Source organism: Nocardioides faecalis (assembly GCF_018388425.1).
Taxonomy (GTDB): Bacteria; Actinomycetota; Actinomycetes; order Propionibacteriales; family Nocardioidaceae; genus Nocardioides; species Nocardioides faecalis.
This window is the reverse complement of sequence record NZ_CP074406.1, coordinates 3,294,945-3,351,620: the sequence shown is the minus strand read 5'-3', so window position 1 is coordinate 3,351,620 and position 56,676 is coordinate 3,294,945. Positions and strand designations below refer to the sequence as shown.

52 protein-coding genes and 2 pseudogenes (2 of these 54 running past the window's edge) are annotated in these 56,676 nt (G+C 68.5%); 35 read left to right on the top strand and 19 right to left on the bottom strand.

The genetic code is table 11. From position 1 onward, the window contains the following. The 3 genes from KG111_RS15775 to KG111_RS15765 all read right to left on the bottom strand — a co-directional run. Positions 1–425 carry the 5' end (the start) of an inorganic phosphate transporter gene (locus tag KG111_RS15775; RefSeq protein ID WP_240195246.1) on the bottom strand. Its footprint begins 589 nt before the window's first position, so only the first 425 of its 1,014 coding nucleotides appear in the window; the start codon lies at positions 423–425; its stop codon lies off the left edge, out of view. A 29-nt stretch (positions 426–454) separates the two neighbouring features. After that, positions 455–1,072 carry a DUF47 domain-containing protein gene (locus KG111_RS15770; protein WP_205290033.1) on the bottom strand — a complete coding sequence of 206 codons (618 nt, stop codon included), beginning with the start codon at positions 1,070–1,072 and terminating at the stop codon, positions 455–457. A gap of 135 nt (positions 1,073–1,207) precedes the next feature. Next, positions 1,208–3,451 carry an RNA degradosome polyphosphate kinase gene (locus KG111_RS15765; protein WP_240195200.1) on the bottom strand — a complete coding sequence of 748 codons (2,244 nt, stop codon included), beginning with the start codon at positions 3,449–3,451 and terminating at the stop codon, positions 1,208–1,210. A 131-nt stretch (positions 3,452–3,582) separates the two neighbouring features. On the opposite strand from KG111_RS15765, the gene KG111_RS15760 reads away from it, so the two are divergent. Next, on the top strand, positions 3,583–4,617 hold the full coding sequence (locus KG111_RS15760) for an alpha/beta hydrolase (RefSeq protein WP_249666171.1): 1,035 nt from the start codon (positions 3,583–3,585) through the stop codon (positions 4,615–4,617). Positions 4,618–4,661: 44 nt separating this feature from the next. On the opposite strand, the gene KG111_RS15755 is transcribed toward KG111_RS15760, so the two are convergent. The 3 genes from KG111_RS15755 to mshD are packed head-to-tail and all read right to left on the bottom strand — an operon-like array spanning position 4,662 to position 10,715. Then, the gene (locus KG111_RS15755; protein WP_205289722.1) at positions 4,662–5,303 is read right to left on the bottom strand and encodes a hypothetical protein; all 642 of its coding nucleotides are present in this window, start codon (positions 5,301–5,303) and stop codon (positions 4,662–4,664) included. Between the two features lie 8 nt (positions 5,304–5,311). Next, entirely contained in the window at positions 5,312–9,820 is a 4,509-nt protein-coding gene (locus KG111_RS15750) for an ICP22 family protein (protein ID WP_205289721.1), read from the bottom strand. Positions 9,821–9,863: 43 nt separating this feature from the next. Further along, positions 9,864–10,715 carry a mycothiol synthase gene (gene mshD / locus KG111_RS15745; RefSeq protein ID WP_249666170.1) on the bottom strand — a complete coding sequence of 284 codons (852 nt, stop codon included), beginning with the start codon at positions 10,713–10,715 and terminating at the stop codon, positions 9,864–9,866. A 96-nt stretch (positions 10,716–10,811) separates the two neighbouring features. On the opposite strand from mshD, the gene KG111_RS15740 reads away from it, so the two are divergent. After that, complete coding sequence (locus KG111_RS15740) at positions 10,812–12,371, top strand: FMN-binding glutamate synthase family protein (RefSeq protein WP_205289720.1); 1,560 nt, start codon at positions 10,812–10,814, stop codon at positions 12,369–12,371. Between the two features lie 51 nt (positions 12,372–12,422). On the opposite strand, the gene KG111_RS15735 is transcribed toward KG111_RS15740, so the two are convergent. Beyond that, positions 12,423–13,157, bottom strand: coding sequence for a response regulator transcription factor (locus tag KG111_RS15735; protein ID WP_205289719.1), 735 nt, complete (start codon positions 13,155–13,157; stop codon positions 12,423–12,425). 134 nt (positions 13,158–13,291) lie between these two features. On the opposite strand from KG111_RS15735, the gene KG111_RS15730 reads away from it, so the two are divergent. Both KG111_RS15730 and gmd read left to right on the top strand, forming a co-directional pair. Beyond that, positions 13,292–13,567 (top strand): MoaD/ThiS family protein, encoded by a 276-nt coding sequence (locus KG111_RS15730; RefSeq protein WP_205289718.1) that lies wholly within the window; start codon positions 13,292–13,294, stop codon positions 13,565–13,567. A 94-nt stretch (positions 13,568–13,661) separates the two neighbouring features. Further along, positions 13,662–14,636, top strand: coding sequence for a GDP-mannose 4,6-dehydratase (gmd, locus tag KG111_RS15725; protein ID WP_205289717.1), 975 nt, complete (start codon positions 13,662–13,664; stop codon positions 14,634–14,636). A gap of 178 nt (positions 14,637–14,814) precedes the next feature. On the opposite strand, the gene KG111_RS15720 is transcribed toward gmd, so the two are convergent. Further along, a complete protein-coding gene (locus KG111_RS15720) occupies positions 14,815–17,895 on the bottom strand; it encodes a carboxypeptidase regulatory-like domain-containing protein (protein ID WP_205289716.1) in 3,081 nt (1,026 codons plus the stop codon). Positions 17,896–18,235: 340 nt separating this feature from the next. Here KG111_RS15720 and KG111_RS18605 point away from each other — a divergent pair, with 340 nt between their 5' ends. From KG111_RS18605 to KG111_RS15695, 6 genes and pseudogenes are all read left to right on the top strand, one after another. After that, a complete protein-coding gene (locus KG111_RS18605; RefSeq protein ID WP_372440117.1) occupies positions 18,236–18,316 on the top strand; it encodes a putative leader peptide in 81 nt (26 codons plus the stop codon). A 191-nt stretch (positions 18,317–18,507) separates the two neighbouring features. Next, a complete protein-coding gene (locus KG111_RS15715) occupies positions 18,508–19,356 on the top strand; it encodes a sulfurtransferase (RefSeq protein WP_205289715.1) in 849 nt (282 codons plus the stop codon). After that, positions 19,356–19,664: a DUF1416 domain-containing protein gene (locus KG111_RS15710; protein WP_205289714.1), complete on the top strand. Its 309-nt coding sequence runs from the start codon at positions 19,356–19,358 to the stop codon at positions 19,662–19,664. Before KG111_RS15715 ends, KG111_RS15710 begins: the two co-directional genes overlap by 1 nt. 67 nt (positions 19,665–19,731) lie before the next feature. Next, positions 19,732–20,169, top strand: coding sequence for a thioredoxin family protein (locus KG111_RS15705; protein ID WP_205289713.1), 438 nt, complete (start codon positions 19,732–19,734; stop codon positions 20,167–20,169). Next, positions 20,166–20,648 (top strand): DUF4395 domain-containing protein, encoded by a 483-nt coding sequence (locus tag KG111_RS15700; RefSeq protein WP_205289712.1) that lies wholly within the window; start codon positions 20,166–20,168, stop codon positions 20,646–20,648. The genes KG111_RS15705 and KG111_RS15700 overlap by 4 nt, the downstream gene beginning before the upstream one ends. A gap of 211 nt (positions 20,649–20,859) precedes the next feature. Continuing rightward, positions 20,860–21,863: pseudogene (locus KG111_RS15695) on the top strand (IS481 family transposase). Positions 21,864–21,984: 121 nt separating this feature from the next. Here the strand turns inward: KG111_RS15695 and KG111_RS15690 are convergent. The 4 genes from KG111_RS15690 to KG111_RS15675 form a co-directional block, all read right to left on the bottom strand. Beyond that, positions 21,985–23,859 (bottom strand): hyaluronate lyase N-terminal domain-containing protein, encoded by a 1,875-nt coding sequence (locus tag KG111_RS15690; protein ID WP_205289711.1) that lies wholly within the window; start codon positions 23,857–23,859, stop codon positions 21,985–21,987. 150 nt (positions 23,860–24,009) lie between these two features. Beyond that, positions 24,010–24,372, bottom strand: coding sequence for a hypothetical protein (locus KG111_RS15685; protein WP_205289710.1), 363 nt, complete (start codon positions 24,370–24,372; stop codon positions 24,010–24,012). Positions 24,373–24,487: 115 nt separating this feature from the next. Further along, complete coding sequence (gene dtd, locus KG111_RS15680) at positions 24,488–24,916, bottom strand: D-aminoacyl-tRNA deacylase (protein WP_205289709.1); 429 nt, start codon at positions 24,914–24,916, stop codon at positions 24,488–24,490. After that, entirely contained in the window at positions 24,916–25,278 is a 363-nt protein-coding gene (locus KG111_RS15675) for a DsrE family protein (protein ID WP_205289708.1), read from the bottom strand. The genes dtd and KG111_RS15675 overlap by 1 nt, the downstream gene beginning before the upstream one ends. 44 nt (positions 25,279–25,322) lie before the next feature. On the opposite strand from KG111_RS15675, the gene KG111_RS15670 reads away from it, so the two are divergent. The 16 genes and pseudogenes from KG111_RS15670 (at position 25,323) to KG111_RS15600 (ending at position 39,730) form a co-directional block, all read left to right on the top strand. After that, positions 25,323–25,817 (top strand): heme-binding beta-barrel domain-containing protein, encoded by a 495-nt coding sequence (locus tag KG111_RS15670; protein ID WP_205289707.1) that lies wholly within the window; start codon positions 25,323–25,325, stop codon positions 25,815–25,817. Beyond that, the gene (locus KG111_RS15665) at positions 25,810–26,238 is read left to right on the top strand and encodes a Fur family transcriptional regulator (RefSeq protein ID WP_205289706.1); all 429 of its coding nucleotides are present in this window, start codon (positions 25,810–25,812) and stop codon (positions 26,236–26,238) included. The genes KG111_RS15670 and KG111_RS15665 overlap by 8 nt, the downstream gene beginning before the upstream one ends. Beyond that, on the top strand, positions 26,235–26,705 hold the full coding sequence (locus tag KG111_RS15660; RefSeq protein ID WP_205289705.1) for an adenylyltransferase/cytidyltransferase family protein: 471 nt from the start codon (positions 26,235–26,237) through the stop codon (positions 26,703–26,705). Before KG111_RS15665 ends, KG111_RS15660 begins: the two co-directional genes overlap by 4 nt. Further along, on the top strand, positions 26,702–27,679 hold the full coding sequence (gene ygfZ / locus KG111_RS15655) for a CAF17-like 4Fe-4S cluster assembly/insertion protein YgfZ (protein ID WP_205289704.1): 978 nt from the start codon (positions 26,702–26,704) through the stop codon (positions 27,677–27,679). Before KG111_RS15660 ends, ygfZ begins: the two co-directional genes overlap by 4 nt. Positions 27,680–27,883: 204 nt before the next feature. Beyond that, positions 27,884–28,267 carry a hypothetical protein gene (locus KG111_RS15650; protein ID WP_205289703.1) on the top strand — a complete coding sequence of 128 codons (384 nt, stop codon included), beginning with the start codon at positions 27,884–27,886 and terminating at the stop codon, positions 28,265–28,267. A 109-nt stretch (positions 28,268–28,376) separates the two neighbouring features. Beyond that, complete coding sequence (locus KG111_RS15645; RefSeq protein WP_205289702.1) at positions 28,377–30,119, top strand: DUF4012 domain-containing protein; 1,743 nt, start codon at positions 28,377–28,379, stop codon at positions 30,117–30,119. Between the two features lie 45 nt (positions 30,120–30,164). Then, positions 30,165–30,413, top strand: a pseudogene (locus KG111_RS18600) (YveK family protein); the annotation flags it as partial. Between the two features lie 51 nt (positions 30,414–30,464). Beyond that, positions 30,465–31,529 (top strand): tyrosine-protein kinase domain-containing protein, encoded by a 1,065-nt coding sequence (locus KG111_RS15640; RefSeq protein ID WP_249666169.1) that lies wholly within the window; start codon positions 30,465–30,467, stop codon positions 31,527–31,529. Then, positions 31,526–32,671 (top strand): glycosyltransferase, encoded by a 1,146-nt coding sequence (locus KG111_RS15635; RefSeq protein WP_205289700.1) that lies wholly within the window; start codon positions 31,526–31,528, stop codon positions 32,669–32,671. Before KG111_RS15640 ends, KG111_RS15635 begins: the two co-directional genes overlap by 4 nt. After that, positions 32,668–33,651 carry a glycosyltransferase family 4 protein gene (locus KG111_RS15630; RefSeq protein ID WP_205289699.1) on the top strand — a complete coding sequence of 328 codons (984 nt, stop codon included), beginning with the start codon at positions 32,668–32,670 and terminating at the stop codon, positions 33,649–33,651. The genes KG111_RS15635 and KG111_RS15630 overlap by 4 nt, the downstream gene beginning before the upstream one ends. Continuing rightward, entirely contained in the window at positions 33,632–34,510 is an 879-nt protein-coding gene (locus KG111_RS18595) for a glycosyltransferase family 2 protein (protein ID WP_372440110.1), read from the top strand. The genes KG111_RS15630 and KG111_RS18595 overlap by 20 nt, the downstream gene beginning before the upstream one ends. 94 nt (positions 34,511–34,604) lie before the next feature. Continuing rightward, positions 34,605–35,876: an O-antigen ligase family protein gene (locus KG111_RS15620; protein WP_205289697.1), complete on the top strand. Its 1,272-nt coding sequence runs from the start codon at positions 34,605–34,607 to the stop codon at positions 35,874–35,876. Further along, positions 35,824–37,080, top strand: a complete 1,257-nt coding sequence (locus KG111_RS15615; RefSeq protein WP_213450002.1) for a CDP-glycerol glycerophosphotransferase family protein — start codon at positions 35,824–35,826, stop codon at positions 37,078–37,080. Before KG111_RS15620 ends, KG111_RS15615 begins: the two co-directional genes overlap by 53 nt. Next, on the top strand, positions 37,077–37,952 hold the full coding sequence (locus KG111_RS15610; protein ID WP_205289695.1) for a capsular polysaccharide synthesis protein: 876 nt from the start codon (positions 37,077–37,079) through the stop codon (positions 37,950–37,952). Before KG111_RS15615 ends, KG111_RS15610 begins: the two co-directional genes overlap by 4 nt. Then, on the top strand, positions 37,945–39,252 hold the full coding sequence (locus KG111_RS15605) for a lipopolysaccharide biosynthesis protein (RefSeq protein ID WP_205289694.1): 1,308 nt from the start codon (positions 37,945–37,947) through the stop codon (positions 39,250–39,252). The genes KG111_RS15610 and KG111_RS15605 overlap by 8 nt, the downstream gene beginning before the upstream one ends. A 19-nt stretch (positions 39,253–39,271) precedes the next feature. Continuing rightward, complete coding sequence (locus KG111_RS15600) at positions 39,272–39,730, top strand: hypothetical protein (protein ID WP_205289693.1); 459 nt, start codon at positions 39,272–39,274, stop codon at positions 39,728–39,730. A 45-nt stretch (positions 39,731–39,775) separates the two neighbouring features. Here the strand turns inward: KG111_RS15600 and cysN are convergent, their stop codons facing one another. Both cysN and cysD read right to left on the bottom strand, forming a co-directional pair. After that, positions 39,776–41,047: a sulfate adenylyltransferase subunit CysN gene (gene cysN, locus KG111_RS15595; RefSeq protein WP_240195198.1), complete on the bottom strand. Its 1,272-nt coding sequence runs from the start codon at positions 41,045–41,047 to the stop codon at positions 39,776–39,778. Further along, positions 41,047–41,961: a sulfate adenylyltransferase subunit CysD gene (gene cysD / locus KG111_RS15590; RefSeq protein ID WP_205289692.1), complete on the bottom strand. Its 915-nt coding sequence runs from the start codon at positions 41,959–41,961 to the stop codon at positions 41,047–41,049. The genes cysN and cysD overlap by 1 nt, the downstream gene beginning before the upstream one ends. A gap of 144 nt (positions 41,962–42,105) precedes the next feature. On the opposite strand from cysD, the gene KG111_RS15585 reads away from it, so the two are divergent. Together KG111_RS15585 and KG111_RS15580 are read left to right on the top strand one after the other, a co-directional pair. Continuing rightward, the gene (locus KG111_RS15585) at positions 42,106–42,921 is read left to right on the top strand and encodes a DUF8612 domain-containing protein (protein WP_205289691.1); all 816 of its coding nucleotides are present in this window, start codon (positions 42,106–42,108) and stop codon (positions 42,919–42,921) included. Between the two features lie 19 nt (positions 42,922–42,940). After that, a complete protein-coding gene (locus KG111_RS15580; RefSeq protein ID WP_205289690.1) occupies positions 42,941–44,107 on the top strand; it encodes a nucleotide sugar dehydrogenase in 1,167 nt (388 codons plus the stop codon). Positions 44,108–44,236: 129 nt separating this feature from the next. On the opposite strand, the gene cysC is transcribed toward KG111_RS15580, so the two are convergent. Beyond that, positions 44,237–46,087 (bottom strand): adenylyl-sulfate kinase, encoded by a 1,851-nt coding sequence (cysC, locus tag KG111_RS15575; RefSeq protein WP_205289689.1) that lies wholly within the window; start codon positions 46,085–46,087, stop codon positions 44,237–44,239. Between the two features lie 101 nt (positions 46,088–46,188). On the opposite strand from cysC, the gene KG111_RS15570 reads away from it, so the two are divergent. The 3 genes from KG111_RS15570 to KG111_RS15560 all read left to right on the top strand — a co-directional run bounded on the left by KG111_RS15570 (position 46,189) and on the right by KG111_RS15560 (position 47,731). After that, on the top strand, positions 46,189–46,656 hold the full coding sequence (locus KG111_RS15570) for a helix-turn-helix domain-containing protein (RefSeq protein ID WP_205289688.1): 468 nt from the start codon (positions 46,189–46,191) through the stop codon (positions 46,654–46,656). Between the two features lie 5 nt (positions 46,657–46,661). After that, complete coding sequence (locus tag KG111_RS15565) at positions 46,662–47,309, top strand: hypothetical protein (RefSeq protein ID WP_205289687.1); 648 nt, start codon at positions 46,662–46,664, stop codon at positions 47,307–47,309. Positions 47,310–47,431: 122 nt separating this feature from the next. Next, positions 47,432–47,731 carry a DUF2516 family protein gene (locus KG111_RS15560; protein WP_205289686.1) on the top strand — a complete coding sequence of 100 codons (300 nt, stop codon included), beginning with the start codon at positions 47,432–47,434 and terminating at the stop codon, positions 47,729–47,731. Positions 47,732–47,750: 19 nt separating this feature from the next. Here KG111_RS15560 and manA read toward each other — a convergent pair whose 3' ends face one another. The 3 genes from manA to rfbB form a co-directional block, all read right to left on the bottom strand. Then, a complete protein-coding gene (gene manA, locus KG111_RS15555) occupies positions 47,751–48,929 on the bottom strand; it encodes a mannose-6-phosphate isomerase, class I (protein WP_205289685.1) in 1,179 nt (392 codons plus the stop codon). A gap of 75 nt (positions 48,930–49,004) precedes the next feature. Beyond that, positions 49,005–50,423 carry a sugar nucleotide-binding protein gene (locus tag KG111_RS15550; RefSeq protein ID WP_249666168.1) on the bottom strand — a complete coding sequence of 473 codons (1,419 nt, stop codon included), beginning with the start codon at positions 50,421–50,423 and terminating at the stop codon, positions 49,005–49,007. Beyond that, positions 50,420–51,418 (bottom strand): dTDP-glucose 4,6-dehydratase, encoded by a 999-nt coding sequence (gene rfbB, locus KG111_RS15545; RefSeq protein WP_432806866.1) that lies wholly within the window; start codon positions 51,416–51,418, stop codon positions 50,420–50,422. The genes KG111_RS15550 and rfbB overlap by 4 nt, the downstream gene beginning before the upstream one ends. 67 nt (positions 51,419–51,485) lie before the next feature. On the opposite strand from rfbB, the gene rfbA reads away from it, so the two are divergent. Next, positions 51,486–52,349: a glucose-1-phosphate thymidylyltransferase RfbA gene (rfbA, locus tag KG111_RS15540; RefSeq protein ID WP_205289683.1), complete on the top strand. Its 864-nt coding sequence runs from the start codon at positions 51,486–51,488 to the stop codon at positions 52,347–52,349. Positions 52,350–52,417: 68 nt separating this feature from the next. Here rfbA and KG111_RS15535 read toward each other — a convergent pair whose 3' ends face one another. After that, positions 52,418–53,872, bottom strand: a complete 1,455-nt coding sequence (locus tag KG111_RS15535) for a sugar transferase (protein ID WP_205289682.1) — start codon at positions 53,870–53,872, stop codon at positions 52,418–52,420. A 180-nt stretch (positions 53,873–54,052) separates the two neighbouring features. Between KG111_RS15535 and galE the strand changes: the two genes are divergently transcribed. From galE to KG111_RS15520, 3 genes are all read left to right on the top strand, one after another. Beyond that, positions 54,053–55,057: a UDP-glucose 4-epimerase GalE gene (galE, locus tag KG111_RS15530; protein ID WP_205289681.1), complete on the top strand. Its 1,005-nt coding sequence runs from the start codon at positions 54,053–54,055 to the stop codon at positions 55,055–55,057. Beyond that, positions 55,054–55,902, top strand: a complete 849-nt coding sequence (locus tag KG111_RS15525; RefSeq protein WP_205289680.1) for an N-acetylmuramoyl-L-alanine amidase family protein — start codon at positions 55,054–55,056, stop codon at positions 55,900–55,902. Before galE ends, KG111_RS15525 begins: the two co-directional genes overlap by 4 nt. 287 nt (positions 55,903–56,189) lie before the next feature. Beyond that, positions 56,190–56,676: the 5' portion of a glucosyl-3-phosphoglycerate synthase gene (locus KG111_RS15520; protein ID WP_205289679.1), read on the top strand. The gene runs 410 nt beyond the window's last position; only the first 487 of its 897 coding nucleotides appear in the window; the start codon lies at positions 56,190–56,192; its stop codon lies off the right edge, out of view.

The window sequence follows — 56,676 nt, the reverse complement described above, 5'->3', positions numbered from 1 at the left end:
ACCATCGGGATCGCGACCTTGTCGACCAGGGTGGTCCACTCGACCGTGGTCGCGCTGGCGATACCGGCGCCGACGATGCCGCCGATCAGGGCGTGCGAGGAGGAGCTGGGGATCCCGAAGTACCAGGTGATCAGGTTCCACACGATCGCGCCGACCAGGGCGGCCACCACGATCGTGAGCGCATGGATGCGATCGTGCTCGTCGCCTGAGGTGGTCACCTCACCGATCTTGATGATCCCTTGGATCGTCTGGGCGACGCCGACTCCGAGGAGTGCGCCTACGAAGTTCAGCACCGCGGCCATGGCCAGTGCGATCCGCGGGGTCAGTGCCCGGGTGGACACCGAGGTCGCGATCGCGTTCGCCGCGTCGTGGAAGCCGTTGGTGTAGTCGAAGACCAGCGCGATCACCACGACCGCGATGACCATCAGGAGGATGGAGTCCACAGCTGGCTGACTCAGCCTTCCTTGACGGCGATCTGCTCCACGGTGTTCGCGACCTTCTCGAAGGCGTCGATGGCGCCCTCGAGCGACTCGACGATGTCCTTCAGCTTGAGGACCTCGATGGTGGCGAACTCACCGGAGAACAGCTTGGCCAACGTGCGGCGGTGGTTGCGGTCGCCCGTGTTCTCCAGGCGGTTGATCTCGATCCAGTAGTCGTCCAGCGACTTCATGGACTGCAGCCGCGGCATGGCGGCGGCGGTGAGCTCGGCGCAGCGCTGCAGGACCTCGACCTGTTCGGTCAGCTCCGGCGGCAGCTCCTTGACCTCGTAGAGCAGGATCAGGTCGACGGCCTCGTCCATCATGTCCATGACGTCGTCGAGGCCGGACCCGAGCGCGTAGATGTCCTCGCGGTCGAACGGGGTGACGAAGGTGCTGTTGACCTTCTTGATCAGCTCGTGCGTCGTCTCGTCGGCGGCGTGCTCGGCGGCACGCATGCGCTCGGCGACCGACTCCTTGTTGGAGGAGTCCGACAACATCTCGGCCAAGAGCTCGGCACCGGTGACCAGGTGCTGCGCGGCTTGGGTGAACAGATCGTAGAAGGAGGTATCGACCGGACGTAGACGCAGACGCAGACCCACATGAACTCCTGTAGAGGCGGAGTGGAACGACTTCATGCTAGGGGGTCACCTTCTGCGGAACGCAAACCACCGCCCCCGTTGTCACTGTGGCCCACCACACGCCCCTGGCCTGGGACGTCGTACGACGGCTCAGCGGCGGTGCCGCTGACGCTGGATCAGCGTCTCCTGGAGGTGGCGGCGGCCGGGCTTGCGCGTCCACGTGCCGTCCGCGGAGAGCTCCCACGCCTCGGTGTCGGGGGAGAACGCCAGGTCGAGCATCGCGCGCACCTCGGCGCTGCTGGCGGCGGGCAGCCGCACCAGCACCTCGACGCGGCGGTCCAGGTTGCGGTGCATCAGGTCGGCCGAGCCGATCCAGGTCACCGGCTCGCCGCCGTTGTCGAAGCTGAACACGCGGCTGTGCTCGAGGAAGCGGCCGAGCACGGAGCGCACGGTGATGTTCTCGCTCAGGCCGGGGACGCCGGGGCGCAGCGAGCAGATGCCGCGCACGAGCAGCTCGACGGGGACCCCGGCGTTCGAGGCCAGGTAGAGCGCGTCGATGACCTGCTCGTCGACCACCGAGTTCGCCTTGAACCGGATGCGCGCCGGCAGCCCGGCGCGGTGGTGCTCGATCTCGGTGCGGATCTGTGCGATCAGACCGCTGCGCACCGAGTCGGGGGCGACCAGCAGCTCCTCGTAGGTGGCCTTGCGCGACCAGCCGGAGAGGTTGTTGAACAGGTGGGCGACGTCCTCGCCGATGGTCTCGTCGGTGGTGAGCAGCCCGAGGTCCTCGTACATCCGCGAGGTCTTCGGGTTGTAGTTGCCGGTGCCGATGTGGGTGTAGCGCCGGATGCCGCCCTGGTGCTCGCCCTCGTCGCGGACCACCATGGCCAGCTTGCAGTGCGTCTTGAGCCCGACCAGTCCGTAGACCACGTGGCAGCCGGCCTGCTCCAGCTTCCGCGCCCAGCGGATGTTGGCCTGCTCGTCGAAGCGGGCCTTGATCTCGACCAGCACCAGCACCTGCTTGCCGGCCTCCGCGGCGTCGATGAGGGCGTCGATGATCGGTGAGTCGCCGGAGGTGCGGTAGAGGGTCTGCTTGATGGCCAGCACGTGCGGGTCCGCCGCGGCCTGCTCGATGAACCGCTGTACCGAGGTGGCGAACGAGTCGTAGGGGTGGTGCACCAGCACGTCGCCGCGCCGGATCGCCTTGAACACGTCCACCGGTGCCGCCGACTCGACCTCCGCGAGGCGGGGGTGGGTGGTGGGGACGAAGGAGGGGTACTTCAGGTCCTCGCGCGGCAGGTCGGCGATCGAGTGCAGGCCGCGCAGGTCGAGCGGACCGGGCAGCCGGAACACCTCGTCCTCGGAGATGCCGAGCTCGGAGACCAGCAGCTCCAGCACCGGCGGCGCGATCGACTCCTCCACCTCCAGGCGCACCGGCGGCCCGAAGCGCCGCCGCAGCAGCTCCTTCTCCAGCGCCGCCAGCAGGTTCTCCGCGTCGTCCTCCTCGACCTCCAGGTCCTCGTTGCGGGTGACCCGGAAGGTGTGCACCTCCAGCACGTCCATGCCCGGGAACAATCGGCGCAGGTGCGCGCCGATCACGTCCTCCAACGGCACGAACCGGGCGTTGCCCAGCGCCACGAACCGGTCGAAGTTCGGCGGCACCTTCACCCGGGCGAAGTGCTCCTTGCCGGTCTTGGGGTTGCGCACCAGGACCGCCAGGTTGAGCGAGAGCCCGGAGATGTAGGGGAACGGGTGCGCCGGGTCCACGGCCAACGGGGTGAGGACGGGGAAGATGCGCTCCTTGAACAGCTTCTTGCAGGTCTTCTGCTCGTCGCGGTCCAGCTCACCCCAGCGCACCAGCTCGATGCCCTCCTCGCGCAGCGCCGGCATCAGCTGCTCGTGGAGCACGGACGCGTGGCGCTGGCTCAGGTCGCCCGCACGCTCCCAGATCGCCTGCAGCACCTCCAGCGGCAGCATCCCGCTCGCCGCGCGCACGGCCAGCCCGGTGGCGATGCGCCGCTTCAGCCCGGCGACGCGCACCATGAAGAACTCGTCCAGGTTCGAGGTGAAGATCGCCAGGTACCGGACCCGCTCCAGCAGCGGCAGGCTGTCGTCCTCGGCCAGCTCGAGCACGCGCTCGTTGAACCGCAGCCACGACAGCTCGCGGTCCAGGTACCGGTTGCGCACCGCCGCGACCGCGGCGATCGCCTCGACCTCCTCCTCGCTCGCCGTCTCGACGGACGTCGCCGCGTCCGGGTCGTTGTCGAGGCCGTGCTCCGCGGCGGCGTCCGGCGCCGGACCCCGGTCGGCCGGGGCCGGGACGCTCACGTCGCTGGCCGGTACGGCGTCCGTCGGCTCATCCTCGGGCGGGGTGACGGCCTGGGCACTGGTCATGTCGCGATTGTGACACCGCCAGGTGAACGTGGGCAGGGTGAACGTGGGCAGGGTGAACGGAGACCGGATGAACGGGGGCTGTCGCGGCTCGCCGGCCTTGCCCGGCCTCGCCCGCTCAGTAGGTTGACCGCGTGAACCTGTTGTCCTCCGTTGAGAGTCGTGGCCTGCGGGCCCTGATGGGCCTGCCGGACCCCGTTCTGCGTCGCCTCGCCGGGAAGCCGGTGGTGCTGGACGGCCAGACCCTGGCGCCGGACCTGCAGCTGCTGCTGCGGCTGCAGCGGTTGCTGCGCAAGCGGGGGATGGAGGTCGCCGAGCTCGAGCAGGGCCGCCGCGACCTGCGCGACAGCGCCGTCCTGGTCGGTGGCGACCAGCCCATCGGCGCCGTACGGCAGCTCGAGGTCGCCGGCCTGCCCGCCCGGCACTACCTGCCGCGTGCGGCGAGCGGGTCCGGCGCCGGTCCGCTGCTGCTGTTCTTCCACGGCGGCGGCTTCGTGTACGGCGACCTCGACTCCCACGACGCGCCGTGCCGGCTGCTCGCCGAGCGCTCCGGGGTGCCGGTGCTCTCGGTGGAGTACGGCGTGGGGCCCGAGCGTGCCTTCCCCGGCGCCTTCGACGACGCCGAGGCCGCGCTGGGCTGGGTCCTCGCCCACGCCGACGACCTCGGCGTCGACCCCGCCCGGATCGTGGTGGGCGGTGACTCCGCGGGCGGCCAGATCTCCGCCTGGGTGGCGATCGCCGCCGCTCGGGCAGGCATCCCGCTGGCCTGGCAGCTGTTGTTCTACCCGGCCACCCACGCCACCCGTGACACCGAGAGCCTGCGGCTGTTCGCCGAGGACTTCTACCTCACCGCCGAGTACATCGCCTGGGTCACCGAGCTCTACCTGCCCACGGCCGCGGACCGCGACGACGAACGCATGCAGCTCGTCAGCGTCGAGGTGCCCGACGGGCTCGCGCCGGCCTACGTGGTGACCGCGGGCTTCGACCCGCTGCGCGACGAGGGCGAGCAGTACGCCCGCCACCTCGAGGCCGCCGGCGTGGATGTCGAGCTGCGCCGCTGCCCCACGCAGGTGCACGGCTTCCTCAACATGGCCGGCGTGGTGCGCAGCAGCCGCGCCGATGTGCTCGTCGCCGCCGACCGCCTCGGTGAGGTGCTCGGCAAGGGCTGAGGGTCTAGCGGTCGGGGTCTAGAGCTCGGGTCTAGAGCTCGGGTCTAGAGCTCGGGCCGGTGCTCGCGCAGCTGGCCGAGGAACGTGTGCGGGTCCACCATCGAGGCGTCGATGACGAACGGCTCGAGGTGGCGGCGCTCGAACCGCACCGACCAGCCGGACTCGCCCGGTCGCCCGCTCACCTCGACCCGGGTGTCCGGCTTCTTCAGGTCGAATCGGTACGACGACTCACCCTTGGTCACGTAGACCACGCCCTGCGACACCTCGACCTCGACGGGCACCACCCGGGTCCGCACCGCGGCCCACGCCAGCGCGACGGTCAGCACCGCGACCGCGATCCCGAAGACGGTGAGCAGCCGGCCGTTGAGGACCGTCAGCAGCAGGACCATCGCCGAGACCACCGCGGTCGCACCCAGCACCAGCGACAGCATCCGCGGGTCGCTGCCGTCCTCGGCCAGCCCTGCGCCGCCCGGCCCTGCGTCGATCGACTCCGCCCCTGCAGCCGTGTCGGCAGCTGATCCCTGGAACAGCGAGAGGGAGTCGGCGGTGCCCGCGTCGGCGGCAGCCTCGAGCGCCGCGATCCGGTCGTGCGCCGCGGCGAGCTCCTCGCGCAGCCGTCGTACGTCGTCCTCGAGCGCGGCACAGCGCTGTGCCAGCCCGCCGTCGGTCGGCTGCGTCCTGGTCACGTCGTCGCCTACAGGTTCGGTCGCCACTGGCGCAGTGCCTCCAGGAACATGTGCGGGTCCACGGTCCGCGAGTCGATGCTCACCGGCGCCATGCTGCGGCGCAGGATCATCAGCCGCCAGTTGCGCTCCCCGGGGGAGCCGGCCTGCTCGATCTTGGTGTTAGGGCTGGTCAGGTCGAAGCGGCTGCTGTTGTCGCCGACCGTCACCCGCAGCACGCCGGTCTCGTCGATGTGCACGCTGCGGGACGAGTTGCTCATCCGGAGTGCGAAAATGAGCAGCCCGGCGGCCAGCACCGTCATCGTGGCGCTGAGTGCGATGTCGTCGCGCAGCGTGCCCAGGAACGCCATCCGGCCCACCACCGCCGCGCAGGCCAGCGCCGCGATGATCGCGAGCGGCGCGAGGCTGTCGTTGCCGCGCTTGGAGTGGAACGGCACCGGCTTGGCGACGGGCTGGTTGAGCTCGGCGACCACCGCCGCGGCGATCCCGGTGCGGGGGTCCGCCGGCTCGGACTCGTCGGCGGGCTCGTCGACTGTCTGGTCGGTCGCCTCGGCGGCGCCGCCTTCGGTCTCGCCGGTCTGCTCGGGGCCCTCCGGTTGGTCCTCCGGCTGGTCCACAGCGGGGGAGTCCGCAGCGGGGGAGTCCGCGAGGAGCACCGCGTCGCCCGGCTCCTGCGACACCGTCTCGGGCACGGCTGGTGCGGGCTGTTCGTCCGACTCGTCCGACTCGTCCGGCTGCTCCGGCTGCTCCGGCTGCTCGGCGTCCGCGGGGGTGGGCTCGTCGCCCTCGGCGGCGAGCAGGTCGGCTGCGGTGGCGGGCTTGATGCGGGCCGGGCTGTCCTCACCAGCGTCGTCCGACCGGTCCTCGGCGCGGTCGTCCGCCCGGTCGTCAACCGGGTCTGCCAGCGGCGCGGTCACCACCGGCAGCGAGGCGGAGCTGTGCCACAGCGCTACCAGACTGGTCGGCGCGGCCGCGCTGGCCCGGTCAGGCCGGGCCGGTTGGCCGGCGCTGTCGGCCTGGTCGTGGTCGGCCTGGTCAGTTCCGGTCTGGTCGTCGATCCCGGCGTCGAGTGACGCGACGCCGTCCAGAGTCCCTGACATGGACGAGTCCGAGGCGGCCTCGAGGCTGGCCCTGATCTTGTTCATCTGAGCGGCCAGCTCCGCCGTACGGCTCTCGGTCTCGGTGCGGATCTGCTCCTGCTCGTCCTCTGCCTGCTGCTGCGCTTGTCGGACGTGCTCGGCGGACTCCTTCTCAGCGGCGCGGAGCCGCTCGGCCTCCTCGGCAGCGATGCGGTCGGCCTCCGCCGCGCGGTCGGCTGCTTCGCGGGCCTCGGTCTCGGCGGCGAGTCGGGCCTCGGCCTCGGCCACCGCGGCCGCCAGCTCGGCAGCCTGCTCGGCGGCCTTGGCCTCGGCGTCGCGACGTACCTGCTCGGCCTCGGCCAGCGCGCGCTCGCGTTCGGCGGCGAGCTCGGCGGCGGCCGCCTCGGCCTGGGCTCGGGCGGCGGCCTGCTCGGCGGCCTTGGCCTCGGCGTCGAGGCGTGCCTTCTCAGCCTGGGCGAGGGCCTGCTCGCGTTCGGCGGCGATCTCCGCGGCCCGCGCCTCGGCCTCGGCGCGTGCCTGTGCCTGCGCGGCGGCGGCCTGCTCGGCCTCGGCGCGCGCCTGCGCCTGGGCGGCGGCCAACGCCTCCGCTTCGATCCGGGCCTGCGCCTGCGCGTTGGCCGCTGCCTCGGCCTCGGCCCGGGCCCGGGCGTGCTCGAGGGCGGTCTCCTGGGCTTGGACGACCTCGCGCTGCAGCGCCTCGACGGCTGCCGCGTGCATGGCGGCGGACTGCTCCATCTCGGCGAGGGCGGCGGCGGCACGGGTCTCCGCCTCCGTCCGCGCCTGGGTGGCCTCGGCGGCGAACTCCGCGGCGAGGGCCAGTGCCTCGTTGGCGGCCCGGTGCTGCTCGGCGATCGACGCTGCCGTGTGCTGGGCCTCGGCTGCGGCGGCCTGTGCCTCGCGGACCAGCTCCAGCTGCTCTCGGGCGGCCTCCTCGGCCTCCCGGCGGGCGGTGTGCGCCTCCTCGGCGCGGCGGGCCTGCTCGGTGGCGGACTCATCGGCAGCGACCCGGGCGGCGACCTGCTCCTCGGCGCGGGCCGCGGCCTCCTCGGCCCGCCGCTCGGCAGCCTCGGCGGTCTCCAACGCGATCCGGGCCAGCTCGGCCTGCTCCAGCGCGGACTGCTCCGCAGCCTGCCGGGCCTCGTGTGCCTCCTGGGCGAGCCGGGCGTGCTCGGCTGCCGCGGTCTCGGCCGCGGCTCGCTCGTCGACGGCTTGGCGGGCCAGCGCACCGTGCTCCTCGGCGCTGGCCGCCGCCTGCTCGGCGAGGACGCGGGCACGTTCCTCCGCGGCCTCGGCCGCGCGATGTGCCTCCTGGGCCAGCGCGGCCTGCTGCCGGGCGGCGTCCTCGGCGATGGCGCGGGCCTGGGCGATCTCGGCCGACGTACGTTCGGCCGCCTCCCGCTCCTCGAGCATCCGGCGGACCACCTCGGCGTGCTCGGCGGCGCTCGCCGCGGCGGCCTCCGCCAGTACCCGGGCACGTTCCTCGGCGGCGGCGCGCTCCTCGTGTGCCTGCCGGGCGGTGGCGGCGTGCTCCTCGGCGGCGGCCTCGGCCACCTGCCGGGCCTCCGCCGCAGCCTGGGCCGCCTCGGCCTGAGCCCGGGCGAGCTCCTCGGCGGCTTGACGCTCGGCGTGCGCCTGGGCGGCCAGCTCGGCCTGCGCGATGGCGTTCTGCTCGGCCTGCTCGCGCCGGGCAGCCTCGGCGTCGGCGAGCTCGGCACGTTCGCGCGCGGCGCGCTCGGCGGCCTCGCGGGCCTCCGCCTCGGCCCGGGCGAGCTCCTCGGCCTCCGCCCGGGCGCGGTGCGCGACCTCGGCGGTCTCGGCTTGGGCCTGCGCGAGCCGGTCGGCCTCGGCCCGTGCCTGCAGGGCCCGCTCGGCGGCCTCCTCCGCGACCAGGCGCTCGGCGGCCTGCTGGGCGGCGGCGAGCTCGGCGTCGCGGCGCAGCTTGGCGGCCAGGGCGGCCACGACCTCGGCGTTGGCCGGCGCCTCCGCCGGTACGTCGGGCTGGGCACCACCGGTCGCGGTGGTCGTCTCGTCGGTCGCCAGCTCGGCCTCGATCTCGGCGCGGGCGTGGGCCACCACCTCCTCCGAGCGCTGCGGCGCGCTGGAGGGGCCGTCGGCGTCGCGGCTCGCCTCTGGCCGCGACCGTGGGCCTGGCTTGGGAGTCGCGCTGGAGGCGCCACGGCGGCGGAACCGGGCCAGGCCCCGCGGCGCGGGTGCCGGCGTCGGAGTCGGTGTCGGCTCAGTGGCCCCGCCTCCGCTTGCGGCCGTGGCCACCGGCTGGTCGGCCTCGTCCGTCGTGCGCTCCCGGGACGGGGACGGGGCGGCCTCTTCGAGGTCCGCATCCGTCGGGACGGCGCTGTCCGCCGGTGCGGACGTCAGCTCGGCAGCGGGATCGCTCGCCGCTTGAACCGCGCGGGCATCGGTGGCGGCATCGGCTGGGTCGGCGTCGACTGGGTCGGTGTCGTCGGTGTCGTCGGTGCCGGCGGGGGAGAGCGGATCGGTCAGCGGGTCCGGTCGCGGTACGCCGCCGCCCCCACCCCCGGTCGGCGCGACCTGAGGCGAGGCCTGCACGGCGGCCTCGGCGGCCGGCTCGTCGGCCGGCTCGTCGGCGCCGCTGTCGCCTTCGGGGGCGCCGGTGCTGGTGTCGGTGCTGGTGTCGGGTGCGGCGGGCGCGCTCGGCGCCGGCACCGGGTCACCCGGGCGCCGGGTGGCGCGGGCGATGATCGAGGCCCAGTCGTTCGGGTCGATGGGCTCAGACTGCTCCGCCGGCTCCGGTGGCACGGATGCGGCGGGGACCGGTCGCGGTGCGGGCGGCTGCGCGTCGTACTCGGAGCCACGCAGCCTCGCCAGGCGCGCGGAGATGCCGCGGTCCCGAGCACCTGCCTCGGGGATCGCGTCGGGCGAGAGGACCACCGCGCCCGCGACGGGGTCGCCGATGAGCGGACGCACCGAGCGGCCGATCACGTCCGCGGGGTCGGGGAGGTCGGCGAGAAGGTCCGTCGTGTCGTCCGCGGCGTCGACGTCGCTCTCCGGGTCGTCGGCCGAGGCGGCCACGTCCACGGGGTCCGCGTCGCTGGGCGACGGCGCCTGCGCGCTGGCGCTCAGCGAACGGTCGATCACGCTCGCCCAGTCGGCCGCCGACGAAGCAGCATCCGATGAGACAGCGTCCACTGGGCTGTCGTCCTCGCCCAGGTCGTCCTCGGTCTCGGCCGCCTGGTCCCGAGCAGGCCAGGACTCCGCGTCGTGGGCCGCGGCGAGCGGCGCCTCGTCGTCGTACGCCTGTTCGACGGCGCTGGGCTCGGCGACGGGAAACTCATCGTCGGCTCGGCGCCACATGCGGCCGCGGCGGCCACGCGACCGGCCGCGCGCAGCGTCGGGCCGGGGGCCCTCGGCGCCCGGCTCACCGTCGGTCACGGGGCCCATGGCGGGTCAATCTATCCAGGGCGCCGGGGGTTACGGGCGTTGTTCAAGAACCCTCTCCACGACGGTACTGGACGTGGGTGTCCTCCGGGGCGTGGGTGAATCCGAGGCCCTCGTAGAGGCGGCGGGCTGCGACGTTGTCGGACTCGACGTAGAGCAGCACCTCCTCCACCCCGCGGGAGGCCAGGTGGTGCAGGCCGGCCAGGGTCAGCATGCGGCCCAGGCCCCGGCCCTGCGCGGCGGGGGAGACGCCGACGACGTACACCTCGCCGGTCCGTGCGTCGTGCTGCTTGGTCCAGTGGAAGCCGAGCAGCTCGCCGGCATCGATCGCCAGCAGCAGGCCGGCGGGGTCGAACCACGGCTCGGCCATCCGCTCCTCGAGCCCGGCGCGGTCCAGCGCACCCTGCTCGGGGTGGTCGGCGAAGGCGGCGGCGTTCACCGCGAGCAGCGCGTCGGTGTCGCCGTGGCCGAAGTCGCGGACGAACACGCCCTCGGGCGGCTGCGCCGCCGGCAGCGGTACGACGCTGGGCCGGCGCATCACCCACAGCTCCCGGGTGCGGTCGAAGCCCAGCCGGCGCGCCAGGGCGGCGGCGCCGGGATGGTCGCCGTGCGACCAGGCCGCCAGCTCCCCGGGCTCGGCGCAGGCCAGCTCCGCGAGCCGGCCACCGAGCCCGTCGCGGCGGGCCTCGGGCGCGACCGCGAGGTCGACCTCACCGTCGCGGCGCAGCGCGAACCCGCCCGCGCTCACCCACGCCCCGATGCCGTCCAGGCCGTGGTGCTTGAGCCGCAGGTGGGCGGCCTCGTCGAGCGGGTCGGCGCCGTCGTGCTCCAGGCAGGCGGCGCGGACCTCCTCGATCGCGCCGAGTGCGGACTCTCCCGAAAGAAGTTCGTCAGCCACGTGATGGACGCTATCGCGGTCCTCAGCGGACCGGGGTCGGCCACCGGCGAGCCCCGCCGGTTGTCGCGCCCGCCCCGGCGGGGTAGACCTGAGGGCATGAGAGTGAGGCACGTCGTCGGTGGAGCGGCCGCGGCCCTGGGCGCGGTCGCGGTGCGGGACCTGACCCAGAAGCGGCACGCGTTGCAGCGGAACTTCCCCGTGGTGGCGCACGCGCGCTACTGGCTGGAGCGGATCGGGCCGGAGCTGCGGCAGTACATCGTGACCAGCAACGACGAGGAGCGGCCGTTCAGCCGTGACCAGCGGACCTGGATCTACGCCTCCAGCAAGGAGCAGAACAGCTACTTCGGCTTCGGCACCGACTCCGACGTCGAGCACACCCAGGGCGTCGCCTACATCAAGCACCGCACGTTCGCCGAGTCGCTGCCCGACGACCAGGACCACAACTGGCCGCTGCCCAGCGCGAAGGTCCTCGGCGGCCCGCGCGGGCGGGCGAAGGCGTTCCGGCCGGCGTCGGTGGTCAACGTGTCGGCGATGAGCTTCGGGTCGCTGTCGTCGAACGCGATCGCGGCGATCAACAAGGGCGCGGCGGAGGCCGGCTGCCTGCACAACACCGGCGAGGGCGGCATCTCGCCGTACCACCGCAACGGCGGGGACCTGATCTTCCAGATCGGTACGGCGTACTTCGGGTGCCGCGACGCGGAGGGGGCGTTCTCGCTGGCCCACCTCAAGAGGAGCCTCGCCTCCGCACCGGTGAAGGCGATCGAGATCAAGCTCAGCCAGGGCGCCAAGCCGGGCCTGGGCGGTCTGCTGCCCGGGGCGAAGGTGACGCCCGAGATCGCGGAGATCCGCGGCATCCCGGAAGGCAAGGACTGTTCCTCGCCGTCGCGGCACACCGCCTTCCGCGACGTCGACTCGATGCTGGACTTCGTGGAGCTGCTCGCTGCCGAGACCGGGTTGCCGGTCGGCATCAAGTCCGCGGTCGGCGACATGGGCTTCTGGGAGGAGCTGGCCGCGCTGATGGTGCCCCGCGAGCGCGGGGTCGACTTCATCACCGTCGACGGCGGCGAGGGCGGCACCGGCGCCGCCCCGTTGATCTTCTCCGACGCCGTGGCGCTGCCGTACCGGATGGGCTTCTCCCGGGTCTACGGCACGTTCGCCGAGGCCGGGCTGACCGACGACATCACCTTCATCGGCTCCGCGAAGCTCGGGCTGCCCGACAACGGGGTGGTGGCGTTCGCGCTGGGTGCGGACATGATCAACGTGGCCCGTGAGGTGATGTTGTCGATCGGCTGTATCCAGGCCCAGAAGTGCCACACCGACCGCTGCCCCACCGGGGTGGCGACGCAGAGCCCGTGGCTGGTGCGCGGCCTGGACCCGAACCTGAAGGCCTCACGCGCCGCGGTCTACCTGCGCACCGTGCGCAAGGAGCTCACCCGGGTCTCCGCGGCCGTCGGCGTGCCGCACCCCAGCCTCATCACCTGCTCGGACGTGGACATCTTCAACGGCGACTACGAGGCCCGGTCGCTGTCCTCGGTCTACGGTTACAAGGACGGTTGGGGCGAGCTGGGCCCGCAGCTGCGCGACGAGGTCACCCGGCTGATGCACCCGCACCGCGACTTCGACGAGAAGGGCGACGAGACCACCGGCACCACCTGAGCCGCCTGAGCCGCCTGAGCCGCGGGTACGCCGAGCAGTCGCCCGGGGGCGTCAGGCCTCGACGGCGTCGCGCTCGGCGACCCGGGCGGCGTCGCTCTCGGCGTCCTTCGAGGGCAGCACGAACCGGTAGCCGACGTTGCGCACGGTGCCGATGAGCGTCTCGTTCTCGGGCCCGAGCTTGGCGCGCAGCCGACGTACGTGCACGTCGACGGTGCGGGTGCCGCCGAAGTAGTCGTAGCCCCACACCTCCTGCAGCAGCTGCTGGCGGCTGAACACCCGGCCGGGGTGCTGGGCGAGGAACTTGAGGAGCTCGAACTCCTTGAAGGTCAGGTCGAGCACCCGGCCGCCGACCTTGGCGGTGTAGGTGGCCTCGTCGACGACGACCTCGCCGGAGCGGATGACGTGCGCGTCGGGGTCGGCGGCGTTGCGGGCCGCGGCGAGCCGGCCGATGGCCAGCTTGATCCGGGCCTCGAGCTCGGCGGGGCCGCAGGTGTGCAGTACGACGTCGTCCATGCCCCAGTCGTGGTTGACCACGGCGAGGCCACCCTCGGTGGCGATCAGGATGACCGGGACGTCGGTGCCGGTGGTGCGGATCAGCCGGCACAGGTCGCGGGAGCCGGCCAGGTCGTGGCGCCCGTCGACGAGCAGCAGGTCGGCCTCGGGGGCCTCCAGCAGGGCGCTGCCCTCGGCGGGCAGGATCTTGACCTGGTGGCCCAGCAGCGAGAGCCCGGGCAGGACGTCGGCCGAAGGCTGCAGGGCACTGGTCAGGAGTAGGACGGTGCTCATGCTGGTCTCCTCACTGGCGCGGCGTCCAAGACGAACCGCACCGTGTCGAGACCGAAACGCAACACTGAGCTCCGGCCGATTTTCCGTTGGGGCACGATAGCGAAACACCCACGGAACCGGGAAGGTCGCCAACTGTGAATGAGACACAGGTCATTCGGGTGCGGTACTGGGCCGCCGCCCGCGCCGCCGCCGGGGTGCCCGAGGAGGAGATCAGCGTCGCCGGCCCACTCACGCTGGGCGAGCTGCTGCGCACCGTGACCGAACGGCACGCCGGCACCCGGCTGCCCGAGGTGGTGCGGATCTGCTCGGTGCTGCTCGGTGACCGGCCGGTGTCGACGTCCGACCCGGCCGAGGTCGTCGTGGAGCCGGGGCAGACCGTGGAGTTCCTGCCGCCGTTCGCCGGCGGCTGAGCCGCTGCTGCTTCTCGGCGGGATCGGGACCCCACGGCGGAGAATCCCACAAGCAGGCCGGGCAACGTGACGGGTGCGCCGTAGGCTGCCGCCCATGAAGCGCGCTTTCATCACCGGGATCACCGGCCAGGACGGCTCCTACCTGGCCGAGCTGCTGCTCGAGAAGGGGTACGACGTGCACGGCCTCGTGCGGCGCTCCTCGGCGATGGCGCGCACCCGCATCGACCACCTCAACGACAACGAGCGGCTGCACCTGCACTACGGCGACCTCACCGACGGCGTCAGCCTGGTCAACCTGGTGCGGCAGATCGAGCCCCACGAGGTCTACAACCTGGGCGCGCAGAGCCACGTGAAGATCTCCTTCGAGATGCCCGACCACACCGCCTCCACCAACGCGATCGGCACGCTGCGCCTGCTGGAGGCGATCCGGGCCGCGGGCCTGGAGTGCCGGTTCTACCAGGCCTCGACGTCGGAGATGTTCGGGCTGACCCCGCCGCCGCAGAACGAGCAGTCGGTGTTCCACCCGCGCTCGCCGTACGGCGCCTCGAAGCTGCAGGCGCACTGGGTGACGGTCAACTACCGCGAGGCCTACGACCTGTTCGCGGTCTCCGGGATCCTGTTCAACCACGAGTCGCCGCGGCGCGGGGAGAACTTCGTGACCCGCAAGATCACCAAGGCCGTCGCCGCGATCGAGGCCGGGATCACCGACCACGTCGAGCTGGGCAACCTGGACGCGGTGCGGGACTGGGGTTTCGCCCCGGAGTACGTCGAGGGCATGTGGCGGATGCTGCAGGCCGACGAGCCCGACGACTACGTGCTGGCCACCGGGGTCGGCTACACGGTGCGCGACTTCTGCGAGGCCGCGTTCGCGCACGCCGGGCTGAACTGGGCCGAGCACGTCAAGCACAACACCGCCTTCGAGCGGCCCTCCGAGGTCGACGCCCTGATCGGCGATGCGTCCAAGGCGAAGGCGGCGCTGGGCTGGGAGGCCCGCACCCGCACCCCGGAGCTGGCGCGGCTGATGGTGGACAGCGACCGCGAGGACCTGCGCCGCCTGCTGGGCAGCTGACGCCCGCCGGTCTCACCGCCGGTCTGCGTGGGTCTGACTGTCTCCATGCCGACACGGGGTGCCAGCTCGTCGGCATCAGGCGGACCGCCGCCCGGCTTCGGGGCCGGGCGGCGGTTTCACGCTCGGGTCACGGTGGTGGATCCGTTCCATCACCGGGCGGCGCTCAGGAAGAGCGGGGTCAGCAATTCCTGCTCACCCCGGATGCGGCGGCCCGCTTCTTCGTGGCTGTGTCGGTGTACGTCTTCTTCGCCTTCTTGAGGCTCCGCTTGGCCTTCTTCAGCTTCTTGCCGAGCGCCTTCGCCTTGCTCGCCTTGGCGGCCTTCTTCGCCTTCTTGAGCTGTTTGGCCAACTTCTTGACCTTCTTGTTGGCGGCGTCCAGACCCTTCTTGGCTGCGGTCGTGTCCTTGGAGAGCTTGGTGAGCAAGGCCTTGGACCAGGTGCAGCTGTCCGACTCGAGTGCAATGACCGGAGCGCTGGTGGCGGTGGCGGTGGCGTAGCCGTTGCGCTTGGTCGCCACGGTGATGGTCAGCTTCTTGCCGACGTCGGCCTTGGCGACCTTGTACTTCGCGGTGGTGGCGCCGGCGATGGGGTTGCCGTCGCGGTGCCACTGAACGTCGTAGGTCAGGCCGTCGAGGCTCCAACCGCCGGTGACCGCGGTGAGCTCGGCCCCGGCCTTGGCGATCCCGCTGATCGCGGGGGCCTTGGTGTTCGTCGGAGCGTCGGCGAGCTGACCGGTGACGGCGGCGCTGGTGGCGACGCCGTCGGCGTATCCGTCCTTCTTGGCGGTGACCCGGACGGTGATCGCCTCGGCGACGTCGGCCGGCGCGACGGTGTACCTCGCCTGGTCGGCGTCCGTGATCGGCTCCGTGCCGCGGAACCACTGGTAGGTGAACGTCAGGCCGTCGGTGTTCCACTCACCCGGTGCAGCGGTGAGCTCCTGGTCCACCTTCGGGGCGCCGCTGACGGCCGGTGGAGCGGTGTTCTCCACGCTCCCCGCCTTGGGGGTGAGCTCCAGGTCGAGGTCGGTGACCTCGGGAGGGACGCCCACGACCGGGCTGGTCAGCGGCTCGTAACCATCGGCCGTGACCTGGACGTACCAGCAGCCGGCCGCGACGTCCCAGCCGTAGTACCCGGCGTTGTTCGTGACGAACGGGTTGACGTTCGGTGAGATCTCCGGACTGGCCGGCTTCACGAGCTCGCCGAGGTCGGTCGGTGCGGGCTGGTTCCAGGCAGTGCCGGGCTCCTTGGACAGGTTGGACTGGCACGAGTTCACCGGGTGTGGGCCGTCGGCGTCCTGAGCGGACCATCCGGGGACCTTGTAGAGCCGGACCTCGGCGCCGACGACCGGCTCGCCCGTCTCCTTGTCGGTGATGGTGCCGCTGGGGTCGTAGAGGACGATCTGGCCGATGACCGTGGAGACGGTGGTCTCCCCAGGGCAGGTGTACTCGGCGCTCAGGGTCCCGTCGCTGACCTGCTCGACGGGGATGGTGGCCGAGTAGGTGCCGTTGCCGTCGTCGTCGCTGGCGGGGTGGCCGATGCCGTTGAGCAGGAGGTTGACGGCGGTCGGTACCTGCTCGTCGGCACAGGAGACCGCGAGGCTGATCGTGACGGGGGACGGGGCACCGGACGGCATGGACACCATGACCTGGCCGGTGACGGGGTCGGTGGTGACGCTTCCGGTCTCCGCGTCGACGGCGCTCACCGGGGTCTCGATGGTGGGCGGCAGCTCACCGGCCGAGTCCAGGTAGGTCCAGAACGCGTACAGGTCGTCGGACGTGCCGCCGGCGCGGAACGTCAGGCGGACGGTGTCGCCGAGGTGGTCGGCGAGGTCGAGCTCGACGCCGCGCCAACCCGAGGTCTTGAGCTCGGTGCCGCTGCCGAAGGCGCCCTGTTCGTACGCCGCGAGCGTCTCACCGGTGGCCGGGTCGGACACGATCACGTCGAAGTTGAACGAGTCGAAGCCGGTGTAGTCGTAGGTGAAGATGTTGAAGGCGAAGGACTCCTTGGCCTCGTCCACCACGAAGTCCTGGCACATGATGTTCGGGCCGATCGGCTGCCGTTCGCCATCGCCGTCGCGCGGCACGCCGAGCACGGCCATCTTGTTGCCCTCCCACGGGGAGGTGAACGCGTCGGTGCCGGTGACGTTGACGGACTCGGTGCGGTAGCCGAGGTGCCAGCCGTCGAACCCGCTCTCGAAGCCCATGTTCGTCAGGCCGGTGGCGGCACTGGGCGGGTTGCACCTCAGGTCGACCTGGGCGTTGATCTCGACGCTCGCGACCCCGTCGACGTAGTCGACGGTCACCGGCTCACCGGCGAAGCTGAAGACGTCGTCCGCGACGCCGGCCACGGTGTAGGCACCGGGGGCGAGGTCAGTGAACAGCGCCACCCCCTTCTGGTTCGTGGTGACCACGGCGGGGCTACCGCCGTTCGCGGGCTGCAGCGACACCTTCGCGTTGACCGCATAGCCGCCGAGGGTCGAATTGGAGACGGTGACCTTGATCCCCGGGACGGTCGGCTGGAGCTCGAACGCCGGGATCTCGGTCTCCTGCTCGGTGAGGTCGAGCTCGGTGGTGAACTCGTCGTACCCGGCGGCGGAGATCACGACTTCGTAGTAGCCGGGGGGCAAGTCTGTGGTGAAGGTGCCGCCGGGACCGGTGGTGACGGCGCTGCTGATCGGGCCGTAGAACCGGACCACCGCGTCGGCGACGCCAGCCGTGGTCACAGCGTCGAGGACAGAACCCGAGAAGGTGACCGGGTCCGGGATCCGGGTCAGGGTGATGTCGACCTGGTTGTCCGCGTCCACGAGGTCGAAGAAGTTGTCGTAGCCGAAGAAGCCGTCGGCGTTGACCAGCACGTTGTAGAAAGCGGGCTCGACTGACGTGGTGAAGGTGCCGTCGGCCTCGGTGGTGAGGGTGCGGCGCTCGGGGCCGACCAGCACGACCTCGACGCCCGCGACGGGGTCACCCGCCTCGTCGCGCACCGATCCGGTCACGTTCACTGGCGGGGTTCTCGCCTCGAGCCCGACGGCTCCCGCGTCGAGCGGCGTGTCCTCTTCGACCTCGAAGGCATAAGTCGTGGTGCGGTAGCCGTTCGCGGTGAAGGTGACGTCGTAGGAGCCGGGCACCAGGGTGAGTGTGTAGGCGCCGGTGCCATCCGTGACGTCAGAGTCCGCGACGACGTCCTCCGACGAGACGCGGGCGATGACGGTGGCGCCCGCGATTGGGGCGCTCGTCGTGCTGTCCAGGACCAGCCCGGACATCTGTTGTGGATCATCCGGCGCTGCGTGGGCTGTGGATGCCCAGCCGACCGTGAGGCCGCTCAAGGACAGGGCCAGGGCCAACAGCTTGAGCAGAGCTCGGTTGAGGTTCACGACGACTCCAGCACTCGTGGGGCAAACGGGTTGTCAGCGCGACGTTAGGAACGGTTCGGTGTGAGTGCCGAGTTGTTGCTGAACTTGATCTGAGTGAAAGAAGGTCACGCATCGATCGAGTCCCGTAGTCCTGCCCGCGCGACACGAGCGAATCTCATATATTGGTCACGCGTCTCAGAATTCGGACCCCGAATTCGTGTCCGCGCCGATCCCGCCTAGAGTGGGCCCCATGGCGACGACTCTGCTGCTGACCAAGCGGCGCGCGGTGGACAACTGCCGCGTCAGCTCGGCGCTGTGTCGACCCTGCTGACGGGGCCTCTTCGCGCCTGAGTCGGCACTCCCGGCGTTCTCCGACCATTCTGGTCGTGCGCCTGCTGCCGCGCTCACGCACCCTCCCGCCCGGGCCTCGCCCGCGCCTGGTCCCGCCTCCGGTCCGCACCGCCGGCCCGAGTCGTCTCGAACCGCTGCATCCACCTGCACCCAGCAACCAGAAGGAATCCCATGAGCCGCGAGAACTCGCTCGTCTCCACCCAGTGGGTCGAGGACAACCTCGACACCCCGAACGTCGTCGTGATCGAGGTCGACGAGGACACCACGGCCTACGACAAGGGCCACATCCGCAACGCGATCAAGCTCGACTGGACCACCGACCTGCAGGACCAGGTCCGTCGCGACTTCGTCAACAAGGAGCAGTTCGAGGCGCTCCTGAGCGAGCGCGGTGTGTCCAACGACGACACCGTCGTGCTCTACGGCGGCAACAACAACTGGTTCGCCGCCTACGCGTACTGGTACTTCAAGCTCTACGGCCACAACGACGTCAAGCTCATGGACGGCGGCCGCAAGAAGTGGGAGCTCGACAGCCGCGAGCTGACCGACGCGCTCCCGAGCCGGGAGACGACGTCGTACGTCGCCCAGGAGCAGGACCGCTCCATCCGCGCCTTCCGCGACGAGGTCGTGGCCGCGATCGGCACCCAGAACCTGGTCGACGTGCGCAGCCCCGACGAGTTCGCCGGCCGCCTGCTCGCCCCGGCCCACCTGCCGCAGGAGCAGTCGCAGCGCGGTGGCCACATCCCCACCTCGGTCAACGTCCCGTGGTCGAAGAACTGCAACGACGATGGCACCTTCAAGTCCGACGACGAGCTCAAGGCGCTGTACGACGGCGTCGGCTTCGACGAGGACAAGGACACCATCGCCCTGTGCCGCATCGGCGAGCGCTCCTCGCTGACCTGGTTCGTGCTGCAGGAGCTGCTGGGCAAGAAGAACGTGAAGAACTACGACGGTTCGTGGACCGAGTACGGCTCGCTGGTGGGCGTTCCGATCGCGCTCGGCGACGAGCCCGGTGACGCCTGATGTGCGGCGCGGTCGTCGGTGGCCTCTCGCTCGAGGGCGTGAACGTCACCAAGGAGGCTGTCATCCAGGGCCAGGTCGTGCGCGGCGCGGGCGAGGAGGCCTCCCCGGTCTCCGGTGCCTACGTCCGGCTGCTCGACGGCTCCGGCGAGTTCACCGCTGAGGTGCCCACCTCGGCCACCGGCCACTTCCGGTTCTTCGCCGGCGACGGCCAGTGGACCCTGCGCACCCTGGCCCCCAAGGCCGACCCGGTCGACCGCGTCGTGCACGCGTCGCGGGGCTCGGTCGCCGAGGTCCAGATCGCGATCTGATCGCCACGATGTGCACCGACGGCGGCTCCCGGAATCCGGGAGCCGCCGTCGGCGTTGAGGGGACGAGATGAACACCGGTCTGCTGATCCTCGGGATCGCCCTCCTCGCTGCCGTCGGCTTCGGCCTGCACCGCCGTCGCACCGACGGCCGGTTCGCCGCGCCCGCGGCCGAGCCCGAGGACACCCCGTGGTCCCGGATCGCCGCAGCGCTGCCCGACGCCACGCCGGGCACGAGGGCCACGCTCGTGCAGTTCTCCAGCGCCTTCTGCGCCCCGTGCCGTACGACGCGGGTGGTGCTGGCCGACGTCGCCGCGCACCAAAGCGGCGTCACCCACCTCGAGGTCGACGCCGAGAAGCACCTCGAGCTGGTCCGCGCCCTCGACGTACGACGCACGCCGACCACCCTGATCCTCGACGGCGCCGGGCGCGAGCTCACCCGCGCCGCCGGCGCTCCCCGCCGCGAGCAGGTGCTCGCCGCCCTTCCCGCCTCCCAGGAGACCCGATGACCGATCAGGTCACGCCCGCCGGCTCGCCGCTCGCCCCCGCCCGTCAGGGCATCGACCCCCGCGGTCCCCGGTTCACCGCCGCGATCACGCTCGTCGTCTTCGCCGTCGCGCTCGCCCTCTCCGACGCGGCGCCGACCGCGGCGGCGGTGATCACGGGCGTCCAGGCCGTGCTGTTCGCGATCGGTGCGGTCCTCGGCGTGCAGAAGACCCCGACCGGTCTGCTCTTCCGGACGGTGGTCCGGCCGCGGCTGGCGCCGCCGGCCGATCTCGAGGACCCCACGCCGCCGCGGTTCGCGCAGGCGGTCGGCTTCGTCTTCGCGGTGGTCGCCACGATCGGGTTTGCCACCGGCGCGATCCTGCTCGGCCAGGTCGCGGCCGCGTTCGCGTTCGCGGCGGCGTTCCTGAACGCGGTCTTCGCGTTCTGCCTGGGCTGCGAGATGTACCTGCTGGGCCTGCGCCTCGCCCGCCGCGCCGCCTGAGCCCTCGGAATCACCTGTGCAGCGTGCGCGGGGATGTGTGGCACGCAGTTAGGTAAACCTCTGCCGTTCGGGCCGGGCACTAGCTGTTGCGGGGCAGGACGTTGACGACAGGCCGGTGGGGTTGAGGTAGCAGGACGGGCAGGCCCTCCGCGGCAAGGATGAGAAGCGACCAAGCACCTCATCCGTGTCGAGCCAGCAAAGGACCTGCCCTGTGACTCACCGTAATGCTCCACTGTGCCCAGAAGGGCGACGACGACTCGTCCAACGCTGTCAGCACCGCCCGATCGCGCATGTTGCCGCCGAGATGGGCATCTCCCGCGCGTGCGCGTCGAAGTGGGTCAATCGGTGGCGCCGCTACGGCGACCTCGGCCTGCTCGACCGGTCCTCGACCCCGCACCACAGTCCCCGCGCCACGCCCGCCGAGGTGATCACCCAGATCGAGACCTGGCGACGTGCGACAAGTGGTCCGCCTCCCGGATCACCCACGAGCTCGCCACCCAGGGCATCACGATGAACCGCCGTACCGTGGACCGGCACCTGACCCGCCTCGGCCTCGGACACCGCCGGTTCCTCGACCCCAACGGTGAGCTGAACCGCGAGCCCGGCAAGATCACCGCCCGCTGGCCCGGCCACATGGTCCACCTCGACGTGCAGAAGGTCGGCCGCATCCCCGACGGCGGCGGCTGGCGCGTCCACGGCCGCAGCAGCGACCAACACCGCGCCGCAGGGCGTGCGAAGGGCGCCGGCGCCAAGGCCGGCTACGTCTACCTCCACTCGATCGTCGACGGGTTCTCCCGACTCGCCTACACCGAGCCCCTCGGTGACGAGAAGGGCAAGACCGCCGCCGCGTTCCTCGCCCGCGCGAAGATCTGGTTCGCCGCTCACGGCATCACCCACATCCATCGCGTGATCACCGACAACGGCTCGTGTTATCGCTCGAACGACTTCGCCCGCATCGTCGGCGCCCAGACCCGGCACAAGTTCACCCGCCCGTACACGCCGCGGCACAACGGCAAGGTCGAGCGCTACCAGCGGATCCTGGCCGAGGAAGTCCTCTACGCCCGCGAGTACGGCAACGAGGCCGAACGCTCAGCAGCGCTCGAGGTCTGGAACATCCACTACAACTACCATCGACCCCACAGCGCCGCGGGCGGCCGACCGCCAGCATCTCGACTCAAGACAGGCGTCACCAACGTCCGGCCCTCCTACAGCTAGTCGGTCCGAGTCACCCAAGGCCCAGGCATGAGTTCGTAGCCGCGCTTTTCAACACCCCGCGCCCTTAGTCGGGGACCGGCTCCACGCCAGCCAACGGCACAAGAGCAGAGATACGGGACGGTCAGGTGACGGTGACGCTGCGGTAGGACGTAACGAGGTTCCCCGAGCCGCCGTTCTCCTTGCCGATGAAGAAGTACCCGCCGCGGTAGGCCGAGTCTGTTGCCACGAGGCTCTCGTTGGTGTCGGTCCGCTTGAAGGTGATCGTGCTGGGCGTGACGGTGACCTGAACGGGCACCATTTGCGGGACCGCAGCACCCGGGGGCACCTCGGTGGTCGGCGTCACGGAAGCGATGGGGATGCTCGTTGCGCCCAACGCCGCGCCGCCTGTGGAGACCGTGACAATCTGCCCTTTCCCGCCCGCGCCGCCGGTCGTGGGCAAGTAGAGACGAGTCCCGGCCGGGACTGCGCCAGGGAGTGCAGACACCGGAAGGGTGCTGATCGCCGCCCCGCCGATTAGGCCCGTTGACAGTACAGGAGGCGAGGTCAGCAACGGCATGGAAGCCACCTGCCCTAGGAACGCGTTGCCGGTGCCGGTGTAGCGGTAACCCTGAATCTGGCCGTTGCCGCGTAGGTACACCTTGTAACCCACGGCGCTGTTGTCACCGCGGAACGGGGCGTCGGTGGGGCAGCAGAGTCCGTAGGCGATCGGCAACCTCGACAAGTCCGAGTGTGGAGTGTCGATGATGTGCTCGGCCGTGATCGCGTAGGTGCCGCCAGCATCGGCGAGGGGGCACGCCCACGCCTGGAGGACGTACTGACCGCCCGCGCCGCCAGCGACGACCGACTTGTAGCGCCCCTCCCCGAACACGCCCCGGAAATCGTCGGAGTACGTGTCGTCCTTGGCGGAGCCAGAGGAACCCTGTTGGTTGGTGAGGAACGGGGCGACGTACTGCCGGTTCGCGTTGAGTGGGTCGGTCTTGCGGCGGTACAGCGACGGGTCCCCGGCTGCGTAGGGGCTGGTGATGAACGCGCCCGCGCAGCCCATGTCCAGATACCGCTTGACCTCGGACTGACGCCCGAGAGTCCACGGGATGACCTTGACGCCACCGTTGATGAAGGTCTGGAAGGTGGCGTCGGAGGCAGCCTCGGGGCCGACCCCAGTGTCGGGGTGGTTGGTGAACGAGGCGGCTTGGAGGTGCAGGAACCGGATGCCGTCGCCGAGGAGGCCCGCCGGAGTGAGCCCGGTGACCTGCGTCTTAGATGCCACCAGCGCGACGTGGTAGCCGTCTGCGGCCAACTCCTTGCAGGTGTCGTAGTGCGCCGAGCAGATTACGACGGAGTCGCGCAGGTTGAAGCGCTCGATGACGTGCTTCATCGCCAGCACCGGGTCTGTCACTGACGACTGGCGGTTCTTGATCTCGGGCCAGTGGATGACGCGATTGCCGTAGCGGACGAGCGTGTCTACGAAGGTGATCAGTTTCTCGGCGTCACCCCAGCCCTGGCGATACCACGAGGAAGCGTCGACCTTGAGGGCGCGGAACGCCTGCGGGGTCAGGTCAGCGACCGGCCCAGAGCCGGTGGTTGCGGCGTCGATGGTGGGGTTGTGCAGGGTGGCGAGGTCGGTGGTGCAGCCGGTGAACGAGTAGACATCGTGGTCAAGGTGGCCGGTGTCGTAAGACGCGGCGGCCTCGTACCACGCGGCGGTGGAGTCGGGGCCGTAGCCGAGGTTGTTTCCGCCGTGCGGAATGAAGATCGGCGGTGCTTCGGGGGCCTCCAGGAGGGCCGAGACGGACGCCCGGCCGGCCGCCTCAGCCAAGAGGTCGGTGAGCGAATCGCTGGTCCAGGTGATGAACTCAAGATCGGACCAGGGGGCACTACCGTCGCCGACCTTCATGAGTCCCGCCGTGGTGTCCAAGCCGGGTTCGCCCGCGGCGAGGACGGGGTTACTGGCGGCCCACTGGGCCGCGGTGCCGCGGCGAAGCTTGATCGTGGTCATCGGCGGTCTCCTGGAGTGATTAGGGAGTGCCGCCGTCGATCGTGTCGTCGGGATCGGCCTCCGCGGGAGTGGGGGCGAGGGTGATTGCTGTGGTGGCGGTCGCTCCGAGAAGGACCGCCAGCAGGGTGCGGCGTGAGCGCGTCTGGTCGGTCACGGCGCACCGCCGTCGATGGTGAGGTCGCCGCCGGGTACGGCAGTGATGGTGACCGTCGGGCCGGGCTCACCAGGCGACCCAGCAGGGCCCGGGGGGCCGGCCGGCCCGGGCGCTCCCGACTTGCCTGCGGGTCCAGCGGGCCCTCGCGGCCCTGCCGGTCCTGCTGGAAACGGACGCAACTTGGAGCCCTTGGGGCACTTGCCGGACTTTGTGGCCGCGACGACGGTCGACTTCTTGCCGACGCACACCTTGATCTTCGAGGCGGCTGACCGGTCGTCGGCACCGGCCATCGCGAAGGTACCGCCGGTGATCAGCAAGGCGCACAGCAGGACGACCGCCCCCACGGCCTTGATGCTCATGCAGGGAGTGTGCGTCAGGGGAGTGGGGCCGCGCCGGCGAAGCTCAGTTTCTTTGCCTTCACGGCCCACTATGGTCCGTGGCCTCAGCCAAGAGGCCATAGGCCAAGGGTGCTCCCTACGGCGTATCGATCACGACGGTGAAAGGCCCGTCGTTGATGGACGCTACCGCCATGTCGGCACCGAAGACCCCGCGCTCCACATGGGTCCCCGCCGCCTTGAGCGCGGCACACACTGCTTCGTAGAGCGGCTCGCTGACCTCGCCCGGCGCGGCCGCCACCCAGGTGGGTCGCCGCCCCTTCCGTGCGTCGCCGTAGAGGGTGAACTGGGAGACCACGAGCACCGGCGCACCCAGCTCGGCGACGGACTTCTCGTCCGGCATGATCCGCAGGTCCCGGATCTTGCGGGCCATCCAGGCGACCTCGAGGTTGCCGTCGTCGTGGGTGATGCCGAGGTAGACCAGCAGACCAGGGGATTCGATCGCCCCGACCACCTCTCCGCCGACGACCACGGAGGCGGAGGTGACCCGCTGCAGCACCGCGCGCATCAGTAGACCAGCGCCTGCACGCCGTCGCCGAGGACCTCCTCGACGAAGACCGACGCCCCCGCGATCCGTACGCCGTCGAGCAGGTCGGCCTCGGTCAGCGAGCGCCGCGCGGCGCACTGCGCGCACACCGTGACCGTGCCCGTGGCCAGGACCGCCTCCAGCAGGTCGCTGATCGGCGTGGCCAGCGGCAGCGACAGCGCCGCGGCGTGCCCGGGCACGGCGAGCCACGCGGCCTCCCCGGTCAGCCACAGCGACACCGGCACCCCGGAGGCCGCCGCGGTGCCGGCCACAGTGAACCCCTGGTTGCTCCGCTCGGGCTCGTCCGTGCCGCAGGTGACCTTCACGACCAGCTCTCGCGCCATACGGGCCAGCGTAGGGAAAGCGCCGGGCGCCTAGAATCGGGGCCGTGGCCTTCGAACTCCCTGACAACCTGCACCCCGACTGCGGCCCGATCGCGTGGCTGCTGGGCACCTGGCGCGGCAACGGCCACGGCGACTACCCGACGATCGAGAAGTTCCAGTTCGGCCAGGAGCTGATCTTCACCCACGACGGCCGGCCGTTCTTCCACTACATGGCGCGCGCCTGGATCATCGACGACAACGGCGAGAAGGTCCGCGACGCGGCCATCGAGACCGGTTTCATCCGCGCCGTGGGGGATGCGAAGTTCGAGATCCTGCTGACCCACAACACCGGCATCGCCGAGGTGTGGCACGCCACCGCGGACAACGGGAAGATGGAGTGGACCACCGACGCGGTGGCGCGCACCGAGACCGCGAAGGCCTACACCGCCGGCAAGCGGCTCTACGGCAACGTGGAGGGCGACCTGCTCTACGCCTTCGACATGGCCGCGATGGGCCAGCCGCTGCAGCCCCACCTGTGGGCGAGGCTCAAGCGTGCCTGAGACCCCCGGCGACTGGCGGGCCGCGCTGCGCGAGCGCGGCTACCGGCTCACGCCGCAGCGTGAGCTGATCCTCGCGGCCGTCGACGAGCTCGGCCACGCCACCCCGGACGAGGTGCTGGCGAAGGTGCAGGAGACCGCCAGCACCGTCAACGCCTCCACGGTCTACCGCACGCTGGAGGTGCTCGAGGAGCTCGGCCTGGTGCGCCACGCCCACCTCTCGGACCGCGCCCCGACCTACCACTCGGTGCGCGGACACGAGCACTTCCACCTGATCTGCCGCACCTGCGAGCAGGTGATCTCGGTCGACTCCGCCGAAGCCGCGCCGTTCGTGGAGGCGCTGAGCACCCGCGGCTTCGTCCCCGACCTGGGACACTTGACCGTCTTCGGCCGTTGTGCGGCCTGCGAAGGAGCATGCACATGACTCGCACCGTCCTCAGCTATGGCACCTTCGACCTGTTCCACGTCGGTCACCTGCGTCTCATCGAGCGGCTCGCCGCCATGGGGGACCGGCTCATCGTGGGCGTGTCCACCGACGAGTTCAACGCCGGCAAGGGCAAGCGCTCGGTGGTCTCCTACGACGACCGCGCAGCCATCGTCGGGGCGATCAAGGGCGTCGACCTGGTCATCCCGGAGCGCTCCTGGGACCAGAAGCGCGCCGACATCGTCGAGCACGGCGTCGACGTGTTCGTGATGGGTGACGACTGGAGCGGGAAGTTCGACGACCTCGCCGACGTTTGCGAGGTGACGTACCTGCCCCGCACCTCCGGCGTCTCCACCACCGAGATCAAGGACCTGCTGCGCACCCTCGACCCGCAGCACCTCGAGGAGATGCAGGCGGCGCTGGGCACCCTGACCCGACTCCTCGAGCACTACCGGGACCTGACATGACGACCGAACCCCAGCCGAACCCCTACCAGAGCCCGCTGCTGTCGCTGCCGGGCGCCGTGGCCGGTGACGGCATCGACGCCGGCGTCGCCGCGCACTACGGCAGCCTGTACGGCGAGCAGCGCACCCTGGCGGCGGGGGAGGGTTTTGTCGACTTGTCGCACCGCGACGTGCTCCGCGTCGCCGGGCCGGACCGGCTGACCTGGCTGCACTCGCTGACCACCCAGTTCTTCGAGGGCCTCGAGCCCGGTCGCTGGGTCAGTGCGCTCATCCTCAGCCCGCAGGGCCACATCGAGCACGCGTTCACCGGCGTCGACGACGGCGAGGCATTCACCGCGCACACCGAGCCGGGCCGCGCCGCGGCGCTGATCGGGTTCCTGGAGCGGATGAAGTTCATGACCCGCGTCGAGATCAGCGACGTCAGTGACCAGGTCGCCGTGGCCTGGCGACCGGCCGGCAAGTACGACCTCGTCCCTCGCGACCAGCTGTCCGCGTACGCCGACGCCGCTGGCCCGGCGGCCGGCCTCTGGGCATTCGAGGCCTTGCGCATCGAACGCGGCGAGCCGCGGTTCGGGATCGACACCGACGAGCGCACCATCCCGAACGAGGTGGGCTGGCTCGAGACCGGCCAGCAGTGGGCTGCGGTGCACCTGGACAAGGGTTGCTACCGGGGCCAGGAGACCGTCGCCCGGGTGCACAATCTGGGCCGCCCGCCGCGCCGGTTGACCCTGTTGCACCTGGATGGCTCGGAGAACCGGCTCCCCGATCAGGGCACCGAGGTCGAGCCCGCCGGTGGCGGCCGTGCGGTCGGCTTCGTGGGCTCGTCAGCGCGCCACCACGAGCTCGGGCCGATCGCGCTCGGACTCCTCAAGCGCAACGTGGCGACCGACGCCCCTCTGGTCGTCGCGGGCATGCCGGCGTCTCAAGAGGTGATCGTGGATCCGGAGATCGGTCTCCACTTCCGGCCCGCGCGTTGACGCCCGTGGTGAGACGCCGAACCAGGCCGCTGACCTGCGAGAACGCGTCGCTGCCTGACCGAGGGGCGAGACGTAAGTCACGCAAAGTTAACCAAAAAAGTCACTAACTCGTGGTCGCGACAAGCGGTCCCGTGAGAGGGTGAGGATTCGGGGTCAAGAAGTGAGCTTGGCCAGATGAAAAGCGATCCACCTCTAGGGGGACCTATGAAGAAGCTTGTGATCAGCCTTCTGGCGGCTGTACTTATGACGCTCGGCCTGGCTGGCGTCAGCGGCACCGCGAGCGCCGCGCCCTACCCGGGCACCGTGCCGGTGTCGAAGCCGGCTCCCGTCAAGAAGGCCGTTCGGCCCGGCGGTTACACCAAGTTCAGCATCGCCACCAAGGGCAACGCAAAGCCCGTCGGCACCGCCCGCGTCACCTGCCGCAAGGGCGACAAGGTTGCCAAGCGCGTCTGGTCCTTCGACGGCACGAACACCCGCTTCAACGGCCCGAAGCTCAAGAGCAAGGGCAAGTGGCGCTGCAAGATCCACTTCACCGGCGTGGGTGTCTTCAAGAACAGCAAGAGCGTCGTCTACGTCCGCGTGCGCTGACGTTTGACACGAGTTTGGGTCGCCTGGCGGCCGTAGCATGACCTGACGTTGAGGGCCCCGAGGGAAACCACGGGGCCCTCAACTATGCAGAGAGTAGGAATCGTGGCCGATGCTGAAGTCTAGAAGGGTCTGGATCTGGTGCGGCGCCGCGGCCGTGGCTGCGCTGGTTGCTTGGACCGGCTGGATCGCCTGGCAGGTTAATCGTGACCTCAACGACGTGGTGCGGCATTCAGAAGCGATCCAGGACGCAGTCGAGGTGCGCGACGCGACGCAGCTTGAGCAGGCGCTGGCGAACTTGCGGGAAGCTAGTGACTCCGCCGCGGAGCGTACGTCTGGAATCACATGGGGCGCGCTCACCCTGCTTCCGATCGTTGGCGACGACGCCACAGGAATAAAAGTCGTTAGCCGTATAGCGGATGAGTTGGCTCGAGATGGCATTGAGCCGCTCGTGGCAGCGTCGGAGAGCTTCGAGGATCTGCTTCCACGCGACGGCAGGATTGACATCGAAGCGATCCGCAGCATCGAGGAGCCCACGTCGAAGGCCCAACGAGCCTTCGCAGATGCAGATCTGCTGCTCGCCGATATCGACGCCTCGGGATTCATCGCGCGGATCGAGGATCGCTTCGAGGACCTCCGGAAAAGGGTACGTCGAGCCGCCACGAACCTCCGAACCGCAAGCACCGCGACGAGGGTGCTGCCCTCGATGCTGGGCGGTGACCGCCCGCAGCACTACCTCCTAGTGTTCCAGAACAATGCCGAGATCCGGGCGACCGGGGGACTGGCTGGGGCGGTCTCTTACGTAAAGTCCGATGCTGGGTCCCTCCAACTCAAGGCTCAAAAGGCGGGGTCGGAGTTTGGTGAAACATCAGAGCCCGTCATTCCGCTCAGCAAGGCAGAGTCGACCCTGTACGGAGACGTGTTAGGTACCTACTTCGTTAACGCTGGCATGACGCCTGATGTGCCCAGGGCTGCGGCATTGTTGCGCGCGCGGTGGGACCAGGAATATCCTGCGCGGCCCGTTGACGGGGTCATCATGGTGGATGCCGTAGCCATCGCCTATATGTTGGAGGCGACAGGTCCGATTGACGTAGAGGGAGTCAGGATCGACGGCGACAACGCTGTCGACGAACTGCTCCACCGTTCCTATCTGCGGATGCCGGATCCCAAGGATCAGGACGCCTTTTTCGCGGAAGTCGCGGAAGCGACCTTCGACAGATTCATCGGCGGGGTCGACAAGCCGGAACTGCTCATCAAGGCCCTTGCCCGCGCAGCGCGTGAGCGCCGCTCGATGATCCATTCCTTTGATGCTCAAACCCAGTCCGAGTTGGCTGGATCTGTTATTGCGGGCGAGGTTTCAAAGCGCGGCGCGTACCGTGATCCGAACGTTCTCGTCACCCTGAATGACACGACCGGCGCGAAGATGTCCTACTTCTTGCGTTATGACGTGGACATCACGCCCACCTCGTGCGTGCGTGAAGTGCAGACCTATTCGGCAAAGGCTCGCCTTCGTTCAGTCGCGCCGCAGGAAGCCGCCACCCTCCCGAATTATGTTACTGGCGGGGGCGATTACGGGATCAAGCCGGGCAATCAGGTCGTCACACTCCGAGTTTACGCCCCTGTTGGGGGCGAGTTGGGTGCCCTCAAGGTCAACGGCGCCAAGGTCGATTGGGAAACGGCTGTTGAAGGTAACCGTGTCGTTGGCACGGCATATGTGCAACTTTCCCCAGCGCAGCTAGTGAATCTTACTTGGACCATGGCGAGTGACAAAGGCCAGACGGGGGCGACCAGCGTGACTGTCACCCCGACAATCGAAACAAAAGATCTGAGTTACACGGTGGCCAGCACGTGTTGATAAGGCAAAGTATTACGGTGAGTATGTCTGAGAAGGGACGCAACTGTGGAGCTCCGTGACTACCTAAGAGTGCTGCGACACAGATGGGTATCAATCGCAATCATCACCGCGATCGGTGCACTGGTCGCCCTCGGAGCTACGGCCCTCCAAGCCCCTCGGTATGCGTCGACGGCCTCGCTATTCGTTACGACCTCGCAAGCGGACGAGGCGCAACTCCTACAGGGTGGACAGTTCTCTGCCCAGCGCGTAAAGTCTTACGCGGAATTGATATCTAGCCGAGAACTTGCCCAGCGGGTAGCGGCGGACGCTGGGGTCGATGTCGATATCGCGTCACTATCGCAGTCCGTGTCCGCCAGGGCGGTCCTGGACACGGTCAACCTCGAGATCACCGTTACCCACTCTGACGCTCATGAGGCGCAACTGCTCGCGCAGTCCTATGCGGAGCAGTTGAGCGAACTCGTCAGCGAACTGGAGAGGCCCGCGGGGGCGCGTGAAGCCCCAGTCAAGGCATCCATCGTCGACACCGCATCTCTGGACACAGACCCGGTAAACCCGAAGCCGAAGCAGAACATCGCACTGGGAATCGTAGCGGGGCTTCTGCTCGGCGTGGGCATCGCCATTCTGCGTAGCGTATTCGATACGCGGGTAAGGTCTGCTGACGACATCGCCGCCGTCATTGATCGCCCGGTGCTTGGGGTCATCGGATTCGATCCACAAAGTCAGAGCGTGCCTTTGGTGACCGACATCCCCTCGCACGCCCCCCGCGCAGAGGCGTTTCGCGTCCTGCGCACGAACCTCCAGTTTGTCGACGTGGACAAGCAGAGGCGCGTCTTTGTAATCACGTCTGCCGTGCCAGGCGAGGGGAAGACGTCAACGGCCGTAAACCTCGCCATTAGCCTTGCGCAGGGCGGCAGCAAGACTCTGCTCGTGGAGGCGGATCTCCGTCGTCCAAGAGCGGCACAAAAACTTGGCTTGGATGGGTCGATCGGCGTGACCACGGTTCTCGTAGGGAGCATTGGATGGCAAGATGCACTCATCAATCACGCTTCATCGGGCCTCGACCTCTTGGCGGCGGGAGCGATCCCGCCCAACCCGGCCGAACTCATACAGTCACGGGCGATGGGCGACCTCTTGGAATCGCTGCGTGCTCAATACGACGTGGTGATCGTCGATGCACCGCCGCTGCTGCCCGTGGCCGACGCCGCGCTACTCGCTGCGAGCGCGGACGGAGCGATTCTGGTGGCCAGGCACGGGCGCACTACCCGTGATCAACTGTCCCATGCCTGGGAAAGGCTCGATGCAGTGGATGCCAAGGTGGTCGGCGTTGTGCTCAATATGGTTAAAGGCACTTCAGAGAAGCACGGGTACGGGTACGGGTACGGATACGCTCCTAGCGAAAGCGAATCATGAACTCCACGAGCACGGGTTCGACGCTCGTTTCTCATGAATGGATCGCGCCGACGGGCGGCTCTGAAAACGTCTTTCGCGAGCTGATGGCGGCAGTCCCAGACGCGGATGCGATCTGTTTGTGGAACGACGATTCGCCGGACTCCTTCAATCGGCCGGTCAAAGAGTCGTGGATTGCAAGATCGCCTTTACGTCGGTCGAAGGCGCTCGCGCTGCCGACGATGCCGATTGCTTGGCGCTCCGTCAATCTGACCGGCTACGACCGCGTCCTAGCATCTTCACATGCATTCGGACACCACCTGGCCTCGCGCGCGGCGCGCACGGGGTTGGACGGTTATGCCTATGTCCACACCCCTGCGCGCTACATCTGGGCGCCGGAGGTTGAAGTCCGCGGACGCGGAGTAGTGGCGAGGTCAGCGAGCCGTCCGCTGAAGATATTGGACCGTGCCGCAGTGGACCAGCGTGTTCAGTACGCGGCAAACAGCGAGTACATCCGGCGCCGGATAGCTTCGGCTTGGGGTGTTGACGCCAGGGTGATCTACCCTGCTGTCGACGTTGATCGCATCTGGAGCCGGGCCGCGTGGCGAGATCACCTGTCCTCCGAAGAAGCCCGGATAATCGAATCTGTACCCACGAGTGGATACCTTCTGGGAGCCTCGCGCCTCGTTTCCTACAAGCGCTTGGATCAAGTGATCGCGCTTGCAGAATCTCTGCAGATGCCAGCCGTGATCGCGGGATCCGGGCCGGCCGAGGCCGAACTCAGAGCCCAGGCGAGCGCGGTGGGCGTGCCTGTCGTGTTCGTTGGCAGGGTGAGCGACGAACTGCTGTACGCCCTCTATCAAGAGGCATCGCTGTTCGTGTTTCTACCTGTTGAGGACTTCGGCATCATGCCGGTGGAGGCCATGGCTGCCGGCACGCCGGTGCTCGTGAACTCTGTTGGTGGCGCCGCGGAGTCGGTGAGGATCACGGGAGGCGGGGTTGCGGTGGACGGCGACTCCTCGATCGCGACCCTTGCTGGTGCCGCGCGAACCGCGATCGGGCTGCCAATGACGTCGGTTCCCCGCCGGACCGCCCGATTCTCGAAATCATCCTTTCGTCGCGAGATATTGGACTGGATCGGGGAAGCCGGCGAGGTAGCGCCATGACCGTGTATGTCGATCGTCGCTACGACGGCGCCCACGGCATCGGCCGGTACGCTCGTGAAATCTATAGTCGTATGGAGCTCGAGTTCGTCGCTCTCCCGACACGGGGTAACCCGGTCTCTCCGACGTCGTTGGCTTCGGGAGGATGGCTTGTTCCTAATCGGAACGACGTGATCTACAGCCCCGGATTCGGTACTGGATTCTCGCGAGCCCGCCAACTGCTGACGGTTCACGATCTAATTCACCTTACTCATCCGTCTGGACGGACAAAGGCCCGGCTTCAACGGGTCTATTACGAGCGTGCGGTGCGACAGTCGATTCTCAGAACCGGCCACGTGATGACCGTCTCGGAAGTGTCAGCTGGGGCGATCCGCGAGTGGCTCGTCGACGAGTCCGTCGAGATCCATGTCACTGGGAACGGCTGCTCGGACTCCTTCACCCCGGATGGTGCCGTCCACCTGCGCGACCGGCCATACGCACTGTTTGTTGGGAACGCGAAACCACACAAGAATCCCGGGCTGGTGTTCGCCGCCTTATCCAGGATTTCTGACCTCGATCTGGTCGTTGTGACGGCCGATTGGTCGAGTCTCGCGCCAGTTGCTGCTGCAGCAGGCGTCTTGGACAGGATTATCGTCGTGTCCGGTGTCGATGACGACCAACTCGCGGAGTACTACCGTGGGGCGGAAGTCCTTTTGTTTCCTTCGATTGTCGAGGGATTTGGGTTGCCAGTCCTTGAGGCGCTGAAGTGCCACACGCCGGTGGTCTACTGCTCCATCGCTGAGTCCGTCGCGGAAATCTGTGAGGGAACGCAATTCGCTGTAAGCGATCCCGGTGACATCGCGGGCTACGCCACCGCAATCGAAGTTGCACTGGACTCCCAGTTTGCTGCTCCCCCGAGCCTCGCCGGATATGACTGGGCCAATGTCGCCCGGCGGGTTGATGCCGTTCTCAAGCGTCTGATTGATGAGGTGGCCAATGGGTGATATCGACTCAGGGCGGATTGGACGCCCTCGCGTATCCCTAGTCACCGGCAGTCTTTTCCGCCAGGTGTTCCTGGAGCGGTTGTTCGGATCACTTGAAGGTCAGCGGTTTTCTGACTTCGAGATTATCGTGATTGAGCAGCGCGACGAGGACGGCATTAGGCGTCTCGTCGCGAGGTTTCCCGGATTAAATGTAACCGTCACCTCCAGTGACAGGGGATTGTCGCGGGCGCGGAATGTTGGTCTACGGGAGGCGCGAGGCGAGATTATCGGCTTCCCTGACGACGACTGTTGGTATAGTCCGGGAACAATATCTCGAGTCGTACGTCGGTTTGACTTCGACCCTTCCCTGGATGTGTTGTGCGGTCGTGTTCTTACGGGAACCGGCCCGATGCTCAACTACCCGCGAGGCCCGGTTCGTATAGACCGTTCCAACGTTTGGCATACGGTAGTATCCCCCGGCCTGTTCGTGCGCCGATCGGCTGTGGACGCCATTGGAGATTTTGACGAGCTTCTTGGCGTCGGAAGCGGAACGCAGGCCGGCTCGGGCGAGGAGACGGATTACGTTCTACGGGCGCTGACGCAGGGGCGTCGCGCGGAGTTCGATCCGCTCGTTCATGTGAATCACCCGAGCCCCGAGGAGGTCTCGAATCGACTGAGCCCGGCGGTGGGGCTGAGTTACGGATTTGGCATGGGGCGGGTTCTCCGCGACCATGATTACTCCCTTAGCGCTCGGATGAAGGCGGTGGGACGACCCATCGCGGGAGCGGCAGTTGCGGCCGTGCGCGGTGACGCCCCGTTGGCGCAATTCCGGGTGGCTGTTGCGCGCGGTCGCTTTCGTGGTCTCACGCGTGGGCTCTGAGGCGGACATGCGTAGTCCCTCACCCAGAACCGAGGCGTGGCGCGAGAATTCAGGGCGTCTCGGTGCCGGCGCGAGCCTCGTCATTATTTGTGTAGTGGCGGCCCAGTTCGTGGACGTGACGCTGGGGTCTGCAGGCAGTTTTGTTATCTCCGCCCAGAAGCTTGTTGCAATCCTGATTCTGCCGCTCGGCGTCGTTCTGATGCGACGACTGGTTGTGCCTGGAGCACTTGTGGCGCTTTCCGCAATAATCGTCTTGGCCTTTTGCGCGGGACCGTTACTATCGGACACGCCGAAAGCAACGCTGTTCGCGTCGGTCTTGGCAATTCTGCTCAACCTAGCGTCAGCGATCGTGCTCTACTCTGCTCTCACGCGCGACCGTGCGGCGATTGGGTTGTTCGCTTGGGTCTGGATCGCAGCGTCAGCGGTAACTGCCGCCGTCTGCTTGGGACAGATGCTCGGAGCGCTTCCGCTGTATACGGTGACGGAGGAAGCGCTTTCTCGTAGGGATGTAGTCGCGGGGCTACGCAGAGGCACCGGCTTTAAGTTTGACCCGAATTTCGCGGCAATGATGCTCGTTGTCGGTTTAGGGTTCGTTCGGACTCTAGTGCGTCCACCCGCCAGATGGCTGCTTAGCCTCCTTCTTATCGTGGGAATTATCTGCACGTTCTCCCGTATGGGGTTAATCGTCGCCGCAATCGTAATGATCATGAGTTCTGGCGGAATGCACCGGTCTTCGGCCAGTCGCGTTGTGGGCCGCGCGGGCGCGCTCATAGCCGTCGGTGTCGTAGGCCGAGTGCTCTATGAATTCACCTCCGGCCAGGTGAGAGACTATGTCGACAGTCGGACCCAGGATCTAATGAGCGGTGTTGATCTCGTGCTCGGTCGGAACGCAGGCGCCTCGAGCACCGGTTCGGCGGTCGAGCGGGCCGACCTAGTCGGTGCGACAGTCGGCATTATTCGCGACCATTGGATGTTCGGTCTAGGGCCGAATAACCTGCAGGAGGAGCTTGCTTGGGCTATCGGGGCGGACAAAGGTGCTCATAATACGTACCTCGAGTCGCTGGCGATCGGCGGAATCTTCGGCCTTCTAGGGTTGATCTTCTATTTTGCTATCTGTCGCACGTCCTTAAGATCTCTGAGTGCACAGGCGGCCCCGGGAAGTCTTGCGAACACGCGTCGGGCCGTGTCGCTGTTATGCCTTTCGGCAGCTCTCATGGCCGTAGTGTTGACTATAAATTACAACTCCTTCTTGTTCCTTCCCATCACAGTCGCGTTGGCGTTCAGGTGCATAAGCGCTCCGGTCGATAATGAGCGTGGCCCGGGTGAAGTTGCGTCCGTGGGCAAAGTTCAGGCGAGGGCATGGTGACGTGAGGGTGCTCAGGGGAATCGGTCCAGGCATCGTGAAGGGCTTGACATATATCATCAACCTCCCTCTCTACGCGCTGACGCGTATCACCCCCCGCCGTACGAACCTGTGGGTGTTCGGATCATGGCTCGGTAGATCGTATAGCGATAATGCGCGCTACTACTTCGAGTATGTCTGCGCCAATCATCCGGAAGTCGAGGCGGTCTGGCTTACGAACTCGCCGGCGGTGCTGGCGGAGGTGCGGTCGTCGGGGCGCAAGTGCGAGATGAGCGGGTCGTTGCGCGGATACTGGGTGTCCGCCCGCGCCGCGATTGCAATCGTCACGACCGGGCGGCGCGACGTTAACCGATACGTTGTGCCCCCGCGGGTGGTTAACCTTTGGCACGGCATTCCGTTGAAGAAGATCGAGCACGACAGCTCACGTGTTAGTGAGCGGCTAGTTCGTCAGAACCGTGTCGCGCGGTTCTTCCCGTTTCACACGGATGCCGCATACCAACTCATCGCGTCTTCGTCGGCCTGGGAGGCGTCTCGGCTCGCCTCGGCGTTTCGCGTTGCGAGCAGTGCCGTCCGCGTGACTGGCGCTCCGCGGAACGATGCTCTGCTTGAAGAGCTTGCGTTGCCGCGTAATCCTGGCCGGTGCCGGGTGCTGTATGCCCCTACCTTTCGTGACCACGACGTCGAGGGGCCCGTCCGTATTCTTCGAGAGAATCTAGATATGATCGAGCGGATGCTGGGAGAGCTCGATATGGAGTTGCATGTGCGTCTCCATCCCAATGCGCCGGACCCAGGCATGTCGAGTCGGCCGCGTCTTCGCTTCGATTCTCTTCTTTGTACCGGTTCTGATCTGCCGAAATTGATGGCTGACGTGGACCTGCTCGTCACTGATTATTCAAGTTTGTATCTCGACTTCCTGTTGACGGACCGCCCCATTATGTTCTTGGCTTACGACCTTCTTGACTACCTCTCGAATGAACGTGAGTTGTACTTCGAATACGGAGATCCGCTCGTTACTCCGGGCCCGATCTGCAGGACCTGGGAGGATGTCGTTGAGAATATTTCGTCGATACGCTTGGGCGCGGACAGTTTCGCCGCGGATCGTGCCTTCAGTAGATCGTTCTTCCACCGGTATTCAGATGCGGGGAACTGCTTGCGTGTGTTCGAAGCGATGACGTCCGGAGGTTCTGTGGATTGCGAGGGACAGTGACTATCGAGACGAGGGTGGGTTTGCGCGCCGACGGGCCGATCAACAGAACCGTGTTTATCCTGTGGTTCCAGGGCGAGGCGGCGGCACCCCGCCTCGTGCGGCGCTGTATCGATTCTTGGCGCACTCAGAACCCCACTTGGGACGTCGTGGTTCTCGACCGTAACTCGCTCTCGGAATACGTCGAGTTGCCTGCGTGGTGCTCGTCCAAGCTGGGCGCAGCGCATCTCTCGGACCTAGTTAGGCTGCGCCTCCTCGAGGCCCACGGCGGCGTATGGGCCGACGCTACAACCTACTGCTCGTGGCCGTTGGATTCGTGGCTCCCTGGAGCTTACGCCGGGGGTTTTTTCGCTTTCGCTTGGCCGGATCCCGGCTACGAACTGTCAAATTGGTTTCTGGCGGCGGACCCAGGCGAGCCGCTATTGACTAACACGCGCGAGTTGCTGGAGGCGTACTGGGCGGAGATGCCTGAAAGGGAGCCAGGACGGATCCGCATCTTACTTGGAAAGATTTTGGTTCGCCTACTTCGGCGGTCGAGTAAGACGACGTCGCTCTGGTTTAGTTTCCCGGTTCGGCGGGTGCTGAAAGTCTATCCCTATTTCGCTTTTCATTACGCCTTCGCTGCTGCGGTTGGCTGGGACGTCCAGTTGCGTAACCGCTGGAATAGCGTCGTGAAGATCTCGTCCGACGGTCCTCACTCGTTGCAGAGGTACGGTCTGGATCGGCGCGTGGACGAAGTCATGATGAATGAGCTTTCGGATCCCTCTGTCCCACTTTACAAACTCACTTACAAGGGGACCGATCACCTGATTGACGACAGTTCTTCTGCGCTCGGATGTCTTCTTTCAGTCTCGAGAGATCAATCGAGTGCGTGAGTTTCTGCTGCGATTGCAACGGGTCTTCGCGGGTAAGTCTGGCGACTTCTTCGTTGCCCTCGCACTTCAGATTTCGGGTGCTGGTTTGGCGTATCTCTCCCAAGTCGCGTTGGCTCGGACGGCTGGGGCCAGCGGGTTTGGTCTTCTAAGCCTCGTCGTTAGTGTTTCGGCCGTTGTTGGTCTCGTCATCACGCTCGGGATGGGCGCGTTAGGACTGAGGCTGCTGCCAGCCTGGGTTCGCGATGGTGAAGGTGCGATGGCGCGCCAGTTTCTCGTGCTCGCGTATGCGTTGACTATCGCGTTGGCTTCGCTTGTCGGAGCAGGTGTAGTCGCGGTCGGCGCTTCGATAGCGTGGGGCGCAGCGACTGCCCTGGGAGTCACACTCCTGGTGACGGTGACGGCACTTGTAAGTCTTGGAGGCGACTTCGGGCGGGGTATCGGTGCTTTCGCCAGTGCTTATGGAGCTGCGCTGGTTCTTCGCCCAGCGGTGGCGATGCTTACGCTTGGCGTCCTGGCTTGGGCGGGCGTCGCAGGTTTCGGAGCTGGGCTTAGCGCCCTAGTTGTTGGAGGATGGGTTGCGGTCGTCGTTCAGGTGGGTGTGATTCGACGGCGGCTTGCGCGTTTGGGGGGGCGCGGGCGAGTCGGTCGTGGCAATTCGGTCGGCTGGCTGCGAATGGCTCCTAGCTATATGATCGCTAACCTGCTTGTCCTGTTCCTACTGCAGGTTGACATTCTTGTATGCTCGGTTGTGCTCGAGAGTCGTGACTTGGGGTACTACTCGTCAGCGGTGCGTACGCTGGCCGTTATCTCGGTCGTCAGTGGGGCCATCGTTAGTGTGGCGGCGCCGCGATTCGCGCTTGCATCCGGAGATAGAATCCAACTTGAGCGTGAAGTCCGCATCGTCGCTCGTTGGCAGTTTGCGCTGGTCTGCGGAGTTGCTGTGCCGCTCTTTGTCGCGGCGCCCTGGGTTCTTGGTCTGTTTGGCTCGGGATTTGCGTCGGCGGAATGGGCGATGCGTTTGATGGTCATTGGCCAGGTGGTGAATGCTGCGTTTGGCCCATCTGGAACAGTTCTCGTGTATTCGGGGTTCCCCCGCGTTGTTTCCGGCGGCACGTTAGTGTGTGTGTTCATGGCTGCCTTGGCTTGTTTTTTTGGTGCCTCTATGTGGGGGCTCACTGGTGCGGCGGGAGGGTACGCGACTGGCACCGTCACTGGGGGTGTGATTTTGTGGTGGCTTGCGCGGTCACGGGTTTCCGTAGATACCGGCGTATGGAATCGTGCAGTGAGTTCTAGCGATTGACTGGAGGCTTGAGTCCCGAATGACGATCTATCGTCCTATCCTTCGCGTGTTGGTGCACACGCGCCGAGTGCGCGGTCTGCGACGGATAAGCCGGCTGATGTTCCGCCTGCTAATGGTCGACATTCCAATAAAGGTGCCTATTGGTCCACGGGTGCAGGTCTATCACAACTGGGTGGGAGTGGTGATAAGTAGTCAGGCGCGGATTGGAAGCAATGTGCACATCTTCCATAACGTGACGATTGGGCGGCGCGACCCGTATCTGCCGGAGGCTGAGAGTCCGCTCGCGCCCATCACGATTGAGGATGATGTGTTCCTCTGCGTCGGCTGTGTCGTTCTCGGGGGCGCCGAGCCTCTGAGGGTCGGTAGAGGAACCGTCGTCGGAGCGAATGCGGTCCTGACGCAGTCTACGGGCGACTGGGAAGTGTGGGCGGGCATCCCCGCGCGCAAGATCGGCGTGCGCCCCCGCCCCCAGGCGTGAGGCGTCCGTGGCGCCCGACGTGCAGTAGACGCCGGGCGGCAGGCGTCACCCGTTAATCATTCCTGCGCCAACCGTTACTCCCGTTGCTTCGTCGATGAGGATGAAGGATCCGGTGGTGCGGTTCTTGGAGTACGGGTCGCACAGCAATGGCACAGTGGTTCGAAGTACGACGCGACCGATTTCGTTGACACCAAGCTCGCGGGTCTGCTGGTCTCGGTGGAGCGTGTTCACGTCCAAGCGGTACTGGACGTCCTTGACCAGCGCGCGGCCGGTGCGCGTCGTGTGCTTGATGGCCAGCTTCTGGCGGGGCTGCAGCGGCGTCGTCGACATCCAGCAGACCATGGCGTCGATGTCCTGGCTCGGCGTCGGCGCGTTCTTGACCCGCGCGATCATGTCGCCGCGGGAGACGTCGACGTCGTCCTCGAGGTGCAGGGTCACGCTCATCGGCGGGAATGCCTCGGCGATCTCCTTGTCGAAGAGGTCGATCTTCGAGATCTTCGAGGTCATGCCGGAGGGCAGCACGACGACCTCGTCGCCCGGCTTCAGCACGCCTCCGGCGACCTGGCCGGCGTAGCCGCGGTAGTCGTGGAACTCGTCGGACTTCGGGCGGATGACGTACTGCACCGGGAATCGGACGTCAACGAGGTCGCGGTCGGAGGCGACGTGCACGTGCTCCAGGTGGTGCATGAGCGTGGGACCGGAGTACCAGTCCATGTTGACCGAGCGCGTCACGACGTTGTCGCCCTGGAGCGCTGAGATCGGGATGACCTCCAGGTCGGGGATGTTCAGCTTGGTGGCAAAGGAGGTGAACTCGGCGTGGATGCGGTTGTAGACCTCCTGGTCGTAGTCGACCAGGTCCATCTTGTTCACGGCCAGCACGAGGTGCGGCACGCGCAGCAGTGACAGGATCACGGCGTGCCGCCGGGACTGCTCGGTCAGACCCTGGCGCGCGTCGACCAGGACCAGGCCGAGGTCGGCGGTCGAGGCGCCGGTCACCATGTTCCGGGTGTACTGCACGTGGCCGGGGGTGTCGGCGATGATGAACTTGCGCCGCGGCGTCGCGAAGTAGCGGTACGCGACATCGATGGTGATGCCCTGCTCCCGCTCCGAGCGCAGGCCGTCGGTCAGCAGCGCGAGGTCGGTGTAGTCGTAGCCCTTGGACTGGCTGGTGGCCTCGACCGCCTCCAGTTGGTCCTCGAAGATCGCCTTCGAGTCGAGCAGCAGCCGACCGATCAGCGTGGACTTGCCGTCGTCGACGGATCCCGCGGTGGCGAAGCGGAGGAGGTCCATGGGGCGGTCGTCGGTGGTCGTGGCCATCAGAAGTAGCCCTCCTTCTTGCGGTCTTCCATGGCGGCCTCGGAGAACCGGTCGTCGCCCCGGGTGGCGCCGCGCTCGGTCACGCGGGCCACGGCGACCTCGTCGATGATCTCCTGGATGGTGCTGGCAGTGCTCTCCACGCACCCGGTGAGCGTCAGGTCGCCGACGGTGCGGAACCGTACGGTGCGCTCCTCGACGACCTCGCCGGGCCGCAGCGGGTTGTGCTCGCTCTCGCTCAGCAGCATGCGGTCGCGCTTGAAGACGCGGCGCTGGTGGGAGAAGTAGATGCTGGGGATCTCGATGCCTTCGCGGCCGATGTAGTCCCAGATGTCGAGCTCGGTCCAGTTCGAGATCGGGAAGATCCGCATGTGCTCGCCCTCGTGGAGACGGCCGTTGTAGAGGCTCCACAGCTCGGGGCGCTGGTTCTTCGGGTCCCACTGACCGAACTCGTCCCGGTGGGAGTAGACGCGCTCCTTGGCGCGGGCCTTCTCCTCGTCCCGCCGGCCGCCACCGAAGGCGGCGGTGAAGCCGTTCTCCTCGATCGCGTTCAGCAGCGTGCCGATCTGGAGCCGGTTGCGCGAGGTCTTGCCGTCGTCGACGACGATGCCGTCGGCGATCGCCTGCTCGACGCTCGCGACGATCAGCCGCACGCCGAGCCGGTTGACCCAGTTGTCCCGGGTGGCCAGCACCTCGGGGAAGTCGTAGCCGGTGTCGACCTGGAGGACGGGGAACGGGATCTTGGCGGGGTAGAACGCCTTCTCGGCCAGGCGCATCATGACGATGGAGTCCTTGCCGCCGGAGAACATGAGGACGGGCTTCTCGAACTCCGCCGCGACCTCACGGAAGATGTGGATCGACTCCGCTTCCAGCTGGTCCAGCTGGCTCAGGCGGTAGTCGCTGTGAGTCTGCGTCATGGCGAGACGCGCCGTCCTTTCCTAGAACATGTTCTATGCGAGCTCAGACATCCTCATCGTGCCACGGCGTGCCGGCGGGCTTGCCATCGGGTTTCGACCGATAGACAAATCGACGAGTTCTGGTCGGAAGTGTCAGGCTGAGGTGTGACCGCCTTCGTCGCCCGGCTCGGCACCCGTGCCCTTGCCCCTCCCGAGGCGTACTCCTCGTGGGGGATCGCTGACTACCTGGCCGCGGCGGTGCCCGGCGAGGCCGACAACAGTCGTCTCGAGGAGCTCCGGACCCGGCTCCGGGGGCAGCGCCGTACGGATCCGGAGAGGGTGCTTGCCCTGCTCGCGGCGCTGGCAGGCGCGCCGATGGCAGAGGTCAACTTGGCCAGGGTGGCGCGGGAGGCCGGGATCCCGGTGACCACGCTGCCGCCGTACGTCGACCTGCTGGTCGATCTCGGACTGATCCGCCTGCTACCGGGTGCGACGAGCTCCGTCGCGAAACGGGCCGTGGCTCGTCCTCGCGTGGTCCTTGCAGACCCGGGCCTGGCATACCGTCTGAGCGGCATCGCACGAGCCGAGCTCCTCGAGGTCAGCGGTCGACGGCGGTTGCGGCCGCTGCTGCTCAACCTCGTGGTCAACCAGCTGATCGACCAGGCGGGTGACAGCTCGGTGCCCTACCGCCTCAGCCACTTGCGCGAACGCAACGGACTGCACGTGGATCTGCTCATCGAGCTCGACGACGAGTCGCTGTACGCCGTCGAGGCCCGCACGGCGAGCAGCTTCCGCCCGCACCAGTTCCGCAGCCTGGAGGCGCTCGCCGCGCGGGCCGGTGCGCGCTTGCGCGCCGGGATCGTGCTCCACACCGCGCCCCGGGGACACGTGTTTCGGCCCGGGATGTGGGCGCTGCCCCTGTCGGTGCTGTGGGGCTCGGATCACTCCGTCGATCTTGCGGGTGGCCCTCGGCGGAAGTAGCGGGCCCTAGGCTGCGCACGTGAAGATCGTGGTCGTCGGCACCGGATACGTCGGTCTGTCCAACGCAGTCATCCTGGCGCAGTGCAACGAGGTGTGGGCGCTGGACGTGGACGCCGAGAGGGTGGCGCTGGTGAACAAGCGCCGGTCTCCGATCATCGACGTCGAGCTCGAGGACTACCTCGCGACGCGCTCGCTCTCCTTGACTGCGACCCTCGACAAGGCCGAGGCGTACGCCGACGCGGACTTCGTCATCGTGGCCACCCCCACGGACTACGACCCGGAGACGAACTACTTCAACACGACCTCCGTCGAGTCCGTCACGGCCGACGCTCTCGACCACAACCCGTCCGCCACCGTGATCATCAAGTCGACCGTGCCTGTGGGCTTCACCGACCAGCTCCGACAGCGACACCTGGGTGCCTCGATCATCTTCAGCCCGGAGTTCCTCCGCGAGGGCCGCGCCCTGCACGACAACCTGCACCCGTCGCGCATCGTCATCGGCGCGGACACAGAGCCCGCTCACACCTTCGCGAAGCTGCTGGCCGACGGCGCCCTCGCCGAGGACATCCCGGTGCTGTTCACCGGCTCCAGCGAGGCGGAGGCGATCAAGCTGTTCGCCAACACCTACCTGGCGCTGCGGGTCGCCTACTTCAACGAGCTCGACACCTACGCCCTCACCCACGGCCTCGACACCCGGCAGATCATTGACGGTGTCGGGCTCGATCCGCGGATCGGGTCGCACTACAACAACCCCTCCTTCGGCTACGGCGGCTACTGCCTGCCGAAGGACACCAAGCAGCTCCAGGCCAACTATCACGACGTGCCGCAGAACCTGATCAGCGCGATCGTGGACGCCAACACCACGCGCAAGGACTTCGTCGCCGCCGACGTCCTGCGGCGCAGGCCCGCGGTCGTGGGCATCTACCGCCTGGTCATGAAGGCCGGCTCCGACAACTTCCGGATGTCCTCCATCCAGGGCGTGATGAAGCGGATCAAGGCCAAGGGCATCCCGGTGATCATCTTCGAGCCCGAGCTGGCCGAGGACTCCTTCTTCAACTCCGAGGTCGTCCGCGACCTCGACGAGTTCAAGCGCCGCGCCGACGTCATCATCGCGAACCGGCGCACCGAGCGCCTGGCCGACGTCGCCGCCAAGGTCTACACGCGCGACCTCTACGGCCGTGACTGACCGCGGCTCGCTCCACAGGCCCCGCCAGAGGGCCCTCGAAAACCCGTAGGCATGCTCTCGGTTTCAGGTGGGTAACCCACCGGCATGACGATCATCCTGGCGGTAGCCCTGGCATGGGCGCTGGTCTCCCTACCCGTGGCTGTGGGCTTCGGGCGCGCGTTCGCTGCCGGCCAGACCGCCCAGGCGGGGCAGCACCTCGCCGAGCAACCGGTCGATCTGGTCGGCTGAGGCCTCGGCCGCGGCCTTGCCGCGGCGATACGGGTCGCGCACGTCGTGCTCGGGCGCGGCGCCGGCCCGGCGATGTCCCGCGGCCTCCACCAGCCGCCGCCCGGTCAGGGCGTCGTCCACGCGGGCTGCCGACGCCGCGAACTGGCCGAGCGTGAACACCTTGCGGAACGACTGCGGGGCCTCCTCGAGCACGTACGCGCGGTGCGAGGCCTCCGCGGTCAGCACGAGGTCGGCCCCGGCGATGAGCTCGCGGGTGACGGACCTGCTCGCGAATCCCTCGATGAGCTCGCCGCCGACGCCGCGCTCGCGCAGCACCTGACCCATCGTGGCGTCGACCGGGTGCGCGGTGAAGCCGTGCGTGCCGGCACTGGTGAAGCTCACCTTCGCAGCGTCGCCGGCGAGGCTGCGCGCCCGCAGCTCCATGTAGGGCGAGCGGCAGATGTTCGCCGTGCAGACGAACAGCACGCGCAGCGTCGTCTCGGCAGGACGGGGCTCGACGGGTTGAGTCTCGATGGGTCTGGATAGCGGTGCCGGCCCTGGCGCCCCCTGGCGTGGAAGGTCGAGGTAGCCGGCGGTGCGCAGGGCGTCGGTGACGTCGGCGAGCGCCTCCTCGATGCTGCGGGCGGTGGTGTCGACGCGCACGTCGGCGTCGGTCGGCTCCTCGTAGGGCGAGGAGATGCCGGTGAACTCGGGGATCTCGCCACGGCGGGCCTTGGCGTACAGGCCCTTGCGGTCGCGTCGCTCGCACTCGGCGACCGGCGTGGCGACGTGGATCAGGAAGAAGGCGCCACCGGCGGCCTCGACCATCGCCCGCACCTGCTGGCGAGTCTCGTCGTACGGCGCGATCGGGCTGCACACCGCGACGCCGCCGTGCCGGGCGATCTCGGCGGCCACCCAGCCGATGCGCCGGATGTTGGTCTCCCGGTCCTCCCGGGAGAACCCGAGCCCGGCCGACAGGTTGCGGCGTACGACGTCGCCGTCGAGGCTGGTGACCGAGCGAGTGCCCTGCTCCAGCAGGCGATCGATCAGGGCCCGCGCGAGCGTCGACTTGCCGCTGCCGGACAGGCCGGTGAAGAAGAGCGCCAGGCCCTGCTCCGTGGGCGCGGGATGCTCCTGGGCCGCGATGTCGGCGAGCTGGGGCAGCGTGGTGCCGTCCGCGGTCAGCTCCACGACGCGGTCGGTGCCGGCGTAGGCGGCGAGCACGGCGTCGCGCAGCGCCGCGTCGGATGCGGAGCCGTGGTCCGCCAACGGGATGGCCACGACCGCGGCGTCGATCTCTTCGGCCACCCGCAGGGTCGCCCGCAGCAGCGCGACCGGGCTCACAGCGGGCCGGCCGTGCCCGACCAGGACGGCGAACAGCACCGGGCCGAGCCCCCGCACCTGCTCCAGCTGCGCATCCGTCAGCAGGTCGCTCACCGGGACGACGGTGCGCCCGGGGTAGGCGGCGCGCGTGGCGTCGGGGGAGAGGTAGTGGGAACGGAAGGGGCCGAACTGGGCGTGCGCCAGCGGCGTGACGCTCAGGCCCCGCGGGGACTTCGCGACCCGCGCGAGCGGCATGCCTTCGGGGTCCACCAGCTCGACCTCGTGGCCGTCCTCGAGGTGGCGCCGCAGCGTGTCGGGCAGGTCCAGGGTGATCGGGCTTCCCGGTTCGTCGAACCCGAGGATCGGTCCCGCCGCTCCGGAGGCCAGCAGCTCGAGGTCGTCCAGCTCCCGCGGCGAGGGGCAGTGCTGGGGGACGGGAGGGCTCGACACGTCGCGATCGTACCGACGCGCCGCCTCCGTTCGGGCCCTGGTCCAGAGTCTGCATGCTCAATTGCTTGCAATTGCTAACTTTTGCTAGCACTATGGAACGCATGGCCAAGAACGTGGTCGGCAAGACCGTCGGATCGCTCGGGGAGTACCTCCGGGAGCAGCGACTGTCGTCGCGACTCTCCCTGAGGCAGCTCGCCGAGCTCGCCGGCGTCTCCAACCCGTACCTGAGCCAGATCGAGAGAGGGCTTCGCAAGCCGTCGGCCGAGGTGCTGCAGCAGATCGCCAAGGCCCTGCGGATCTCCGCGGAGCAGCTTTACATCCAGGCCGGGATCCTCAGCCCGGAAGACGGCGTGGGGGGATCGGTGGAGCTCGCCGTCCTCGGCGACACCGCCCTCACGGAGCGGCAGAAGCAGTCGCTCCTCGATGTCTACACATCGTTCCTGGCGCTGAACGCGGCCGATGCCGCCCGCACCCCGGACGAGGCGCCACCGCCTCCGGACGGGTCAGCCGACCTGGACGCGTCGCGCACCACCGAGACCGACACCGACAGCATCACCAACGAAAGGTGAGAAGAATGGCGAAGATCGCGCTCCCCAAGATCGAGGTCCCCACCATCGACCTCAAGACCATCGACCTCCCCGACGTCCCCGTCGCCACCAAGCCGCTCCTCGCGGGCGTCGGCGCGACCGACCTGGCGTTCGAGAAGGTGCTCGGCTACGTGGCCGAGGTGCAGACCAACGTCAAGAACTTCGAGCTCCCCGAGCCCAAGAGCATCCAGGACAAGGCCGTGAGCAGCCTCGCCGACGGCAAGGGCAAGGTCGAGGCACGCATCTCCGACCTGCAGACCGAGGCCAAGGCGCTCCCAGGCAAGGTGCAGAGCACCGTCGACAAGGCGCAGAGCACCGTCAAGGAGAAGATCGACGCCAACCTGGCGGTCGCCACCGCGCTCTACTCCGACCTCGCCAAGCGCGGCGAGAGCGTCGTGGACAAGCTGAAGGAGGGCCGCTCGCGGACCACGATCACCGTGACCGTCCCCGCGCCGCCGGTCGCCCGCAACGCCCCTCCGGCCAAGGCCCCCGCCAAGAAGGCGACCGTGAAGAAGTCGCCCTCCGCCAAGAGCGCGACCGCGAAGAAGGCCCCGGCCAAGAAGACCACCGCGCAGAAGGCGCCCGCCAAGAAGGCGACCGCGAAGAAGGCGCCGGCCAAGAAGGCGACCAGCTGAGCCAGCCGCGCACGAACAGCAGCCCCGGAGCGACGTTCCGGGGCTGCTGTCGTGTCTCGGAGGGTTCAGCGGTCCGCCGTGTCTCCTCCAGCCCAGCGACCGATAGGTAGGATCGACGCATCATGAGTGGTGGATTCGTAGGACCGATCAACGAAGTCGAGCTGTACATCAACCTCGCGATCGCCTTCGTGCTGCTCGTGCTCAAGATCTTCGCGTTCGTCAGCGCGCTGCTCTACTCCGGCGAGTCGTACGTCGCCGCCGACAAGCTGACCAAGCCCACCTGGTGCGCGATCCTCGGCGTGGGCGTGCTGCTGCAGCTGGTGCCCCTCAACCTGTCGATCATCAACCTCGCGATGACCGTCGCAGCGCTGGTCTACCTGGCCGACGTCCGCCCGGCGCTGGCCGGCCTGCGTCGCCGCTGACCGCGGCTCAGATCAGGCGTCAGATCAGGTCGTCGAGGCGCCCGGCCGCGCCCGAGGGGGCGAACGCCTGCGCGACCTCCCCGGTGCCGATCACGCGGATCTCGCCGTCGGTGTCGTCGGCGAACCCCGCGTCGCCGCGGCGCAGGTGGATCATCTCCTCGCGGGCGTTGATCAGCGCGACCTCGCCGCCGGTGCAGACGAACAGGCGCTGTCCCTGCGCGGGCAGCACGACTCCCGCCGGCTCCGCCTGCGAGCTCTGCGTGATGGACAACGCGAAGTCGCGGCTCGGCGCGAACACGTCCGTGGAGGTGCCGAACAGCTGAGGCGTGACCCGGGCGACCCGCGACATGCCCTCCTCGAGGCAGCGCACCAGGCCGGTGGGGTCCACGTGCTTCGACGTCAGACCGGCGCGCAGGACGTTGTCGGAGGAGACCATCACCTCCAGGCACATGCCCGAGAGGTGGGCGTGGATGATCCCGGTGTCCAGGAACGCAGCCTCACCCGGCTGGAGCGTGAGGCGGTTGAGGAGCAGCGAGATCACGACCCCGACGTCGCCGGGGTGGGAGCGCTCGATCTCGATCGCGGTCGCGTAGGCGCGCTTGATGTCGATGCCCTCGGCCAGCGCGTCGTGGCAGAGCTCGACGACCTGTTTGACCTCGTCCGCGCTGGGCGGGTCGAGGAGCAGGCCCTCCACGAGGCGCACGATGCCGGCGAACCCGGGGTTACGGCGCAGGTTCTTCGCCAGCGCGGAGGTCACCGGGTGCTGGAGCGGGAGCAGCACCCGGAGGATCTCGGCGGTGGGCCGGAAGCCGACCAGGCTGTCGAAGGTGGAGAGGGCGTACACCATCTCCGGCTTCGGGTGCGGGTCCTTGAAGACCCGCTCGGGCGCTGTGGGCGCGATGCCGGCGGCGTTCTCCGCCTCGAAGCCGGCGCGCGCCCGGGCGGCGTTGGGGTGGACCTGGATGGAGAGCGGTCGGTTGGCGGCCAGGACCTTCAGCATCAGGCCCATCTCGCCCGCGACCTCGCTCAAGGGGCGGCCGGTATGGACCGGGCCGGCGACGGTGGCGGTGCCCAGGGGGTGGGTGCCGATCCAGACCTCGGCCACGGGGGTGCCGTCGCCGTTGCGTCGCTGGAAGCCGGGAATGTCGTCAACGGAGCCCCAGTCGTACGCCTGGGTCGGGCAGTCGAGGACGAGCATGGAACCTCCTGGTCGGGAACGCGCCTACCGTAGTGGCCCATCCTCTGAGCACAAACGTGGTGAGCGGGAGCTTCGTCAGTCCCCGAGCTCACGGAGGTAGGCGCCGAGGGCGTCGTCCGCATCCCGCGGACGGAACCCGGAGGCGGTGAGCTTGTCGAGGTTGAGGGTCGAGTGCAACGGCCGCGGCGCCCACGGGCTCCGCCCCTCGGCGTACGCGGCGGTCGAGGTGGTGCCCACCCGGGCGGGGTCGTGCCCGGTGAGGGTGAAGACGGAGCGGGCGTAGTCGGCCCAGGAACGCGCAGCACCGGTGTTCGTGGCGTTGTAGGTGCCGAACGGCGCGCCGGTGCTGACCAGGTGGTGGGTGGCGGCCGCCAGGTCGCTGGTGAAGGTGAGCCGACCGACCTGGTCGTCGACGACGACGGGGTCGACACCGTCGGCGGCGAGCTTCGCCATCGTGCGGACGAAGTTGTGGCCCTCGCCGATGACCCACGAGGTGCGCAGGACGTAGTGCCGCGGCGCGGTGGCCACGGCGAGGTCGCCGGCGGCCTTGCTCTGCCCGTAGACGCCGAGCGGCGCGAACGGCTCGTCCTCGCGGTGGCCGCCCTCGACGTCCGAGCCCTCGAACACGTAGTCGGTGGAGTAGTGCACGAGGGTGAGGTGGTGCTCGGCGGCGATCCGCGCCAGGGCCGCGGGTGCGGCGGCGTTGGCGGCCCAGCAGACCGCGCGACCCTCGGTCGTCTCGGCCTGGTCGACCGCGGTGTAGGCGGCGGCGTTGAGGACGAGCTCGTAGTCGCGCCAGGGCCAGGCGGCGAGCGCGGCGGGGGCGGTGAGGTCCAGCTCGTCGAGGTCGACCAGCGTGGCGCCGGGGAAGAGGGGAGCGAGGGCGCGACCGAGCTGACCGCGGGCGCCGATGATCAGCGTCTTCTTCGGCGCCATCGGCGCCACCGCATCCAGCAACGGGTTGGCGCGGTCCTTGGCGGAGATCTCGACCTCGGTCGAGTCCAGCGGGATCGGCCAGGGGATGCCTGCTGTGGGGTCGGCGAGGTGGAGCGCGGGGTAGGTGCGCCCGGGCACGTAGTGGTCGTTGACCAGGTAGGAGTAGACGGTGCCGTCGGTGAGCGCCTGGTAGGAGTTCCCGACACCGCGCGGCACGAAGACCGCGGTGTGCTCGTCGAGCTCGGTCCAGAACGTCGTACCGAACGACGGGCCCTCGCGCATGTCCACCCAGGCGGCGAACACCCTGCCGGTGGCCACGGAGACGAACTTGTCCCAGGGCTCGGTGTGGATGCCCCGGGTGGCGCCGCGGTGGGCGTTGAACGACATGTTGTTCTGCACCGGGGCGAAGTCGGGCAGCCCGAGGGCGACCATCTTCTCCCGCTGCCAGTTCTCCTTGAACCAGCCGCGTTCGTCGCCGTGGACCGGCAGGTGCACGACGAGGAGGCCCGGGACGGAGGTCGACTCGATCCGCAGCTCGTCCGACACCGGCGTGCTCACTGGCCCTTCGCGGCGTAGGCGGACTCCGTGGCGTGCTTGTGCGGCGCCCACCACTCGGCGTTCTGCTCGTACCAGCGGATGGTCTGCTCCAGGCCGGACTCGAAGTCGGAGAACATCGGCGTCCAGCCGAGCTCGGTGCGCAGCTTGGTGGAGTCGATGGCGTAGCGCAGGTCGTGGCCGGGGCGGTCGTTGACGTGCTCGAAGTCGTCGGCGTCGCGTCCCATCAGCTCCAGGATGAGGCGGACGACCTCCAGGTTGGACTTCTCCCCGTCCGCGCCGATCAGGTAGGTCTCGCCGATCCGTCCGGCCTCGAGGATGCGCAGCACGGCCGAGGAGTGGTCCTCGGTGTGGATCCAGTCGCGCACGTTCTCGCCGGTGCCGTAGAGCTTGGGTCGGCGGCCTTCGAGGACCTCGGTGATCTGGCGTGGGATGAACTTCTCCACGTGCTGCCAGGGGCCGTAGTTGTTCGAGCAGTTCGAGATCGTGGCCTGCACGCCGAACGAGCGCACCCAGGCGCGCACGAGATGGTCCGAGCCCGCCTTGGACGCCGAGTACGGCGAGGACGGCTGGTAGGCGGTGGCCTCGGTGAACCGGTCGGGGTCGTCGAGCTCGAGGTCGCCGTACACCTCGTCGGTGGAGACGTGGTGGAACCGCACGCCCGCCTTGCGCACGGCCTCGAGCAGCACGAAGGTGCCCACGATGTTGGTCTGGATGAACGGCGAGGGGTCCGAGAGCGAGTTGTCGTTGTGCGACTCGGCGGCGTAGTGCACCACCGCGTCGTGGTCGGCGACCAGCGGCTCGACGAGCGCGGCGTCCGCGATGTCGCCGACCACCAGCTGCACCCGGTCGGCCGGCAGGCCGGCCAGGGACTCCCGGGTGGAGGCGTACGTCAGCTTGTCCAGCACCGTCACCGACGCGTCGGTGTTGGCGATGAGGTGATGGACGAAGTTCGAGCCGATGAATCCGGCTCCGCCGGTCACGAGGATGCGCTGCACGCTTGCGAGTCTATGGACCACAATGTGCTCCATTCACAGGAGCACGCCCCGGAAGATGGGACAGGTCATGCGCGGGATCATCTTGGCGGGCGGGACGGGGAGCCGCCTGCACCCGATCACGCACGCGATCAGCAAGCAGCTGATGCCGGTGTACGACAAGCCGATGATCTACTACCCGCTCTCGACCCTCATGCTCTCGGGGATCCGCGAGGTGCTGGTGATCACCACCCCCCACGAGGCCGACCAGTTCCGGCGCCTGCTCGGCGACGGCTCGCAGCTCGGCATCGACATCACCTACGCGGTGCAGGCGTCCCCCGACGGCCTGGCGCAGGCGTTCCTGATCGGTGAGGACCACCTCGCCGGGGGCGGTGCCGGCCTGGTGCTGGGCGACAACATCTTCTACGGCGCGGGTCTCGGCACCCGGCTGCGCCGTTTCGACGGCCTCGACGGGGCAGCGGTGTTCGGCTACCGGGTCGCCGATCCGACGGCCTACGGCGTGGTGGAGTTCGACGCCGACAACCGCGCCGTGTCGCTGGAGGAGAAGCCGGAGAAGCCGAAGAGCCACTACGCGGTGCCGGGACTGTACTTCTACGGCTCGGACGTGGTGGAGAAGGCCAAGACGTTGACGCCGTCGCCGCGCGGTGAGCTGGAGATCACCGACCTGAACCGGCTCTACCTGGAGGAGGGCCGGTTGCAGGTCGAGGTGCTGCCCCGCGGCTCGGCGTGGCTGGACACCGGAACCTTCGACGACCTCAACGACGCCTCCAACTTCGTGCGGGCGCTGGAGGCGCGCCAGGGCACCAAGGTCGGGGCGCCGGAGGAGGTGGCCTGGCGGATGGGCTTCATCGACGACGACCGGCTCGCTGAGCTCGCCCAGCCGCTGCTGAAGAGCGGCTACGGCCGCTACCTTCTCGAGCTTCTGGACGATTAGGAACGGCGACGACGGAAGGAGGGGCAGCCGCTGCGTGTGCAGCATGCCGCCCCTTCCGTCCTTCTGGCTCAGTACGCCCCGCGAGAGCCGAAGACAGCGGTCACCGTGCGGAACAGGATCGCGATGTCCTGGATCATCGACCAGTTGTCCACGTAGTACACGTCCAGCCGCATGGCCTCCTGCGGCGTGAGGTCGTTCCGGCCGGAGACCTGCCACAAGCCGGTCATGCCGGGACGCACCAGGAGCCGGCGCTCCATGCCGCTCTCGTAGAGATCGACCTCCCGCTGCACCTGCGGCCGGGGACCCACCAGGCTCATGTCGCCGCGCAGCACGTTGAACAGCTGGGGCAGCTCGTCGACCGAGAACCGGCGCATCCACTTGCCCGGCTTGGTGATCCGCGGGTCGTCCTTCATCTTGAACAACAACGCGGCCTGGCCGGTCTTCTGCTGCAGCTTCTCCACCTGCGCCTCGGCGTCCACGACCATGGTGCGGAACTTCAGGCACTCGAACCGCTCGCTGTGCCGTCCGACCCGGTGGTGCTTGAACAGCAGCGGTCCTCGGTCGTGCAGCCAGATCTGCACTGCGGCGAAGAGGAAGACGGGCGACAGCAGGGTGATCAACGTCGCCGAGCCGACGACGTCGAAGACCCGCTTGCTGGCGCGGCCGGCGTGGGCCCAGCGGGCGTGTCCGACGTGGATCAGCGGCACCCCGCCCACGGGCCGGACGTTGATGCGCTCCTGGGAGATGTCGACCACGCTGGGCGCGATCACGACCTCGATGCCGTGCTGCTCCACCTCCCAGACGAGCCGCTTGACGTCCTCGCCCGAGCCGAGGACGCTGCCGGTCAGGAAGATGACGTCGGCGGCGTTCTGCTCGGCGACGTCGAGCAGGTCGGCGGCGGAGCCGAGCACCGGAACGCCCGCGGCGGTCTCCTCGAGCGACGACGCCGAGGGCGTCGTCACCACGGCTCCGATGACGCCGTAGCCCAGCCACGACTCACGGCTCAGCACGCGGCTGATCTCGTCGATGCGTTGCGGGGTGCCGGCGACGAGGACGCGCTCCTGGAGGTGGCCGCGTCGCCGCGCCCGGTGCAGCACCTTGCGCATCGCCAGGCGCACGCAGAGGAGCAGGACGAGCCCGGCGGCGAACGCGAGGAGGAAGAAGCCGCGGGACAGCTGGTACTTCGCCAGGAAGCAGCCGACGCCCAGGGCGCCGGCGGTGACGAACGTGGCGCGGACGACCCGCTTGAACTCGTCCGGCCCGGCACCGAGCACCTGGCGGTCGTACCCGCCGGCGATCCCGATCGCGGCCAACCACGCCGGCAGGGTCAGCACGCCGGCGACGCCGAGGCTCTCCTGCAGACCGGTAGGCGTGCTGAACACGGTCAGGCCGTGGCGGCCCCACAGCGCGATCAGACCCGCCGCGGCGAGCGCGACCAGGTCGAGGGCGAGCAGCGTGAGCGGGAGCCAGCGCAGGGCACGGCTCGGCTCGGAGGCGACCTTCTGCCGGGTTCGTTGCATCATTGTCATCGCGTGAGCTCCCCAGACTTCGGCGAGTGCTGCCGGGCCCCCACGACCGTGTGGCGCACAACTGATTGCTCACCCTACGGGCGGATCGCGGGCTGTGGAGGCGGTTTTTCCAAGCCTTTGCCCGAGTTACTGTCGCGTGCGTCACAGTGCGATAGGGCCACTACGCTCGGCCTCATGAAGGTCCTCGTCACCGGCGGCGCCGGCTATCTCGGCTCGATCACCGCGAAGGCGCTCGAACGCGCCGGGCACACGCCCGTCGTCCTCGACTCTTTCCTCTCCGGGCCGCGCGGCTACGTCGGTGATCGCATCGCGTACGAGGGCGACATCGCTGACCGCCACCTGCTCGGGCGTGTCGTCGCCGAGCACCCGGACCTCGAGGCCACGATCCACATGGCGGCGCGGATCGTCGTACCGGAGTCGGTGGAGCAGCCGTACGAGTACTACCGCGACAACGTGGCGAAGTCGCTGGAGATGTTCGACGCGCTGACCGCGCTCGGCAAGCCGCGGATCATCTTCTCCTCCACCGCCTCCCTCTATGCGCTCACGCCGCAGTTCGAGGTCACCGAGGAGGACCCGGTCGATCCGACGTCGCCGTACGCGCGGACCAAGCGGATGATGGAGATGATGCTGGAGGACCTGGCGAAGGCCACCTCGCTGCGCGCGATCATCCTGCGCTACTTCAACCCGATCGGCGCCGACCCCGACCTGGAGACCGGCTACCACCTGCGCGACGCCACGCACGTCGTGCCGCTGATGGCGCAGGCGGCCCTGGGGCAGCGGGAGGCGTTCACGCTGACCGGCACCGACCACCCCACCCGCGACGGCACCGGCATCCGCGACTACATCCACGTCTGGGACCTGGCGCGGGCGCACGTGCGCGCCGTCGAGGAGTTCGACAACGTGCTCGCCAAGGTGGGCGCGCCCTACACGTACCTCAACCTCGGGGGCGGCCACGGCGTCACCGTGCGCGAGCTGCTCGCCGCCGTGGAGCGCGTCGTCGGGCGGCCCATCCCCGTCGTCGAGGCGCCGGCGCGGCCCGGTGACGCCGCAGGTGCGTACGCGAACGCCGACAAGGCCGCCGAGCTGCTGGGTTGGCGCACCGAGCTGTCGCTCGACGAGGCCATTGCCTCTGCCCTGGCGTGGGGGGAGAAGCGGCAGGACGTGCTCGGCTACCCGTGACCGTCCGGCTTCTTCCAGGGGCAGCGGCCGCGGCGCTCGCGTTGTCGGTGCTGGCGGCCGGGTGCGGGGACGGCGGTACGACCCGTGATCACGCCGCGACGCCCTCGGTCGCGCCCGGTGCGGGCGCGCCGGCCTCGGGCAGTGCTGCGCCGCCCACCGCGCCGAAGCCGCTCGCCGGCAAGGTCGTCGTGCTCGACCCCGGCCACCAGCTCGGCAACCGCAACCACGCAGCGCGGATCAACGCACCCGTCGACGCCGGTGAGTTCACCAAGCCGTGCAACACCACGGGCACCGCCACGGACGCGGGCTACCCGGAGGCGACCTTCACCTGGGAGGTCGCGGGGGAGGCGAAGCGGATGCTGCGCCGCCTGGGCGCCCGGGTGCTGCTGACGCGGACGTCCAACAGTGACGAGGCCTGGGGGCCGTGCCTCGACGTCCGCGGCACGATCGGCAACCCCGGCGCCGCCGGGCCCACCGCGGACCTGCGGATCAGCATCCACGCCGACGGCGTGACGGCCCCCGGCGCGCGGGGCTTCCACGTCATCGCGCCCGGCGCCCGAACCGGACGGGCCGCGGACCTCGTCGCGCCCTCGCGCCGGCTCGCCGAGCAGGTCCGGGACGCCCTGGTGCGCGCCGGGTTCTCGCGGTCGACGTACACGGGGTCCGGCGGCATCGCCGTCCGGGACGACCTGGGCACGCTCAACCACTCCGCGGTGCCCGCCGTGATGGTGGAGCTGGCCAACATGCGCCACCCCGGCGACGCGGAGCTGGTCGCCGACGCCCGCGTGCGGGCCCGCTACGCCCGCGCCCTGGTGCGCGCCGTCCGCGGTTACCTGGCCTCCTGATCCCCAGAACTGGCGACTTTGTCCTGCGTGGGGCCACATCACCTGACACTCCCGTCCCGAGCCGCAAGCATCGGGGCATGCGCCGACGGCTTCGCAGATGGCAACGCGCCCGGCAGTGCCGACAGAAGTACGGCCGCGGGAACTGCCCACACCTGGAACGGCACTCGCCGCGCCCGAGCACGGCTGAGCGCGCCTGAGCGCTGAGGGCGCGAGCCGCCGCTCAGCCCCGGCTGGTGCCGGAGGATGCAGCGCATCCTGCGCCGGAGGGGGCCGGTAGGTTGCCGGGCATGGGGATCCGCGCCGCCCACTGGGACGACTGGACCCTGGAGCGGCTCCTGGACGCCAAGGCCGAGCAGCGCCAGCGGGTCAGCCTTGTCGTACCGGCGCGCAACGAGGCGGCCACCGTCGGCGACGTCGTCACCCGGGTCCGCGAGACGCTGATGGAGACCGTCGACCTCGTCGACGAGATCGTGGTCATCGACTCCGACTCCGTCGACGACACCTACGCCGTGGCCACCTCCGCTGGCGCCCGGGTGCACCGCGCCGCCGAGATCCGCCCCGACCTCGGCACCCACCCCGGCAAGGGCGAGGCGATGTGGAAGTCGCTGTTCGTCACCACCGGCGACCTGGTGGTGTTCATGGACGCCGACCTGCACGACTGGGACACCCACTTCGTGCCCGGCCTGCTCGGGCCGCTGCTCACCGACCCCGCCGTGCAGCTGGTCAAGGGCTTCTACGACCGGCCCGGCGCCGACGGGCCGCTCGAGGGCGGCC

What these genes read in the sequence shown, in the direction of transcription:
- KG111_RS15765 (WP_240195200.1), bottom strand. Translation starts at nt 3,451, where the DNA reads ATGACCAGTGCCCAGGCCGTCACCCCGCCCGAGGATGAGCCGACGGAC.
- KG111_RS15750 (WP_205289721.1), bottom strand. Translation starts at nt 9,820, where the DNA reads ATGGGCCCCGTGACCGACGGTGAGCCGGGCGCCGAGGGCCCCCGGCCC.
- KG111_RS15740 (WP_205289720.1), top strand. Translation starts at nt 10,812, where the DNA reads ATGAGAGTGAGGCACGTCGTCGGTGGAGCGGCCGCGGCCCTGGGCGCG.
- KG111_RS15735 (WP_205289719.1), bottom strand. Translation starts at nt 13,157, where the DNA reads ATGAGCACCGTCCTACTCCTGACCAGTGCCCTGCAGCCTTCGGCCGAC.
- gmd (WP_205289717.1), top strand. Translation starts at nt 13,662, where the DNA reads ATGAAGCGCGCTTTCATCACCGGGATCACCGGCCAGGACGGCTCCTAC.
- KG111_RS15720 (WP_205289716.1), bottom strand. Translation starts at nt 17,895, where the DNA reads ATGTCCGGGCTGGTCCTGGACAGCACGACGAGCGCCCCAATCGCGGGC.
- KG111_RS18605 (WP_372440117.1), top strand. Translation starts at nt 18,236, where the DNA reads ATGGCGACGACTCTGCTGCTGACCAAGCGGCGCGCGGTGGACAACTGC.
- KG111_RS15715 (WP_205289715.1), top strand. Translation starts at nt 18,508, where the DNA reads ATGAGCCGCGAGAACTCGCTCGTCTCCACCCAGTGGGTCGAGGACAAC.
- KG111_RS15710 (WP_205289714.1), top strand. Translation starts at nt 19,356, where the DNA reads ATGTGCGGCGCGGTCGTCGGTGGCCTCTCGCTCGAGGGCGTGAACGTC.
- KG111_RS15705 (WP_205289713.1), top strand. Translation starts at nt 19,732, where the DNA reads ATGAACACCGGTCTGCTGATCCTCGGGATCGCCCTCCTCGCTGCCGTC.
- KG111_RS15700 (WP_205289712.1), top strand. Translation starts at nt 20,166, where the DNA reads ATGACCGATCAGGTCACGCCCGCCGGCTCGCCGCTCGCCCCCGCCCGT.
- KG111_RS15690 (WP_205289711.1), bottom strand. Translation starts at nt 23,859, where the DNA reads ATGACCACGATCAAGCTTCGCCGCGGCACCGCGGCCCAGTGGGCCGCC.
- KG111_RS15685 (WP_205289710.1), bottom strand. Translation starts at nt 24,372, where the DNA reads ATGAGCATCAAGGCCGTGGGGGCGGTCGTCCTGCTGTGCGCCTTGCTG.
- dtd (WP_205289709.1), bottom strand. Translation starts at nt 24,916, where the DNA reads ATGCGCGCGGTGCTGCAGCGGGTCACCTCCGCCTCCGTGGTCGTCGGC.
- KG111_RS15675 (WP_205289708.1), bottom strand. Translation starts at nt 25,278, where the DNA reads ATGGCGCGAGAGCTGGTCGTGAAGGTCACCTGCGGCACGGACGAGCCC.
- KG111_RS15660 (WP_205289705.1), top strand. Translation starts at nt 26,235, where the DNA reads ATGACTCGCACCGTCCTCAGCTATGGCACCTTCGACCTGTTCCACGTC.
- ygfZ (WP_205289704.1), top strand. Translation starts at nt 26,702, where the DNA reads ATGACGACCGAACCCCAGCCGAACCCCTACCAGAGCCCGCTGCTGTCG.
- KG111_RS15650 (WP_205289703.1), top strand. Translation starts at nt 27,884, where the DNA reads ATGAAGAAGCTTGTGATCAGCCTTCTGGCGGCTGTACTTATGACGCTC.
- KG111_RS15645 (WP_205289702.1), top strand. Translation starts at nt 28,377, where the DNA reads ATGCTGAAGTCTAGAAGGGTCTGGATCTGGTGCGGCGCCGCGGCCGTG.
- KG111_RS15635 (WP_205289700.1), top strand. Translation starts at nt 31,526, where the DNA reads ATGAACTCCACGAGCACGGGTTCGACGCTCGTTTCTCATGAATGGATC.
- KG111_RS15630 (WP_205289699.1), top strand. Translation starts at nt 32,668, where the DNA reads ATGACCGTGTATGTCGATCGTCGCTACGACGGCGCCCACGGCATCGGC.
- KG111_RS18595 (WP_372440110.1), top strand. Translation starts at nt 33,632, where the DNA reads ATGAGGTGGCCAATGGGTGATATCGACTCAGGGCGGATTGGACGCCCT.
- KG111_RS15600 (WP_205289693.1), top strand. Translation starts at nt 39,272, where the DNA reads ATGACGATCTATCGTCCTATCCTTCGCGTGTTGGTGCACACGCGCCGA.
- cysN (WP_240195198.1), bottom strand. Translation starts at nt 41,047, where the DNA reads ATGGCCACGACCACCGACGACCGCCCCATGGACCTCCTCCGCTTCGCC.
- cysD (WP_205289692.1), bottom strand. Translation starts at nt 41,961, where the DNA reads ATGACGCAGACTCACAGCGACTACCGCCTGAGCCAGCTGGACCAGCTG.
- KG111_RS15570 (WP_205289688.1), top strand. Translation starts at nt 46,189, where the DNA reads ATGGCCAAGAACGTGGTCGGCAAGACCGTCGGATCGCTCGGGGAGTAC.
- KG111_RS15565 (WP_205289687.1), top strand. Translation starts at nt 46,662, where the DNA reads ATGGCGAAGATCGCGCTCCCCAAGATCGAGGTCCCCACCATCGACCTC.
- KG111_RS15560 (WP_205289686.1), top strand. Translation starts at nt 47,432, where the DNA reads ATGAGTGGTGGATTCGTAGGACCGATCAACGAAGTCGAGCTGTACATC.
- manA (WP_205289685.1), bottom strand. Translation starts at nt 48,929, where the DNA reads ATGCTCGTCCTCGACTGCCCGACCCAGGCGTACGACTGGGGCTCCGTT.
- rfbA (WP_205289683.1), top strand. Translation starts at nt 51,486, where the DNA reads ATGCGCGGGATCATCTTGGCGGGCGGGACGGGGAGCCGCCTGCACCCG.
- KG111_RS15535 (WP_205289682.1), bottom strand. Translation starts at nt 53,872, where the DNA reads ATGATGCAACGAACCCGGCAGAAGGTCGCCTCCGAGCCGAGCCGTGCC.
- galE (WP_205289681.1), top strand. Translation starts at nt 54,053, where the DNA reads ATGAAGGTCCTCGTCACCGGCGGCGCCGGCTATCTCGGCTCGATCACC.